Origin of the sequence: Streptomyces sp. NPDC001890, assembly GCF_042891445.1 — a bacterium.
Lineage (GTDB): Bacteria > Actinomycetota > Actinomycetes > Streptomycetales > Streptomycetaceae > Streptomyces.
The window spans coordinates 166,239-219,235 of record NZ_JBIATE010000007.1; the positions used below are offsets into that span (position 1 = coordinate 166,239).

The following is a 52,997-nucleotide window of genomic DNA, read 5'->3' on the forward strand; positions in this document are numbered from 1 at the left end:
AATCGCCCGCGCTCGACCGGCGCGGGCACAACGCAGGGGGCTCACCTTTGAGGCGTACTCATGCACGCATCACAGCACGCGTCGCATCCATGACCGCATTCGCCCTGGCCGTCGGCCTCAGCGGGGCGACCAGCGCTCAAGCCACCTACTACAGCGGCGGAATGCCCGGCCCCAAGTTCAACGTGAAGGCAGTGGGCATCAACGACACCTGGGTCGGGTTCCTCGACACCGGGCGCAAGAACTGGAACAACGCGGGCGCCGGAGCCAGTATCGGCCGCAAGTCCACCGCGAAGGCCACATTCACGGCCGGCCGCTACAACGAGAGCTGGTACGGCCTCTATTCGCCGTCCGGCCTGCGTCCCATCAATCGGATCTTCAAGATCAAGGTGAACGCGAAAACCCTCTCCCGTGATTCCGGCTCCAAAATGACGGAGTGGTCCCGCAGCACGACCACCCATGAGCTGGGACACGCTCTGAGCCTCGCCGACAACCCTGGGACCAAGAAGGCTTCGCTCATGAAGCACAGCAGGAACAGGACCAAGGTGCAGAAGCCGTTGGCGTACGACATCTCCGAGGTCAAGAGGATCTACTGATGAGGAAAATGCGTCACTTCGTCGCGAGCGGATCCCTCCTCGTTCTCGCCCTTTCCGCAGCGGGCTGCTCGAACGGCGGCGAGCAGGCCGGAGGCAAGGCCGCCGAGAAATCCGAAGTCATCGCCTACCAGGCGGACTACCCGGTGTACGACTCGCTCGACGAGGTCGTCGAGAAGGCCGATCTCATCGTGAAGGGCACGGTGGTGGGCTCCACGGTCAAGGAGCTGAGGCCGGAGAAGTCCACCGACACGGACCCGCTGACCAACCCGCAGGCGGGCCTCTCCGAGGAGGAGGCCGCCGAGACCGACCCGGTCGTCATCACCGTCTCCGAGGTCAAGGTCTCCGAGGTCCTGGCCGGCGACGCCGAGCCGGGCGACATCGTCGAGGTGAGCCAGCTCGGCGGCGAGCGGGGGAACGTCACCTACCAGGAGAAGCACACCACCACGCTGGCGAAGAACGGTACGCAGTACGTGCTGATGCTCGCCGGCCACGGCGCGTCGGCGCCGTACGACCTGCTCAACCCCGAACAGGCCCTCTACACCGCCGGTGAGCGCGGACGGATCGAGCCCGTCGGCGACGGTGGCTTCGAGAACGCGGGCACGGTCCGGACCCTCAAGGAACGGGCCGCCCGCGTCAAGTGAGCACGGCCGCCTCCACGCCGGGTGCCCGCGAGGGCCGGCCGGCGCGCGAGGCGGCCGAGACGAGGGGGTACCGCCGGCGGGCGGTACCCCCTCCGTCGTGTCACCGCGCCCGGACGGGCCTCAGCCGGTCAGCCGGAGAGCCTTCAGGACCCCCGGGCTCAGCGTCACCGGATTGCCCTCGCCGGCCACGGCCCGGCCGCCGCTGACGCCGTACGCGCCCTGGGCGGTGTTGACCAGCGTGAACCGTCCGTCGTCCTGCCGCTCCAGCAGGAGCACGTACTCCTTTCCGGCGGCGAGGGCGGCGACCTCGGGCCCTCCCGCGTCGGGCGGGGTGTACGAGACGGTGACCTGCGCGCCCGGAGCGCTCCCCTTCGCGGCTGCCAGCACCTTGGCGGGGGCCTCCACCGACGTGACGTCGTCGACGGTCCGCTCCGTGCCCTTGCCGAGTTCCGCCCGCACGATGAGATCGGCCGCACCCTCCAGTGCGGACGCCGACCCGTAGGCGGGCTCGTCGGCCACGAGCCCCCCGCCCGGCTCGCCCGTCCCCGTCGTGGCGTACACGCCGACCGCGACGGCGACCGCGGCCACGCCGCACGCCACCGCGGCGATCAGTCCCCCTCGCCGACGCCGGGGCCGGGCCACGTCCACGGTGACCGAGTCGTTTCCGTCCAGCAAAGTGCTCAACTCCCTCGATGCGCGCGGGGACAGGCCGGATGCCTCGGCGCCGGAAGGCAGCGGGTCGGCCTGCCTGATCAGTGCTTCCATCCGCTTCGCGGACAGCGGGGCCTTCTTGGACTGCGTACGCTTCATGCCGACTCCCCGGACGAGGTGTAGTGCTCACGGAACGCCTTGCGGGCCCGGTGCAGACGGACCCATACGGCCGAGGTGCCGCACCCGAGCAGTGCGCCGGTCTCCGCCGCGGTGAGACCGTCCCAGTAACTGAGCACCAGCACCTCCCGATGCCGCTGCGGCAGGCGGTCGAGCGTGTCCAGGACCGTCGACTCCTCCGGCGACGCGGGGGCCCTGCCGAGTTCCTCGCCGATGCGTCGGCGCAGCTCGCTCAGCCTGACGGTGGCCCGGTAGTGGTTGCCGAGCACGTTCCTGGCCGTGACGAACAGCCATCCGGGCGTCGTCTGCCCGCCTTCGAGCTCGTGCTCCCAGGCGATGCGGAACACCTCCGCGGCGATCTCCTCGGCCTCACCCCCGTCAGCCGTTCTGCGGTGCGCGAAGGCGTGCACGCGCGAGTACTCCCGTGTGTACAGCGCGGTGAACCGGGCGCTTCGGCCCGGCTCGCTCACGGTCTGGTTGCTCTCCACACCCCCTATATGTCATGCGCGTGGCAGATCCTTACAGGGAGTCCGGAGTATTTTCCGGCGGCGTCGACCGCTGTCGGAACGCCGCGCGCGGACCGGGGCGACACCCCCCGGGAAGGCCAGGTCCACGCATAAAAAAATCCCAGGCCAGCATGGCGCTGACCTGGGGTTTTGAGCCGCCTGTCGGAATCGAACCGACGACCTGGAGCTTACAAGGCAACCGCTCTGCCAACTGAGCTAAGGCGGCAGCGCGCACATCGAAAGCCACGCGCGCGAGCCCTCACTCTACACAGCGCCCCACTCGCCGATCCAGGAAGTTCCGCGGCCCCCGCAGCCGCCCGAGCGGCCGTACGCCCACGCACCCGTATGTGAAGAATCGATGGCCTTGAAACTACTGACAGATTCCAAATGGCCAGGTAGCGTCGCTGAAGGTTCACGCAAGTGGACCAGACCACTCCCGCACTCGGATCGTCCGGCACGTTCCTGCCGGTGGAGGAGAAGATTCAGCATGGCCAGTGTCACGTTCGACAAGGCGTCCCGCGTCTACCCCGGCTCCACGAAGCCGGCCGTGGACCAGCTTGAGATCGACATCGCGGACGGTGAGTTCCTCGTCCTCGTCGGTCCTTCCGGTTGTGGCAAGTCGACCTCCCTGCGCATGCTCGCGGGTCTTGAGGACGTCAACGGCGGCGCGATCCGCATCGGTGACCGCGACGTCACGCACCTGCCCCCGAAGGACCGGGACATCGCCATGGTGTTCCAGAACTACGCGCTGTACCCGCACATGACCGTCGCGGACAACATGGGCTTCGCGCTCAAGATCGCCGGGGTCAACAAGACCGAGATCCGGGCGAAGGTCGAAGAGGCCGCCAAGATGCTCGACCTCACCGAGTACCTGGACCGCAAGCCGAAGGCGCTCTCCGGTGGTCAGCGCCAGCGTGTCGCGATGGGCCGCGCCATCGTGCGTGAGCCGCAGGTCTTCCTCATGGACGAGCCGCTGTCGAACCTCGACGCCAAGCTCCGTGTCTCCACCCGTACGCAGATCGCCTCGCTCCAGCGCCGCCTGGGCATCACGACCGTGTACGTCACCCACGACCAGGTCGAGGCCCTGACCATGGGCGACCGGGTCGCGGTCCTCAAGGACGGTCTGCTCCAGCAGGTCGACTCGCCGCGCAACATGTACGACAAGCCGGCGAACCTCTTCGTGGCCGGCTTCATCGGCTCCCCGGCCATGAACCTGGTCGAGGTCCCGATCACCGACGGCGGCGTGAAGTTCGGCAACAGCGTCGTCCCGGTCTCCCGCGAGGCGCTCTCCGCCGCCGCGGACAAGGGCGACACGACCGTCACGGTCGGCATCCGCCCGGAGCACTTCGACATCGTCGAGCACGGTGGCGCCGCCGCGAAGTCCCTCTCGAAGGACAGCGCCGACGCCCCGGCCGGCCTGGCCGTCTCGGTCAACGTCGTCGAGGAGCTCGGCGCCGACGGCTTCGTCTACGGCTCCGCGCGGGTCGGCGGCCAGGACAAGGACCTCGTCGTCCGCGTCGGCGGCCGCGCCGTTCCGGAGAAGGGCACCAAGCTGCACGTCGTGCCGCGCCCGGACGAGCTGCACGTCTTCTCGACCTCGACGGGTGCCCGTCTCACCGACTGACGCGCCCCGCACCCCCGCATCACAGCGGCCTCGCACGTATCGCGTGCGGGGCCGTTCGCGCGCCACGGGGCGCCGGAGGGTTTGAACAGGGGCCGGGCGGGTTTGGGGCCGCGCGGTGCCGAATTGCCCGGCACACCGGTCATTTCGGCTCCGTTCGTCAACACCGGATTCGAAAAACACCCTCGAACCATCCCCCTCAAGAGTGACGAATTGTCGCCATATCATCACTGCCCGCTACGCTCGCTGCGTGACCCACACTGCGCGCCGCATCGGCCGATCCCTCGCCTTCGTACTGCCCGTCGTGATGGTCCTCTCCGGGACCCTCGCCGTCACCAGCGTGCCGTGGGCAGCGCACGGCTCCGAGCCGCAGGTCCTGACCGCGTCGGCTCACGACATCTCCAAGCGCGCCAAGGCGCGCACTCCGCAGGACGCCCTCCGCGACCGACTGCTCGTGGAGCTCCGGGAGAAGGACCCGGCGGTCGCGCTCACCGACCTCCAGCGCTCCGTCGAGGGCCGCCCCTCCCTCGCCCGGCACTGCATGTCGATCGCCAAGGCACTGGGCCGCGCCGCCGTCGAGAAGTACGGGCCCACCCACGCCCACCGGTTCTCGCGCCCCGTCTGCGACACGTCCTTCGCCTCGGGCGTCGCCCGGTTCAGCTGACCGGCCGCTCCGGGCACCGCATATCGTGCCTGGCATGCATACGTATCCGACGCAGGCCGTGGTCCTGGCAGGTGGCCAGGGATCGCGGCTGCGCCCGTACACCGACGACCGCCCCAAGCCGATGGTCGAGATCCCGGGCACCGGGACTCCGATCATCGGCCATCAGCTTTCCTGGCTGGCCGCCGAAGGCGTGACCGACGCCGTGGTGTCGTGCGGTCATCTGGCCGAGGTACTGCAGGAGTGGCTGGACTCGGCGGTGCTGCCGCTGCGGGTGACGACCGTCGTGGAGTCCGAGCCGCTGGGCCGCGGCGGCGGGCTGAAGTACGCCGCCACCCGGCTGCCCGACCCCGAGCAGCCCTGGTACGCCACCAACGGCGACATCTGGACGCGCTTCTCCCTGCGCGAGATGGCCGCGTTCCACACCGAGCGCGACGCGACCGCCACGCTGGCCCTGGCCCGCCCCCGCATCCCGTGGGGTGCCGTGGAGACGGACGCGTTCGGGCACATCACCGACTTCATCGAGTCGCCGCCCTCGCCGTATCTGATCAACGCCGGGGTGTACGTGTTCTCCCCGGAGTTCACGACGCTGCTGCCGGACCGGGGCGACCACGAGCGGACGACGTTCCCCCGGCTGGCCCGCGAGCGCAGGCTCGCCGGGTACCCGCTGCCGCACGGGGCGTACTGGCGGGCCATCGACACGGCGAAGGACCTCACCGAGGCCGCCAAGGAACTCGACGGGAGCTGACCACCGGCGCGTGGTGGCCTGCGCATGGCGGCCGCGCGCATGGCGAAGGGGCGGTCACCGGTGTGAAGCCGGTGACCGCCCCTTTCGCCGTGTGCCGGGGCGGTGACTCAGCCGAGCAGGCCGCCGATGGGGTTCTTCCCGCCGCCGGACGTGGAGCCGGTGGAACCGTCGCCGTCCGAGCCGCCGGTCGAGCCGCCGGTCGAGCCGCCCCCCGTACCCGTGGAGCCGGAGGACGACGGGCCGGAGCTGCTGGACGGAGGCGGCTGCGGGGCCGTCTGCTGCGGGGTCTGCTGCCCGGTGCCCTGCGTCTGGCTGGGCTGGCCGGCACCGGCCGCCTGGCCGGACTCGCGGACGGTGCCCGCGGTGGGCGTGGACGGCGCGGTGGAGGGCGTCGTGGCGACGGTGCTCCGGGACGGGGCGGGGCGCCGGCCGTCCGGGGTGTGCGAGGCCCGGCCGCTGCGGGACTCCTCGGGGAGCGGGGAACCGGGGAGCTGGTTGGTCGGGTCGGTGTTCGGACCGGGCACGGTGACGACCTCGGAGGAGCGGACCGCACCGCCGAGCACGGAGCCGACCAGCAGGGTGAGACCGACGACCACGGAGGCGACGACGGCGCCCCGGCGCAGCACCCGGCGGCGCAGCTCCCAGATCGCCGAGCGCGGGCCGAGCCTGCGCCAGGCCTCCCCGGCGAGCCGTCCGTCGACGGAGTAGACGGGCGCGCCCGCGATGATCAGCGGGCTCCAGGCGGCGAGGTAGATGATGTCGGGCGCGTCGTACGCGGCGACGGTGCGCCAGCTCACCGTGACCAGCAGGGCGGCGGACAGCAGCGCGCCGAACGAGGCGGCGACGCGCTGCCAGAGGCCGAGGACGGTGAGGACGCCGACGACGACCTGGAGGAAGGCGACGGTGAGTCCGGCGCCGACGGGGTGGGAGAGCGCGAAGTCGCGCAGCGGCTCGGCCAGCTGCCAGGGGTGCAGCGAGGTCAGCCACTTGACCATGGAGCCGCGGTCGCCGCCGTCGAAGTAGACGGGGTCGCAGAGCTTGCCCATGCCGGCGTAGATGGAGATGAAGCCGAGGAAGACGCGGAGCGGGAGGAGTACGACGCCGAGGTTCATCCGGCGGCCGGGGTAGTACGCGTGCCGGACCGAGTCGCCGCTCTGGCGCCCGCTCCGGGCGTCGGCCTCGTCGTCGAACCCGTCCTCGTCGTCGTACGCGTCCTGTGCGTACGACGCGGCGTACGGCGCGCCGTCGTCGGTGTCGTAGGCGCCGACCGCCCGGCGCATGGGCGGCAGCAGCGGTCCGTAGCCGCCCGGCTGGTGCGGGGCGGTGAGGACGGGGTTGGGCTGGGTCTCTTCGAGGAGGTCGATGACCTGGGTGCCGGCCATGCCGGGTCCGCCGTCGCGCTCCGGGGCCGCGTAGGGGTCGTACGCGTCGTACCCGGTGGCCGGGGCCGGGCGGCCCGCGGTGGAGTTCCGCACGGCCTGGAGGAGCCCGGTGGCGCCGGGGTCGCCGGGGGCGGACCTGCCGCTCCACACGACGGGCGAGCGCCTGCCGCGGGCCGCTCCTGCGCCGCTCATGGCGGGGATCCTGGGCACGCCGGCGGGGGCCAGACCGCGCAGCCGCGGGCGCTGGCCGGGGGCGAGCTGCACCCGGAAGCTGGCGTGGTTGACGATGACCTGCGCAGGGTCGCAGTCCACCTTGGTCATGCTCAGGGCGGGTTGTTCGTCGAACCGAGGCGTTCTGGTGTCCACACTCATCTAACCGAGTGATCTGTGTTTAGGACACTGCCTTGACGGGCCCGATGTGTCCGAGGCCCGTCAATGGGTCCGGCCGGGGGGAGGCTCCGCCCGGCCGCCCCCCGGCCGGGTGGACTTCTCAGGCCCGGCGCCGCGCAACCTCGTACAGCACGATCCCGGCCGCGACGCCCGCGTTCAGCGACTCCGCGCCACCGGGCATCGAGATGCGGACCCGGTAGTCGCAGGTCTCGCCGACGAGGCGGCCGAGGCCCTTGCCCTCGCTGCCGATGACGATGACGACGGGCCCGGCGAGCTCCTCCAGGTCCTCGACGGTGTGCTCGCCGTCGGCGGCCAGGCCCACGACCGTGAGGCCGGCCTTCTGGTAGCCCTCCAGGGCGCGGGTCAGGTTGGTCACCCGGGAGACCGGCGTGCGGGCCGCCGTGCCCGCCGAGGACTTCCAGGCGCCCGCCGTCATCCCGGCCGCGCGCCGCTCGGGCACGACCACGCCGTGGCCGCCGAACGCGGAGACGGAGCGGACGATCGCGCCCAGGTTGCGCGGGTCGGTGACGCCGTCGAGAGCGACGATCAGCGGGTCCTCGCCGTTGTCGTACGCGGCGGCGGTGAGGTCCTCCGGGTGCGCGTACTCGTACGGCGGGACCTGGAGGACGAGGCCCTGGTGGTTCAGGCCGTTCGTCATCCGGTCCAGCTCGGGGCGCGGGGCCTCCATCAGGTTGATGTTGCCGCGCGCGCCGGCGAGCTGGAGCGCCTCGCGGACCCGCTCGTCGTTGTCGATGTACTGCTGGACGTACAGGGTCGTCGCCGGGACGCCGTCGCGCAGGGCCTCGTAGACGGGGTTGCGGCCGACGACCATCTCGGACGTGCCCTTGACGCCGCCGCGCCGGGGCGCGGGGCGGCGGGCCGCGGCCTGCTTGGCCTGGGCGTTGGCGATGCGGTTCTTCTTGTGTCCCTTGCGGGCGGAGGCGGGCGGCGTCGGGCCCTTGCCTTCGAGGCCACGGCGACGCTGCCCACCGCTGCCGACCTGCGCGCCCTTCTTGTTGGACGTGCGGCGGTTCCTGCGCTGGCTGTTCCCGGCCATGACCTACCTGTTTCGTTGCTTCTCAGACATGCGTACGTATAAGTGAAGTGTGCCGCCCGGAACGCCGGGCGGCACACGGTGGGGACTACTGGCGCGGGCCGAGTGTCCACCGAGGTCCGGTGGGACTGTCCTCGATGACGAGTCCGGACTGGTTGAGCTGGTCGCGGATGGCGTCGGCCGCGGGCCAGTCCTTGCGCTCGCGGGCCGACTGGCGCTGGTCCAGGACGAGCCGTACGAGCGTGTCGACGACCCCGTGCAGATCGTCGCCGCGGTCGCTCTCGCCCGCCCAGTGCTCGTCGAGCGGGTCGAGGCCGAGGACGCCGAGCATCGCGCGGACCTCCGCGAGCCGGGCGACGGCGGCTTCCTTGTCGTCGGCGGCCAGCGCGGAGTTGCCCTGGCGGACCGTGGTGTGGACGATCGCGAGCGCCTGCGGGACGCCCAGGTCGTCGTCCATCGCCTCGGCGAAGGCCGGCGGCACCTCGGTGGCGGGCTCGACCGTCTCGCCCGCCTTCTCGGTGACGCGCTGGACGAACCCCTCGATCCGCGCGAACGCGGACTCGGCCTCGCGCAGGGCCTCCTCGCTGTACTCGATCATCGACCGGTAGTGCGGGGTGCCGAGGTAGTAGCGCAGCACGATCGGGCGCCACGCCTTGACCATCTCGCTGACCAGCACGGAGTTGCCCAGCGACTTCGACATCTTCTCGCCGGACATGGTGACCCAGCCGTTGTGCACCCAGTACTTCGCGAACTCGTCGCCGTACGCCTTGGCCTGGGCGATCTCGTTCTCGTGGTGCGGGAAGATCAGGTCGATGCCGCCGCCGTGGATGTCGAAGGCGGTGCCGAGGTACTTGTGCGCCATGGCGGAGCACTCCAAGTGCCAGCCGGGGCGGCCGCGGCCCCACGGGGTCTCCCAGCTGGGCTCGCCCGGCTTGGTCGCCTTCCACATGGCGAAGTCGCGCTGGTCGCGCTTGCCGGTCTCGCCCTCGCCGGACGGCTGGCGCAGGTCGTCCAGGTCCTGGTTGGAGAGCTCCAGGTAGCCCGGGAACGAGCGCACGTCGAAGTAGACGTTGCCGTCGGCCGCGTAGGCGTGACCGCGTTCGATCAGGCCCCGCATCATCTCGATCATCTCGGGGACGTGGCCGGTGGCGCGGGGCTCGTAGGTGACCGGGAGGCAGCCGAGCGCGTCGTAACCGGCGTTGAACGCCCGCTCGTTCTCGTAGCCGATGGCCCACCACGGCCTGCCCTGCTCCGCCGACTTCGTGATGATCTTGTCGTCGATGTCGGTGACGTTCCGGATGAACGTGACGTCGTAGCCGCGGTACTGGAACCAGCGGCGCATGATGTCGAAGTTCAGCCCGGACCGGATGTGCCCGATGTGCGGGGCGGCCTGGACGGTCGCGCCACAGAGGTAGATCGAGACACAGCCCGCTGTGAGCGGTACGAAGTCACGGATCTGCCGGGCGCTGGTGTCGTACAGGCGAATAGTCACGCCTCAAGGGTAGTGGGCGCGCACCAGTGCCCCGCGACCCCTTGGGGAATCGCGGGGCGAGTCGTTGGCGGCGGGGCGTCTCAGATGCTTCCGACGACCTTGCGCGGGGTGATCCGGACGACCACGCGCTCGGCGTCGTCGACGGAGGCGGGGTTGAAGTCCGCGTACTCCTTGCCGGTGTACTTCCTGGACAGCTCGTCGATGAGTTCCTGGCCGCCCTCGGTGCTCAGAGCCGCCGTGCCGCGGATCTCGGCGTACGTGTACGGGGCGGCGAAGGGCTGCACGACGACGGTGACCCGGGGGTCGCGGCGCAGGTTCCTCTCCTTGCGGCGGCCGACCGTCGTCGAGATGAGCACGTCGTCGCCGTCGCGCCGGACCCAGACCGGGGAGACCTGGGGGCTGCCGTCGGGCTGGATGGTGGCGACGGTGACGAAGACGGGGGTGTCGAGAAGCGCCTTGAGTTCTTCGGAGAGTGCGGCGGTCATGGCGTACGTCCTCCAGTGCGATCGGTGGGTGCCTCTACCCGTACCCCAACTCCGTCCCGTCGCTCCCGCTTCCCGCTCCTGCCCACCGGAAGGGTCAGGGCGAGCGCTCCGCCCGCCGGCGGCACGGCGGGCACCTCGGCGCGCGGGCTCAGCCGGTGCGGTAGACCAGCGCGGTCGCGATGCCGGCGATGCCCTCGCCCCGGCCGGTGAAGCCGAGCCCGTCGGAGGTGGCCGCGGAGAGCGAGACGGGCGCCCCCACGGCGGCCGACAGCACCTTCTGCGCCTCGTCGCGCCGCTTGCCTATCTTCGGCCGTACGCCGACGACCTGGACGGCGACGTTGCCGATCTCGAAGCCTCCGGCCCGCACGATCCGGGCCGCCTCGGTCAGCAGGGTCACCCCGGCGGCGCCGGACCACTCGGGCCGCCCGGTGCCGAAGTGCTGCCCGAGGTCGCCGAGCCCGGCGGCCGAGAAGAGCGCGTTGCACGCGGCGTGCGCGACGACATCGGCGTCCGAGTGCCCGGCGAGCCCCGGCCCCTCGCCCTCCCAGAGCAGCCCCGCGCACCACAGCTCGCGGCCCTCCTCGAAGGCGTGGATGTCGGTACCGATCCCGACCTGCGGGATCACCGGCCCGGTCCGTTCCGCGGAGCCCGCCGCGGCTTCCCCGCGCCCCAACGTTTCCTCAGAAGCCATCGTTCGCCCTCCTGCGCGCGAGTACCGCCTCGGCCAGCACCAGATCCAGCGGCCGGGTCACCTTGAACGCCTCTTCGTGCCCGGGGACGACCACCACGGGCGCCCCGAGCTGCTCCACCATGCCCGCGTCGTCCGTCGCGCCCTCGCCGCTGACGGCGACGGCCCCGTGCGCCCGCACGAGCGTGTCGCGGTCGAAGCCCTGCGGGGTCTGCACGGCACGCAGCCTGGCCCGCACGGGCGTCCCGAGCACCGGCTCCGGCTCCCCCGGCGCACCGGGCTCGACCTCCTTGACGGTGTCGGCCAGCGGCAGCGCGGGGACGACGGCGGGCGCCCCGTCCCGTACCGCCTCGATCACCGCGTCCACCGTGTCGACGGGCACCAGCGGGCGCGCCGCGTCGTGGACGAGGACGACGGAGATGTCATCGGGCAGCGCGTCGACGCCGAGCCGCACCGATTCCTGGCGGGTGTCGCCGCCGGGCACCACGAGGTAGTCGGTGCGCTCGGGCAGGGCGTGCTCGTCGAGCAGGTTCTTGACCTCGTGGGCGCCGTCCGGCGGCGCGACGACCACGACCAGGGAGACGGCACGGGACGCCGCCATGGCCCGTACCGCGTGGATGAGCATGGGTGTTCCGCCCAGCGCGCGGAGCGCCTTGGGGGCGCCCGGACCGAGCCGTACGCCGCGGCCGGCTGCGGGAATCACGGCGGCCGTGCGGTACGGACGCGATTGATCAGACATCGATTGCACTCCGGAGCTTCGGCATGTTTGTTTCCACAGCCGACGTGGGTATGGCCACAAGCGAGCCGGGCGCCGTGCCCTGACTCGACGGGGCCCTTTCCGTGACACCCGGTCGAAGTCGGACAAGCCGCACCGGCGCTCGGGATCGGCTGCGCAAGATCGCGAGCAACGTATCGGGGGTATCACCGATGAAGCCAACGCATCGGTGCGTCGGGACGTAATCCGGACAGGCTGCGCCAGGAATTCGGCCACACCGCGGCCGTATCCAGCCATGCCGTGGCCGAAACCGGACATGCCGCGGCGCCCGACGACATACCGTGAATACGGTTGTCAGCGGGCACCGCGGCACATTGATTACGACCGGCGCGAGCCGGTTCAGGACGCGAGAACCTCGTCGAGCAGAGCCTCGGCCTTGTCTTCGTTCGTGTTCTCCGCGAGAGCGAGCTCGCTCACCAGAATCTGGCGAGCCTTGGCGAGCATGCGCTTCTCACCTGCGGAGAGTCCACGCTCGCGCTCACGACGCCACAGGTCGCGAACCACTTCGGCGACCTTGATGACATCGCCGGAGGCGAGCTTCTCCAGATTTGCCTTGTAGCGCCGGGACCAGTTCGTCGGCTCTTCGGCGTACGGCGCGCGAAGCACCTCGAAGACCCGGTCCAGCCCCTCCTGCCCGACTACGTCGCGCACACCCACGAACTCCGCATTGTCCGCCGGCACACGAACCGTCAAGTCGCCCTGGGCGACCTTGAGCACCAAGTAGGTCTTGTCCACGCCTTTGATCTGGCGAGTTTCGATAGCCTCGATCAGCGCGGCCCCGTGATGGGGATAGACCACGGTGTCGCCAACCTTGAACGTCATGTGACAGGTACCCCTTCCGTGGCTATCAAGAGTAACACGAGAACTGCTTCTCCTGAATGGCGTTTTCGCAGGTCAGGGCATATCTCGGGGCTTGACAACAGCAACACGCACGTGCTGCGGAAGGTTCGCCGGGGGCGGAATTCGCAGGTCGGAGCCGTTGTGCAGGCGGGACGAAACGCACACGTCACACACATCCGAACCACCTCCCGAAGGGGACGAACATCCCGATTTGTCGGGTTCCGGATGGTGAACTTTCCGTACTCCGTTCGGGGATCGATCACCCGTACGGAGGTAAGTGACGTTGATCAATGGAATTGATCAACGGCTCGGTGTGATCGGTTATGCGCACGGAATGCGCCACGTTCCATGAATTGATCACCGGCGATATGTGAACGGCATGTGACGGGCCGTTTCGGCGGCTGCCGGGCCCGCAAACCTTTGCCGGAAGCGGGCTGCCGAACGGCGTGACCGCGGGAAGTGCCCGCGAGCTCCGGGGCGACCGAGATCGTCCTCAGGGGCGGGTCGGGTGCGGGGCCGGGCGGGCGGCTCGGTAGCCTAAGGCCGCTGACACACCCTTAGGGCGGCTTTACGTCGCTCCCCACCCGTCCGCAGTCCGAACGTTCAAGGAGTTGCCGCCGCCGTGAGCCGCAGCCTTCGACACGGCGCTCTCGCCGCCACAGCCATCGTGTTCTCGATCGCCTCGCTCGCCGCGTGCGGCGCGGGCAATGACGCCGCGACGCTCAAGGTCAGGCCGGACACTGCTGCCACCACCATCGGTGACATCAGCATCCAGAACGCGAACGTCGTCACCCAGCCCGAGCTCACCGCCCAGGGCCCGGCCGTCGTGGCCGCGACGCTGTTCAACAACGGCACGAAGCCGCAGACCCTGGAAGCCATCACGCTGCCGGGTTCGAGCGCCTCGGTCCAGCTGCACGCCGCCAAGGGTGCCGGCCCGGTCGTCGTCCCGGCCGGCGGCTCGGTGCTCCTGGGCGGCGAGGGCAACGCCTCCGCCGTCATCGAGAACGGCAGCGAGGCCGCCAAGGCGGGCAATGTGCAGCAGGTCGTCTTCAAGTTCAGCTCGGCGGGCGAGGTCCCGCTCGGCGCGTTCGTCGTGCCGGCGAAGAGCTACTTCACGGGCTACGGCCCGAGCACGCTGCCCGAGACCCCGGAGAAGTCGCAGGAGGCGAGCCCGACCGGTTCCGCCACGGCCCCCGCCGCCGGGTCGGAGGGCGAGGACGCCTCGGAGTCGGAGAACGGCGCGGACACCCCGGCCGACGACGCGTCCGCCTCGTCGCAGACCGACTGACCGGCCGACACTCACCGGCCCCATGGCGCAAGCCCGCTGAACGGCGGAGGGCGCCTCCCGTCCGGGGGGCGCCCTCCGCCGTCGGCACATCCGGCGGTCTACGGCTCGAACTTGTACCCGAGGCCCCGCACCGTCACCAGGAAGCGTGGTGCCCCCGGGTCGGGCTCGATCTTGGCGCGCAGGCGCTTGACGTGGACGTCGAGGGTCTTGGTGTCCCCCACGTAGTCCGCGCCCCACACCCGGTCGATCAGCTGCATGCGGGTCAGCACCCGGCCCGCGTTGCGCAGCAGCATCTCCAGCAGGTCGAACTCCTTGAGCGGGAGGTCGACCTTGCCGCCGGCGACGGTGACGACGTGACGGTCCACGTCCATCCGCACCGGGCCCGCCTCCAGGGCGGCCGGGGTGACCTCCTCCGGCTCGCCGCGGCGGCGCAGCACCGCGCGGATGCGGGCGACCAGCTCCCGGGAGGAGAAGGGCTTGGTCACGTAGTCGTCGGCTCCTATTTCCAGGCCGACCACCTTGTCGATCTCGCTGTCCTTCGCCGTGACCATGATCACGGGGACATTGGACCTGCTGCGCAGCTGACGGCAGACCTCCGTGCCGGGCAGGCCCGGCAGCATCAGGTCGAGCAGGACGAGGTCGGCGCCGTTGCGCTCGAACTCGTCAAGCCCGTCCGGGCCCGTGGCCGCGATGGCGACCTCGAAGCCTTCCTTGCGGAGCATGTAGGACAGGGCGTCGCTGAAGGATTCCTCATCCTCGACGACGAGCACTCGGGTCACGGAAGGACCTCCGGGGCAGGGAATGGTTCAAGGGTGTCGGGGTGGGCGGGTCCATGGGGGCCGCCCTCGTCGCCGTTGACGACGGGCGTTCCGCCCGAGCTGCGGTCCCGTTCCCGTACGGAGCCCGCTTCGGGCAGCCGCAGGGTGAAGGTGGAGCCCTGGCCCTCCGAGCTCCAGACCGTGACCTCCCCGCCGTGCGAGGCGGCCACGTGCTTGACGATGGCGAGGCCGAGGCCGGTGCCACCGGTGGCCCGTGAGCGGGCCGGGTCGACGCGGTAGAAGCGTTCGAAGACCCGCTCGCGGTCCTTCTCCGAGATGCCGATGCCCTGGTCGGTCACGGCTATCTCGATCTGGTCCCCGCCGGGCACGGACAGTCGCCTGGCGGCGATGCCCACTCGGGTGCGGGCGGGACTGTAGTTGACGGCGTTCTCGACGAGATTGCCGAGCGCCGCGGCGAGCTGGCCGCGGTTGCCCCAGATCCGGAGCTCCGCGGTGCCGCCCGCCGCCATGGTGATCTGCTTGGAGCCGGCCTGCTGGCGGCAGCGGTCGATGGCCTCGGCCACCAGCTCGTCCACCCGGACCGGTTCGGCGTCCTCCAGCGGGTCGTCGTTCTGCACCCGCGAGAGGTCGATGATCTCCTGGACGAGGTTGGTCAGCCGGGTCGCCTCGATCTGCATCCGGCCCGCGAAGCGCTCCACCGCCTCCGGGTCGTCGGAGGCGTCCATCACGGCCTCGGAGAGCAGCGAGAGCGCGCCGACCGGGGTCTTGAGCTCATGGCTGACGTTGGCGACGAAGTCGCGCCGCACCGCCTCTATCCGGCGGGCCTCGGTGAGGTCCTCGACCAGCAGGAGCACCAGCCGGGAGCCGAGCGGAGCGACCCGGGCGGAGACCGCGAGTGCCTCGCCGCGGCCCGTACCGCGTCGCGGAAGATCCAGTTCCACCTGCCGTATCTCGCCGTCGCGGCGGGTGTCCCTGGCCATGTTCAGCATCGCGTCGACGGCGAGCCGCCCGCCCCTGACCAGTCCCAGCGCATAGGCGGCGGAGCTGGCCTTGACCACGCTGTCGCTCTCGTCGAGCACGACCGCCGAGGAGCTGAGCACGGACAGGACCGTGTCCACCCCGGGCGGCAGGGGTGCGTTGCTGTCGGGCCGCATGGAGGTCCGCGTCGGCTTCTTCTGGTCGCGCTCGCTCCAGCGGAACGCGAGCATGGCGATCACGCCGGTACACGCACCGCCGATCGCCGCAGCTGCGGCGACTGCCGCGTTCACGTCCATACGTCAAGGTTATGCGGGTGTCGGAGGACTCTCCCAGCCATCCGAGTGCCTGTCCGAACACTCGTCGCCCAGAGTTCACCGAGGGGCAAGGGTTGGTTCACTTGGGCGGCCGGAAGCCGACGCGTACGCCACTCAGGGTGGCAGCGTGGGGTTCGAACCGTGCCCCGGCCTTACACAGAGGACTGGAGAGGGACTTCCATGCGTGACGCGTACCACGAGGAACTCGACTCGATCGGAGAAGGGCTGGTCGAGATGGCCCGCCTCGTCGGGTCGGCGATCGGCCGGGCGACGACGTCCATGCTCGATGCCGATCTCAAGCTCGCGGAGAGCGTGATCGCCGCGGACCAGAAGGTCGACGACCTGCAGCACGACCTGGAGGCGCGGGCCATCGCCCTGCTCGCGCGGCAGCAGCCCGTGGCGACGGACCTGCGCATCGTGGTCACCTCCCTGCGGATGAGCGCCGACCTGGAGCGCTCCGGCGACCTCGCCCAGCACGTCGCCAAGCTGGCCCGGCTGCGGTTCCCGCAGTCGGCGGTCCCGAACGACCTGCACGCCACCATCCTGGAGATGGGGCAGCTGGCGCAGCGCCTGATGGCCAAGGCCGCCGAGGTGATCATCACCAAGGACGTCGACCTCGCGCTCCAGCTGGAGCAGGACGACGACGAGATGGACCTGCTGCACCGCACGCTGTTCCAGCACCTGATGGACGACCGCTGGAAGCACGGCATCGAGACGGCCGTGGACGTGACGCTGCTCGGCCGCTACTACGAGCGCTTCGCGGACCACGCGGTGTCGGTCGCCAAGCGGGTCGTGTACCTGGTGACGGGCGAGCACGCCGACGAGATCCAGCAGCAGACGCCGGTGGAGGGCGCGTGATCGCGGCGGGCGACCGCTGCGCGTGAGCGGGGTACGCGACCGCTGCGCGTGACCGGGGTACGTGGCCGGTGCGCGTGACCGGGGCGCGTACGGGCGTGCGTGGGCGCATCGGGTCGCACAAGTGTTTCTGCACGTGTGCGCCGTTGATGCGCCCGCCGGGTTGGGGATGCAATGGGGTGGGGCGGCACGCCTTGTCCGTACGCCCCGGTCGTACGCGCGTCTTCGCGCCGTACGGCCCTGTCGTACGCCTTGAGGAGGAACCATGGCCGATTCCCCCACGACCGACCTTCAGCAGGAGGCACCCGCCGAAGTGGTGCACCTGACCCTGCTCGGTGCCTGCGGCTGCGGCTCGGGCTGCGGCTGCGGCTGCCAGTCCGGAGCCCCCTGCCAGTGCGGTGGCTGCTGCGGCTGACCGGCTGCCACGCGATGCCGAGTACGCCCCGCGCGGAGACGGAACGCTCCGCGCGGGGCGCCGCCGTGCCCGGCGTGAGACCGCCTCAGCCCATCCGCTCCGCGGCGGGCTCGGTCTTCGCACCCGTCGAGGAGCCCCCGCCGCTCTCCGCCACCCGGCTGCCGCCCTCGGGCGCCGGGGCCGCCCCTTCCGCGCCCGGCAGGTTCCGCATCAGCAGCCAGTAGCCCAGCGCGGCCCCGGTCCCCAGGACCGCGCACGCGCCCCACAGCCACTGCGCCCCGAACCGGTCGATCACCAGGCCCGACATCAGCGGCGCGATCAGCGCGGCCGCGGACCACGACATCGTGTACATGCCCTGGTAGCGGCCCCGGCCCCGGGCCGGTGACAGCCGGACGACCAGGCTGCTCTGGATCGGCGAGTTGACGATCTCCGCGACCGTCCAGACGCAGATGGTCAGCGCGTAGACGGCGACCGACCCGGCGAACGCGGTCAGCCCGAATCCGTACCCCGCCAGCAGCGACGACACGACGAGCAGCCGGCGCGGGTCGCGATGCTGGATGAAGCGGGTGACGGGAATCTGGAGCACCACGATCAGCACCCCGTTGACGGCGACCGCGGTCCCGAAGTCGGAGCTGGAGAACCCGTCCGTCCCCATGGCCACCGGCAGCCCCACGTACCCCTGCTGGAAGATCAGCGCGATGACGAAGGACAGCCCGACGACGCTCATGAACCGGCCGTCGCGCAACACGGTGGAGAGCCGGACCTCGTCCGCGGACCCCACCGGCTTCCCCGGCGTCTTCGGCGTTTCCGGCCGCGACTCCGGCACCTTCAGGAAAACGACGACGGCGCAGAACAGCGTCATCGCGGCCTCGCCGAGGAACCCGGCGAGATAGCTGTACTCGGCGACGAACCCGGCCCCGGCCGACGAGACGGCGAAGCCGAGGTTGATGGCCCAGTAATTGAGCGAGAAGGCCCGCACCCGGTCCTCGGGCCGGACGATGTCGGCCATCATCGCCTGCACCGCGGGCCGCGACGCGTTGCTGGCCATGCCGACGAAGAAGGCGACCGCCGCGATCGCCACCGGGTGGACCATGAACCCGAGCACGGCCACGGACACCGCCGTCGAGGTCTGCGCGATGAGCATGGTGGGCCGGCGGCCGAGCCGGTCGGTCATCACCCCCGCCCCGAGCGAGGAGACCACCCCGCCGAGCCCGTGCAGCGCGGCGACCAGACCGGCGTACGAGGCCGAGTAGCCCCGGTCCAGGGTCAGGTACAGCGCCATGAACGTGGCGACGAACGCTCCGAGCCGGTTGACCAGCGTGCTCGTCCACAGCCACCAGAACTGCCTGGGGAGCCCGGACACGGATTCGTGTGCGGCCCGTCTGAGACCGGCGACAGACATGCGGCATCCCCCCAGGGACGTACGGAACGGACACCGCCGGTAAGAGTCCCGACGACTGTCCGAACATTACGAATCCCGGATTCCGGCACGCCAGTCAATTGACGCCGACCGTCAATCGACGCCGACCACCCGTCGTCCCGCCCGCCCGCTGCCCGCCCCCTGTCCGCCCTGTGACCGGCTGCGCGGGGCTCGTACGGGTTCGATTACGCTCGGACCCATGGCCGACGCACCGTACAAGCTGATCCTCCTCCGCCACGGCGAGAGCGAATGGAACGCGAAGAACCTGTTCACCGGCTGGGTGGACGTCAACCTCACGGAGAAGGGCGAGAAGGAGGCAGTCCGCGGCGGTGAGCTGCTCAAGGACGCCGGTCTGCTCCCCGATGTCCTGCACACCTCCCTCCAGAAGCGCGCCATCCGCACCGCGCAGCTCGCGCTGGAGTCCGCGGACCGCCACTGGATCCCGGTCCACCGCTCCTGGCGGCTGAACGAGCGCCACTACGGCGCCCTGCAGGGCAAGGACAAGGCCCAGACGCTCGCCGAGTTCGGCGAGGAGCAGTTCATGCTCTGGCGCCGGTCCTACGACACCCCGCCGCCCGCCCTTGAGGACGGCACCGAGTTCTCGCAGAGCGACGACCCGCGCTACGCGACGATCCCGCCGGAGCTGCGCCCGCGCACCGAGTGCCTCAAGGACGTCGTCACCCGCATGCTGCCGTACTGGTACGACGCCATCGTGCCGGACCTGCTCGACGGCCGGACCGTCCTGGTCGCCGCCCACGGCAACAGCCTCCGGGCCCTGGTCAAGCACCTCGACGGCATCTCCGACGCCGACATCGCGGGCCTGAACATCCCGACCGGCATCCCGCTCGTCTACGAACTGGACGCCGACTTCCGCCCCGTGAAGCCGGGCGGCACGTACCTCGACCCGGACGCGGCGAAGGCCGCCATCGAGGCCGTGAAGAACCAGGGCAAGAAGAAGTAGATTTTGTGATCATGCCCCTGAGCTGCGCACATGGCGCAACCCAGGGGCGTGATCATGACCTGGGCCCCCTCTGGGGCCTCGGGCCCCGAGTTCTGCGGCCGACGAACCCTCCCGAGAGGCTTCCGAGCCCGGTTTCGGCAGGAGGCGGATACGGCCGGGGAAGTGTTGACGCCGTCCGCAGGCAGCACCAACGAGAGTCGTACGCCGATCTTGTTAATGCGGCACATGCCCTTGTGCGTGAAGTGAGGACATGGAAGGAGGCGGAAACCTCGTTAGCCGTAGCGAAGGAGCGCATCCGCAATCTGCAGCAGGACATGGATCGAGCGGGTGCCATCGTGTCTCTCGAAGGTCCCGGTCATCTGCAAACCTTCATCGACACACTCGACATGTCCGCGCTCATCGTCGCCGCCGGGGTCGGACGGTTCGAGGGGACAACGGCCGAACTCGTAGACCACGTCGACGACGACATCGACTCTGCCGAGAGCGCCACTTTCCTCTTCGCGGAAGTCGCGAGCGACTACCTGAATTCTGGGAAGCAGAGGAAACGGCTCCTCTCGAATGTCGAGGATGCGCACCTGCGCATCCGCAGGCAGCAGGTCGGCTGACCCCCGTGCTGGGCGCTCAGTTCTCCGGGTCATGGTGGGGCCGAAGGGCCTGCCCGAGTGCCTTCCGGGCGCGGTCCCGGCTGCTGGGCATGAGGTGCGCGTACGCCTTGAGCGTCAGTCCAGGGTCGGAGTGCCCGAGGTATTCGCTGACGGCCTTGACGCTCTCGCCCGCGTCCAGGAGCACGGACGCGTAGAAGTGCCGGAGGGCGTGCATGCCGTGCTCCCGTGCGGCAGCGTGCTCCCGGCTCTTGGCCTTCGGGATCGGAATGACTGCGGCCGAGGGCCAGAGCCGGTTTCCACACCGCCTCGCTCAGCGAGGCGCGCCAGACGCGACCACCACGCGGTGCCTCCCCGGCACTCCGCCAAGTCCTCAGAGCGTTGCCGTGCCTCCGAGGCTTCCGCTGCTGATAACTCCTCGTAGGACGTGCGCGATCTCCTCGGGCTTGAGGTCGATGCCGTCGAGCCCCTCCTCGGTCAGCGGGATCTCCTCCAGCGCGTATTCGCCTCGGCCTTCGGCGCTGAACTCGGGACCGGTGCGGTCGTCGAAGGACCAGGTGTCGATGCGGGCGAGGTAGAAGAGCTGGCGCTCGTCGTCGGACTCCATCGTGTGGAGGAGGCGGATGATGTCGGCCTTCCCCGCGATCTCCTCGTGGATCTCCCGGTGGAGGGCTGCCTCCCGGGACTCGTCGCCGGGTTCGACGCCACCGCCGGGCAGTACCCAGTACTCGGGGATGCCTGGCTTGGTACGGCGGATGACCAGCATCGTATCGTCAGCGGTGACGAGGACGGCGCGGACTCGTTCGATCATTTCGGTTCGTCTCCTTGCTTGTTGGCGGTCTCAGTGCAGCAGCCAGCCGCCGTCGACGTGGACGGATTGCCCAGTGATGAACGAGGCGGAAGGGCCTACGAGAAACGCCACCAGGGCCGCGACGTCCTCGGGCCGACCGCGGCGCGGGACGCACTGGCGCTTGACCTGGTCTTCCGGCCGCGCCCGGTGCTGGACGGGGAGTGCGTTCTCGGCCTCGACCTGGATGGCGCCGGGCATGACCGTGTTGACGCAGATCCCGCACGGGCCCAGTTCGCGGGCGAGGGAGCGGGTCAGGCCGCGCTCCAGGACATGCGCGCACGCCTCCGCCGGCACAGCGGATTTCCCGAGGCCCAGGAATTGCGTGAGCGGGCGGCTCGCGCCGGAGGCTGCCCCTCTCCCAGCGTCGTCGCTCTCAGCGGTTGTGCCCCTTCGTCCATGCCTCCCATGCCTCTCGATGACGGCCACCGACGCCCAAATCAACAGCCAGTGCCTGACGCACCGCGAACGCCGAACGCACCCCTCCCCCTCACCCGCCCTGTTCGCCAGGGTCGTCGCAGAGGCCGCCGAGTTCGGCCGCGAGTTCCGGGGACCGCATCCCCGGCAGGGCGTACCCCTCCGTCTCGTCCCACGGGACGTCGACGTCGTCCATGTGGACGTGCCACTGCGCGTCCCCGAGCGCGCGGCGCAACTCGGTGACGGAGTCGAGCACATGGACGATGACCGGCAGCCACCGGTCGGGGTCGATCGGCAGTTTCGTGGACCCGGTGAGGATCTGGCCGTCGACGTCGTACAGATACAGGCTCTCCTCTTCGTCGTACGGGAACGACTGAGCGCGCGCGCCGACCACGCGCTCGACGGCGGCCGACTCGGCGGACGTCAGTGGCTGTGCCCGGCGGGCGCTGTAGTAGAGGGAAACGCTCATGGTCCGAGCGTAGGGGCGGGGTGTGACATCACGGGTCCGGTCCGGCCCAACGCCCTTTCCACCCGCCCCGCGAGGCCGTCCCAGGGGCGGCATTCGACCACCGGAAGGCCGTGCCGGGCCGCCTGGTCGGCGAGCCAGTGCGAGTACGCGGCGCTGACCCGGGCGCGGTGGCGCTGTTCACCGCTTTCGGGCTCCCTGGCCGCGTAGTTGGCGAGGATCTGTTCCGGATCCTGCTCGTGCAGGAACACCGCCCGCACCCGGCGGCCGGCCGTCCGGCCCTCGCGGATCGCCTCCGCCGCGGCGGCCGGGGTGAGGTAGTCGCCCTCGATCACGGCGGGGACGTCGACGGTCAGGCGGTTGCGGACCACGCCGAGCACCGCGGGTTCGAGGGCCCTGGCGGTGGCGATCTGGAGGTCCAGTACCTGGTCGACGGTGAGGCACGCCGTTTCGGGGGCGGAGCCGAAGTGGTGGAGTGCGGGGTGGTGTTCGGGCGTCGTCATGGCCTCGACGGCGCTGACCACGTCGTCGAACTCGACCAGGAACCCCTTCGACTCCTCGGATGCACCGGCCAGTTGGGCCGCCACCCGGCTCTTGCCGACGCCCGAGGCCCCACCGATCAGCAATATGTCCCACGTTGTCGCTGTCACGGGGCGAACGTATCGCGTGGGTTCCGTGTCCGCCGTCGGCGCCGGCGCTACCGTGGCCCGAGCACCGGCCCGCGCGAGGACGGAACCGACCGGAACCGGCCGGACGGGCCGTGCGGAGGATGCAAGGAGAGCGGGGAGAGCAACCATGGGCAAGCCCCTGAAAACCTTCGTCGGCGGTGCCGAGGTCGACGTGCCCAACAGCATTCCGGCCATCCGCGCCACACTGCCCGAGGAGAGACGCGCGGAGTTCGACCGCGCCATCAACGAGGCGGGTGTGCACGAGATCCAGGCCGTGATGCGGCACTGGATGCTGGAGGCCGTGCCCGATCCGGAGGCCGAGCGGATCCTGGACCGGCTGGCGCAGGACGAGGCCGAGAGGCGGAGCGTCGCTTGAGCTACCGCATCTCCTACGCACCGCCCGCCGACGACTCCCTGGCCAAGATGCGCGACGGGGAGACCTTCCGCGCCCAGATGGCACGCACCCTGGGCCTCGACCCGTACGGACACGGGTCGTCGGCCGTCAAGAGCGAGCGCGACCGCCGCGAGGCGACGGTCGCCGGGGCGATCGTGCTCTATTACGTCTCCGGGACCGTCCTGATCGTCACCGTCGTGAGGCTCGTCCCGCTGCCGTGAGTCAGGAGCCGGCGGGGACCTCGATGATCCTGCCGTCCTTGTCCACGCTGTGGGTCCGCCAGTACATGTCCCACTTGTCGTCCACGTGCTCGGGGACCTTGCCCTCCGGGTAGCGGACGTACCCCTTCGGCGGGTCCTCGTCGTCGGGCACGCAGGCCGATCCGGTGGCCCCGATCGTCATGACCGGGTACTCGCCGCCGCCGCAGATCGCGTCCTGCATCGAGCAGCCCGTGGTCAGCGCCGCCACGGTCGCGGCGGCCAGGGCGAGTCCCGCCGCGCGGCGGCTCACGCGGCGCCCGCTCCTCGCGGACGCCGCCCGGCCGGTTCGGCTGATCCTGTGCATAGTCGCTCCTCCGTGCTGGTTGGTACCACCAGCCTGCACGGAGCGCGAAATGTAGATCGTGAGTACGAATACTCACGCCTGGGGCGTCAGGTACTCGTCCGCCCCCGCGCCGCTACGCAAGCTTCGCGGCCTGCGCCTCGACCACCGCGGTCGGCAGCTCGAAGTCCTCGACCTCACCGGCGAGCACGGCCATGTTCATCGAGGAGAACGAGGCGAACGAGGCGCCCTGGCGCATGGCCACGAGCTTGAGCTCGGCCTTCTCCCCGTCCTGTTCCAGCTGCACGGTCCAGGCAGCCGCCTCCTCGCCGCCCTTGACCTGCTCCTCGGTGATCTTGGTGACCTTCTGCTTCTCACCGGCCGCCGTGAACCCGAAGCCGCCGGCGCACTCGGTGGCCGCGGTGCGCAGCGCGGCCACCGACTCCTGCGCGCCCTTGCCGTCGTACGAACCGAGGGCCAGCTGCGTCGTCGTGATGTCGAACGCCGCCTTGAAGGCGTCCTCGACGTCCCCGCCGTCCTGCTTCGCCGGGTCGGCCTTCTTCGGCTCGCTGACGACCGTGCGCTTGGTGAACGCGGCCGGCTCGCCGACCTCCGCGCCCATCAGCGCGTTGGTGAGGGGGGCGCAGACCTCCTTGTCGGTCTTGATGTCGTCGACGGAGATCGTGTCCTTGGCCGCGGCCTTGGAGATCTTGTGCCCCTTGACGTCGCCCTGGGCCAGCACGGCCTTCTCCAGCTCGGCGGCGGTCAGCGCCTTGGCCGCGGGCGCGGCGGACGCGGACTCCTTGCCCTTGGCGTCCGCCCCCTTGTCACCGGAACCGGAGTCCGAGCCGCCGCATGCGGTGGCGAAGAGGGCCAGGGACACCGCGGTGGCGGCAACAGCGGTACGGCGTATGGCGGTGGAACGCATGGTCCGGTCCGTCTCTATGAGCAGGGTGTTCGGTTTTGCTCACTCTATGAGCGAAAAATGGTTTGATGATCAATCAAGTCGGGCACGGGATGTGATCGTGACGGCGCTGTGATCTTCCTGTGAACGCACTGCCCCACGCGGCGAGTTCATACCGGAACCGGAATCCGACACGGAGGTGCGATCACCCCATGCAGACTGACGGAACAACCCATGCCGTCCTGCGCTCCGTCGGCATGACGGAGGACCGGATCGCCGCGTGCGCGCCGCTCACCGGAGGCACGTTCAACTCGGTCTCCCGGGTGACGCTCACGGACGGCAGCGACTGGGTGGTGAAGATCCCGCCGCCCGCGACACCCGGAACGCTGATGGGCTACGAGCGCGATCTGCTGGTCAACGAGGCCACGTTCCACGCCCTGGCGGACGGTTCGGCTCCGGTCCCCCGCGTCCTGCACAGCGAGCTCGACCCGGCCGCCCCCACCGGCCCGTACGTCATCATGTCGGCGTGCCCGGGCCGCCCCTGGAGCGCGTTCGCTCCCGGCTCGCTGTCCACTGCGGAAGTACGCCGGCTCCGCGGTGACCTGGGGCGGATCGTCGCCCGGCTGCACGGCGTCACCGGCCCGGACGGATTCGGGTATCCCTCCCTGGCCCTGGGCCCGTTGGCGCCGACCTGGCGGCAGGCGTTCACCGCGATGACCGATGCCGTCCTCTCCGACGCGGACACCTACCGGGCCCGGCTGCCACGTCCGACGTCCGCGATCCGCGGCCTGCTCGCCGCCGCGTCGCCGGTGCTCGACGACGTCGCACGCCCCGCCCTGGTCCACTTCGACCTGTGGCAGGGCAACCTCCTCGTCGACGGCGGGCCGGGGGCGCGGAGCATCGGCGGGATCGTGGACGGCGAGCGGATGTTCTGGGGCGACCCGGTCGCCGACTTCGTATCGCTCGCCCTGTTCGAGGACATGGAGCAGGACGAGGACTTCCTCACCGGATACACGGACGGCGGCGGGCGGCCGCTGGTGTTCGACGCGTCGGTGCGGCTGCGGCTCGCGCTCTACCGCTGCTACCTCTACCTGATCATGCTGGTGGAGACCGTCCCGCGCCGCGCTTCCCGGGCGGACCTGGACCGGGCGTGGGCGCAGGTCGCCCCGCAGCTCGAATCGGCCCTGGCGGACGCGGAGTCGGCGCTGCGGACCGGCGGCTGAGCCACAGCGCCCACCCCCTCCGCCCGCTTCAGCCCTCAGCCGTCCAGGGCCTGCTGGGCCTCGTACAGATTGGGCGGCCACACCGCCTCCGGGGTGCCGTACGCCTCCAGCCGGGTGTGCAGGTCGCCGGTGAAGTCGGGGACGTCGATCTGGTCGAACTCCGTCACCTCGCTGATGCCGACCGTCGCGCTGTACGGGGCGAGTCCGTCGATCCGCATCAGGCCCGCCCGGCCGTTGGTGACCCGGATGTTCCAGTGCGTGAAGCGGGCGCCGAAGAGCGGCCCGGCGCTCGCGTCGCCGCCGTGCCTCCCGTTGTTCTCGACCGTGATGTCGGTGCGGACGCCGGCGAACGGCATCCCCCGGTGCGAGTCGAAGGTGCCCATCTCCATCACGCCGCGCGACCAGACGTTGTAGCTGGACAGGCCCTCCACGTTGATGCCGTGCAACTGGGTCCCGGCGGGCGCCGGTACGGTGCGCCGCTCGACGGTGAAGTCCTCGATCAGGTTGTCGTGCGAGCCCTCGCGGCAGTAGTACGGATGGTGCGAGCCCCGGCCCGCGACCTTCGTGCGGCGCAGGGTGCAGGCGGAGGCGGCGATCAGCCCGAAGCCGTTGTCGACGTGGCGGACGGTGATGTCGTCGGCCCAGCAGTCGTACGCGCACTGGAACGCGACGCCGTTGTACCCCTTGTCGAGCAGATGCGGCGACTGCGGGGTCTCGACCGCCTCCAGCGTGAGGCCCACGACGCCGGAGCCGGTGAGCGGGGTGACGAGGGTGGTCAGCCGCGGGTCCCACTCGGGGCGGACGTCGAGCGGGAGCGGGCGCTCCAGGGTGACCCGGCGGCCGTGTACGGAGGTGACGCGGACCGGCCACTCGTAGGGGACGTACGAGGTCAGCTTGGTCTTGTCGTCCCAGCGGTACGCCTCGGGGCCGGGGCCGCCGCCCGCCATGTGCTCCAGGAGCGTGTGGCCGGCGTCGTCGGCGAGGCGGAGCAGGACGAGTGCGCCGCGCCGCAGCCCCGTCGGGTCGTCGACGGTGACCGAGCGGTCGCCGCGGCGGGCGGGGGCGACGGCGGTCAGGGTCCGCCACTCGTCGCGGCGGTTGCCGGTCCAGCCCTCGAAGGGCCAGTCCTTCGCCCGGATCGCTTCGGTGAGCGAGGCCCAACGGTCCTTCGGGCAGAGCCAGATGAGGCCGCCCGCCCAGGACCAGCTGGACTTGTCGCCGCCGTACCGGCTGCCGTACGCCCCGATCAGCTCGGTGAGGTTCCTGGTCGCGTACAGCTTGGTGCGCCCGCTGCCCGCGCCGCGCACCACCACGTCACTGTGGCCGATCCGGATGATGTCGTCGATGCGGTACGTGCCTTCGGGGATGAGCACCGTGCCGCCGCCACGCTCTCCGGCAGCGGCGATGGCGCGGTTGATCGCGGGGGCGGCGTCGGCGGAGCCGTCGGGCATCGCGCCGTAGCGCCGGACATCGGCGGTGAAGCCCCGGCCGCTGCGGCGGGGCGGGTGGGAGCCGCCGCGGTAGCCGGCCCGGCCGATGAACGGGATCTGCGGGTGGGTGAACGGGGCGGCGGCGAACTCCCGCCAGAGCGGGGTGGCCGTACGGGGCCCGCCACCGGCCGCCCGGCCCGTGGCGGCCGCCGTGCCGCCGCCGGTGGTGCCGGTGACCGCCGTCGCGGCGACGGCCACGGCGCCGGCCAGCAACCCGCGTCTGCCGATGTTCCCCTTGCTTCCCCTGCTCCCCTTGTTCCCCTTGTTCTCGATGAATCCGATCGCCATGAATCCGAGCCGCCTTTCATCCATGTGAACGACGTTCATATCTGCGTCGGCGGCGAGCATGGCACGCCTCTCCGGCACACCGAAAGGTGCGTGCACCGGAGAATCTTCAGGCGCGTCGGGTCAGGAGTGGTCGGTCAGGCGAGGCCAGCCAGGCGGGGTCGGTCGGTCAAGCCGATGACCGATGGCCGATGGCCGATGGCCGGAGCCCGGCCCACGGGTCATCAGGCCGGGCGCTGGGTCAGATGCGTGAACGCGTCGAGGTTGCGCGTCGATTCGCCGCGCGACACCCGCCACTCGTACTCCTTGCGGATCGCGCTCGCGAAACCCAGCTCCAGCAGGGTGTTGAAGGAACCGTCGGCGGCTTCGAGGACCGTGCCGAGCAGCCGGTCCAGCTCCTGCGGGGTGACCACGGAGAGCGGCAGCTTGCCGACCAGATAGATGTCGCCGAGCCCGTCGATCGCGTAACTCACTCCGAAGAGGCGGAGGTTGCGCTCCAGCAGCCAGCGGTGGACCGCGGCGTCGTTCTCGTCCGGGTGGCGGACGACGAAGGCGTTGAGGGAGAGCGAGTGCCTGCCGACCCGCAGCGAACAGGTGGTGGACAGCTTGCGCGTGCCGGGCAGCTTGACCACGTAATCGCCCGGCGCGGGGCTCTCCCATTCGAGCCCGGCGTCCTGCAGAGTCGCCTCGATGACCCGCGCGGCCCGTGCCGTCGCCGCTTCGGCCGGTGCCGCTCCATCGGGTGCGTCGTCGGGTGCGTCAGCCATGGTGCGAGCGTACGCGACGGCGGTGTTCGTGCATCGCGGCCGTGTAGACGTCGGCCGTAGCGGACGCGGCGGTGTCCCAGCCGAAGCCCTGGGCGTGCGCGGCGGCCGCGGCGCCCATCCGGGCGACGAGTTCCGGCGCGTCGGCGAACCGGGCCAGCGCCTGCGCGTACGCCTGCGGGTCGTGCCCGGGTATCAGGAAGCCGCTGACCCCGTCCCGTACCGCCACCGGGAGGCCGCCCACGGCCGCCGCGACGACGGGGGTGCCGGCCGCCTGCGCCTCTATGGCGACCAGGCCGAAGGACTCGCTGTGCGAGGGCATGACCAGCACGGAGGCGGCCCGGAACCAGTCGGCGAGCTGGTCCTGGCCGACCGGCGGCTGGAACCGTACGACGTCGGCGATGCCCAGCCGTGCCGCCAGCTTCTGCAGCCCCTCCGGCTTGGCGAGGCCGCTGCCGCTCGGGCCGCCGACGACCGGCACGACCATCCGGGAGCGCAGCGTGGGATCGCGGTCCAGCAGCACGGCGACCGCCCGCAGCAGCACGTCCGGGGCCTTCAGCGGCTGGATGCGGCCCGCGAAGAGCGGGATCAGCGCGTCCCCGGGCAGCCCGAGGCGCGCCCGTGCCGCGGCCCGCCCGTCGGCGGGGCTGAAGCGGTCGAGGTTGACCCCGGGGTGGACGACGGCGACGGACCCGGGACCGGCGTCGTAGAAGCGGACCAGTTCGTCCGCCTCCTCGGTGGTGTTGGCGATCAGCCGGTCGGCCGCGCTGACGATCTGGGTCTCACCGATGACACGGGCCGCCGGCTCGGGGGTGTCGCCCTCCGCGAGCGCCGCGTTCTTGACCTTCGCCATGGTGTGCATGGCGTGGACGAGCGGGACGCCCCAGCGCTGGGCGGCGAGCCAGCCGACATGGCCGGAGAGCCAGTAGTGGGAGTGGACGAGGTCGTAGTAGCCGGGGCGCTGACCGGCCCACGCCTGCATCACGCCGTGCGTGAAGGCGCAGAGCTGGGCGGGCAGCTCCTCCTTGGCCAGCCCCTCGTACGGTCCGGCGTCGACGTGCCGGACCAGGACGCCGGGGGCCAGTTCGACCACCGGGGGCAGCCCGCCGGTGGTGGACCGGGTGAAGATCTCGACCTCGATGCCGATCTCGGCGAGCCGCCTGGCCAGCTCCACGATGTAGACGTTCATGCCGCCTGCGTCGCCGGTGCCCGGCTGGTGCAGCGGCGAGGTGTGCACGGAGAGCATCGCGATGCGGCGGGGCTTGCGGTGGCCGCCGGGGAACGCGGCGGGGAACCTGAGGCGCGGTGCGACCCGGCTGCTGCCGAGCCGGGAGACGTACTGGCTCACGTCGTCCGGTCCTCCTCACTCAGGGCATGACGGCCGAGGGACCCGAGCCCCTGCGAACGGCTGCAACAGCGGAATCTCTCCTTTCATTTCCGCTTTACCAAATCATTACGGAGCGTGCGTCGCACCCGGGGGCGCGTGCACCGGCGCGCGTCACCCGCCCGCGCGATCGTTACGCTCGCTGTCATGCGCCCCATCGGCACCGCGACCCGCGGGACCACCAACCCGAACCGGCTCCGCCGCATGGACCGCTGGATCGCCGCCACCCACGGCCCGGCCCTGCGCCGCGCCGCCCACCCCGTCGCCGTCGACCTCGGGTACGGCGCCGCGCCCTGGACCGCCGTCGAGCTGCTGCACCGGCTGCGCACCGCCGAGCCGCGCACGGCCGTGGTCGGCGTCGAGATCGATCCGGAGCGGGTCGCGGCGGCGAAGCCGTACGAACGCGAGGGCCTGACCTTCCTGCACGGCGGGTTCGAGATCCCGCTCCCCGAGCGCCCCGATCTGATCCGGGCGGCGAACGTGCTGCGCCAGTACGACGAGGGCGAGGTCGCCGCGGTCTGGCGCCGGCTGTGCGCCCGCCTCGCGCCGGGCGGGCTCCTGGTGGAGGGCACCTGCGACGAGATCGGGCGCCGGCACGTGTGGGTGGCGCTCGGCCCGGAGGGGCCGCGCACGGTCACGTTCGCGACCCGGCTCGCCTCCCTGGACCGCCCCTCCGACCTGGCGGAACGCCTGCCCAAGGCGCTGATCCACCGCAATGTGCCGGGCGAACCGGTCCACGCGTTCCTGCGGGACTTCGACCGGGCGTGGGCCGCGGCGGCCCCGTACGCCTCGCTGGGTGCCCGGCAGCGCTGGATCACGGCGGTGCGGTCGCTGTCGGGCGACTGGCCGCTGGCCGACGGGGTACGGCGGTGGCGCCAGGGCGAAGTCACGGTGAAATGGGCCGCTCTCCAGCCCAACCCATGACCCGACTCACGCCGAACGGACGCGGCGGGGCCGGATCCGGGGAGGCGGACGGGAACGCGGACGGGACATCGTTCGTCCAGAGAAAGGGGAGAGCGACCGTCAGGACTGCGACCGTGCGCCTCTGTTGCTTTTCGGTACGGCATGGCACGATCTCGACATCGGCGAAAAGTTACTGACGGTAAATCAGATTCATTCGGGGGGATCTCGTGAACCGACGTCACTGTGCCTCAGCCGCGATCACTCTGGTCTGCGCGCTGTCCGTGCTCATCACGCCGGTCCAGGCCTTCGCCAAACCCACGCCGCCGCCCCCGTCCGATTCCGGCTCCGGCTCCGGCTCCAAGGCGCCGAAGAAGAGCCTCGAAGAGGTGCGCAAGGAGATCGACGCCCTCTACCGCAAGGCCGGGGCGGCCACCGACGCGTACAACCTCGCCGAGGAGAAGGCCGAGAAGCAGTCCGGCGAGATCGTGAAGCTGGCCCGCGCCATAGTCGTGGGCCAGTCGAAGATCGCCGAGCTCAAGAGCCAGGCGGGCGCGCAGGCCCGCGAGCAGTACCGCACCGGCGGGCTGCCGCCGGGCGCCCAGTTCATGCTCAGCGACGACCCGCAGCTGTTCCTGGACGGGGTGAGCCGGGTCAGGGAGGGCCAGCAGGCCGCCCAGGGCGTGCTCGGCGAACTGACCAGGACCCAGCAGGACCTGGAGACGTACACCAAGGACGCGAGCACCAACTGGAAGAAGCTCGAAGCCAACCGGGTCAAGCAGGCCAAGGCCAAGAAGAAGATCAACGCGCAGATCGCCGCGGCGAAGAAGCTGGAGTCACAGCTCAAGAAGGAGGAGCGGGCCCGCCTGCTCAAGCTGGAGCAGGAGGCCGAGTACAAGCAGCAGACGGCCTGGCTCAGCTCCGGCGCCCTCAAGGAGATCAACCGCGAGGCGAGCGCGCGCGGCAAGAAGGCGGTGGCCTTCGCGACCGACCAGATCGGCAAGCCGTACGTCTGGGGCGCCGAGGGCCCCAAGTCGTACGACTGCTCGGGGCTCACGTCCCAGGCCTGGCTGGCGGCGGGCCGGCCGATCCCCCGCACCTCGCAGGAGCAGTGGCGACTGCTGCCGCACATAGCGATCAAGGACATGCGCCCCGGCGACCTGATCATCTACCACAGTGACGCCAGTCACGTGGGCATGTACATCGGCGACGGCGCGATCGTCCACGCCCCCCGCCCCGGCCGCAACGTCACGCTGGCGGGCGCGGGCTCGATGCAGATACTCGGGGTCGTACGCCCGGACAAGTAGGCCCGCCCCTCCGCGTACTCCTCCGCGCCCCCCTCCGCGCGGCATCCACGCGGAGGGCTCCGCACAGCGTCCGCCGGAGCGTCTGCGCGAAGGTGCCCCGCGCCCTCGCACGAGGGGCCCGGACCACCCGTGCCGCACGGGCGTGACCCGCGCCACCCGTGGCCCACCGCCCGCGTGACCTTTGTCATGTCCCGACACCCGCCCCGGAGCCGGTACATCTCGCCGGATCCGTGACCTGACGCGGCTTATGCCTGTGCATATGCCGGAGGCCCATCACGGAACGCCATTCCGTTCCACCGCCACAGCCCGCTATCGTCCCCGTCTGGCAGATCGTCGATCGTCGGTCCGCCGCGCCCTCGGGGGGAGGGAAGGAAACCCGAATCGATGCCCGAACCCGTACCGCAGCAACGCACCGACGCCGCTGCGGAGGCCTCCCACGACGCCGTCCTCACCCTCCTGGTGATCGAGGACGACCCGACGGGCACCTTCACCGTCCCCGAGCTCCCGGCCGCGGCCGGCACGAGGGTGCGTATCCGCACCGCCCGCAACCTGACCGAGGCGGGCCGGCTCCTCACGGACGACGTCGACTGCATACTGCTGGACCTGGCCCTGCCCACCGGCGGCGAGACCCGCGCCTCCGGGACGGGTGACACGGCCGGCCCCGGCCCCGACGGGCTCGCCACGCTCGAACACGTCCTGCGGATCGCCCCGCGTCACGCCGTCCTCGCCCTCACGGCGCAGAACGACACCGCGCTGGCCGCCGAGGCGGTACGGGTCGGCGCCCAGGACTACCTCTTCCGCGACGAACTCGACGGCCGGCTGCTCAGCCGCGCCATCCGGTACGCCGTCGAGCGCAAGCGCGCCGACGTCGCCCAGCGCCGGCTCACCGAGTCCACGCTGCGCGCCCAGGAGAACGCCCGCCTCGAACGCGGCCTGCTCCCGACGCCGCTGCTCGACGGCTCCGATCTGCGCTTCGCGGCCCGCTACCGCCCCGGCCGCAGCCGCGCGCTGCTCGGCGGGGACTTCTACGACACGGTCCGTACACCCGACGGCACCGTCCACGCGATGATCGGCGACGTCTGCGGGCACGGCCCCGACGAAGCGGCGCTCGGCGTGGAACTGCGCATCGCGTGGCGGGCGTTGACCCTGGCCGGGCTCTGCGGCGACGAACTGCTCTCCACCCTCCAGCAGGTCCTGGAGCACGAGCGGGAGAGCGAGGAGATCTTCGCGACGCTCTGCACCGTCGACATCGCCCCCGACGGCCGGCGCGCCGGACTCTGCCTGGCGGGCCACCCCGCCCCGCTGATCGCCCGGCAGGGACAGGCCGCGCGCCTGCTCCCGTACGAGGACGGCGGCCCCGCCCTGGGGCTGCTGCCGCGCGCACGCTGGCCGCGCCGGCACGTGGATCTCGGCTCCACCTGGAGCCTGATGATGTACACGGACGGGCTGATCGAGGGGCGCATGGGTCCGGTCGGCACTCAGCGGCTGGGCCAGGACGGCATGGTCGCGATGATCAATCAGCAGCTGGCGCAGGGGCTCACCGGCGAGGATCTCCTGGAGGCCGCGGTCGCCCAGGTGCGGGAGCTGAACGGCGGCGAACTCACCGACGACGTCGCGGTGCTCCTGCTCGACCGCGACCAGGAGAGCGTCCGCCGCCGGGCCCCGGACGGCGAACGGGGCCGGAGCATCCCCCGGCCCCGCAACGCGAACGCCGCGAACGCTCAGCGCCCGCCGTTGTAGGGCCCGTACGGCCCGTCGCTGCTGGAGCCGCCGCGCCGGCCTCCGCCCGAGACCGCCCGCAGCGCGGGCCGCACGTCCACCAGGAAGACGATGGACGCGACCACGCCCGCGATCTGCAGGAACAGCACCGACATGTAGAGGCTCAGCAGGTTCACAGCGACAGCGAGGCCGAGAATGATCAGCCAGAAGGACTTCTTCTGCTTGTCCGCGGCCGGGTAGGCATCCTCACGGGCCACCGCGGCCATGACCAGCGCGACCACCGCCAGCACCATCATGGCCACGTGGAGCAGCAGGACGAATGTGCTGAAGCCTGTGAGCAACATGGTGTGCACCGCCTAATAGATGGATGAGCGCCTCGCGGCCAAGGTACCGGGGCAACGGGCCGGGCACCGTGATGGTGCCCGGCCCGCACCCCGCCACACACTTCGGCGCCACAGCACCGCCGCAGGCGCCGTGGGACGGACGGGGATCCCCCGCTCCGGCTACTTCGCGCTCGGCGGAGTCGTCTTCTTCGCGACGGGCTTGCGCGCGGGCGCCTTCTTGGCGGGCGCGGCCGGGGCCTTGCTCTCCGGCCTGACGGCCTTCGGCGCGGGCTTCGGCGCCGGCGCGGCCTTCGCCGGACCGGGCTTGGCGGCCGGCTGGGTCCTCGCGGTGCCCGTCGGCTTGGACTCCTTGCGCGGCTCGACGACGACGGCGATCTCGACGATCTCCTCGGCCGTCTCGCCCCGCCAGTTCCGCACGGTCTGCTCGCCGCGCTCGGCGACCTTCTCGTACGTCTCCCGGGCCCGCACCGCGTACTCCGCGGCCACACCCAGGCTCCGCAGCGCCAGGTCCTGCGCGCTCTCGCCGAGCTTGCGCAGGTCGCTGTCGAACGACCCGATCACCTCGGTGACCTTGGCCTGCACGGTGGCCTGCGCCTCCTTGGCCTGCGAGGTCACCTTCTCCTGCACGACCTTGGGGTCGGTGTTGCGCACGGCCTCGATACGCTCCGGCGCCTCGGCACGCAGCTGCTCGATCAGCGCCGGGACCTTGCGCGCCTGCTCGACGGCGAGATCGGCCGTACCGGCGGCGAAGTAGAGGGGGGTCGGGTCGGTGAGGGTCTTGCGCAGGTCATCGGTGATGGCCATGACTGTGGTCCTCCCGGATCATCGGGCTCAGTGTGAGGGTTTCTCGGGCTGTGAGGGTTTCTCGGGCTGTGCATGCGCGGAGGGCGTCGACTCGTCGCCGGTCTCCGATCCGGCGGCGACGCCGGATTCCGGTCCGGGCTCGAACCCGTTCTCCTTGCGGAAGGAGTCGTAGATCTGCAGCAGAACACTCTTCTGCCGCTCGTTTATGGACGGGTCGGCCAGGATCACCGCCCGGGTCTCCAGCTCCTCCCGCTCCCGCTCGTCCAGAATCCCGGCCCGTACGTAAAGGGTCTCGGCGGAGATCCGCAGCGCCTTGGCGACCTGCTGCAACACCTCGGCGCTCGGCTTGCGCAGCCCGCGCTCGATCTGGCTGAGGTAGGGATTGGACACCCCGGCGGCATCGGCGAGCTGCCGCAGCGACAGCTGCGCGTTGCGCCGCTGCTCGCGCAGGTACTCACCGAGACTGCCGACGTTGAGGGATGCCATACCCCGATGGTGCGCCACCGCTGCTAACTTTTGCAAGCACCCGCTTGCAAAAGTGCGCTACACCACTCGTCCGGCCCCACGGAACCGTGGCGAGTGCCCTGTCTCCGTGACGTCCGGGCGGTCCCGGAGATCTCCGGACATCCGAGCCGACGCCTCAACCGGTGCGGCTGGTACTGGTCGGCGACGTGTGGCAGGCACGTGGGCCACGAGTCGTGGCCGGAGCCCCACCGGCAGGCAGAGGCAAGTACGCCTTGACAATTCCAAACTGTCAAGGCGTACTTGCCCAATGGCTCTTCCAGACCTGGACGATCTCATCGCGGAAGTCGACCGCAGGTACGACACCGCACACCGACCCGGCGGACAAGAACAGCCCGACTGGCTCGCCCTGCTGACCGTGGCCGCCCAACTCGCAGGCCAGATGCAGGCGCTGGCAGACGACCTGGTCGAGGACTACGTCGAGCACTGCCGGATGCACGGCAACTCGTGGACCGACATCGGCACCGCCCTGGGCGTGACCCGGCAAGCGGTCCAACAGCGGTTCCACGCACCGCACAAGCGCTACAGCCCCGAGACGATGACCGACGACCTCCGCCAGGCGATGACCCACGTCAAGCAGGCGGCGGTCCATCACCGCAACAACTACATCGGCACCGAGCACCTGCTCTGGGGACTGACCGCGCAGGACAACAGCGCCACCCGGCTCCTGCAGGCCGCCGGCATCTCGCGGGAAACGGTCCACCGGTCCGTCGGCACCCGGCTGAGCATGGGCGCCTCCCAGGCGGCCGAGCGCATCGCCTGGACGCCCTACTCCCGCAAGGCCATCGCCATCGCCGAGGCACGATCCGAGCAGAACGGCTCCGACCGCATCGACTGCGACGACCTGCTGATCGGCCTTGCCCAGGTCGGCCGCGGAGTCGCCGCCGACGTCCTGGCCGAGGCCGGCTTGGACCCGGCCGCCCCCGGCACCACGACTGCGGACGCCTGAGTCAGGACGACTGGACCTGGTCGAAGAGGGCGAGGGCTTCAGAAGGGTCAGGGCTCACGAGGCGTTCCAGACCGTCCGCCGTGATCTGCGCCCACCTGCCGGCCCGCGCCCACATCCGTTCCTCGAAGGCGCGGACGACCTCGTCCGGATCCGCGGGGCCGGTGGCGACGGCCTCGGCGAGTTCGGCGCCCTCCAGCATCGCGAGGTTCGCGCCCGCCCCCAGCGGGGGCATCAGATGGGCGGCGTCGCCCAGCAGCGTCACCCCGGGGACGTGGGTCCAGGTGTGGGACACGGGCAGGACGTGGAGGGGGCGGTGGACGAAAGCGGTGCCGTGGCGGAGGAGGTCGAGAACGGGGGCGGCCCAGCCGTCGAACAGCGCCAGCAGGCCCGATCGCACGGCCTCGGCATCGGCCAGGTCCAGGTGTGTGTGCCAGTCCAGCGGCGCACGGAACTGGGCGTACACCTTGACGTGGCCGCCGCTGTTGCGCTGGGCGACGAGGGAGCGGTTCACGCCGTACACGGCCACGGAACCGTCGCCGATCAACCGGGCGAGGCCGGGGTGGCGGGTGTCGACGTCGTCGAGGGAGGTCTCGACCGAGGTGACGCCGGTGTAGTGCGGCGTCACCGACGAGACCGCCGGACGGGTCCGGGACCAGGCGCCGTCCGCGCCGACCACGAGGTCGAACGCCTCCTGTCGCCCGTCCGCGAAGCGGACCAGTACGCCATCCCGGGTTCCCGGCACCACCTGCGTCACGCCCCGCCCCCACTGGACGTCGAGAGGGCCGAGCAGCAGATCACGGAGTTGCCCGCGGTCGATCTCGGGACCGGCCCGGTCATCCGGGCGGGGGCGCCAGTCGCGCAGGACGGTCCCGTCCGTGTCCAGGATGCGCATGGCCTGCCCCTCGGGACGGGACAGCGCCCGGAACTCCGCCAGCAGCCCCGCCTTGTCCAGTGCGAGCTGGCCCAGCCCTTCGCGCAGGTCCAGCGTGCCGCCCGCAGGGCGGGCGTCGGGGGCGGGATCGCGTTCGAGGACGGTGACGGGGTGACCATGGCGGTGCAGGACGCGGGCGAAGGAAAGGCCGGCCGGGCCGCCGCCGACCACCGCGATGCGATGTCTCATGCCGATACACTGTATTCGTTCGTTACGGTGTATCGCAACGGTACGATGCCGCTATGACTGTGTGGGACCGACCGGAGCCGCCGACTCAACCCGTGCCGCTCGACCGGGAGCGGATCGTCGGCGCCGCCATCGCGCTGGCCGACGAGGGCGGGCTGGAGGCGGTGTCCTTGCGCAAGGTCGCCGCCCGTCTGGACGCCGGCCCCATGCGGCTGTACCGATTCATCTCCACCAAGGAGGAGCTGTTCGACCTCATGGTGGACGAGGTCCACGCCGAGATCCGCTCCGAGGAGCAGCCCGGTGACTGGCGGGAGGCGTTGCGCGTCCTGGCCCAGCGCACCAGGCAGGCCGCTCTCCGTCACGAATGGCTGGCCGACCTGCTCGGCGGTCGCCCGGCCCTGGGCCCGAACCGCCTTGCCGTGACCGAGGCCACGCTGGCCGCCTTCGACGAGCTCACGGACATCGACACCGTCATGCGCGCCGTGGAGACTGTCAGCGCCTACTTCATCGGCGCGGTCAGGCGCGAGATCACGAACCTGCGGGCCGAGCGTGCCACGGGCCTGTCCAAGCACGACTGGCAGCGGGCCTCCGGCCCGCATCTGACGGGAATGCTGGCCACGGGCCGCTTCCCGGCACTGGCCAGGGCCGTGTACGACGGCACGGACGTGGACGCCGAGACATCCTTCGCGACCGGCCTGGACTGGGTCCTCGACGCCGTGGCCGCCAAACTCACCCGGCCGCCGGCGTGACGCCCGGCTCCCGCCGCATGTGAGTGAGGTCGGCCGCCGGGGCGAACGCCTCCACGGCCCGGCCACCCGGCGGCAGTGCGCTCACGGGCTCGACGCCGGTCCCGCCATCGACATCGGCCCCGACCGCTCTCGACCGGCAGTTCGCCGACCGGCGCGGGACTCCGGTTGACCTTCACCCTGGGGGAAGCCACAGCATCGGTGGTGCCGGGCGACGTGCCCGGTACGAGGAGGAGAGCGGGCATGGAACTGCTGACCATCGGGGCGTTCGCGAAGGCGTCCCGGCTGTCGCCGAAGGCGCTGCGTCTCTACGACGAGCTCGGTCTGCTGGCCCCCACCCGCGTCGACCCGGTGACCGGCTACCGCCTCTACGCACCGGAACTGCTGGAGCAGGCCCGACTGGTCGCCTGGCTCCGGCGCCTGGGGATGCCCCTGGCCCGTATCCAGCAGGTCCGCACGCTGGAGCCGGCCGCGGCGGCGCAGGAGATCCGCGCGTTCTGGGCGCAGGTCGAGGCCGACACCGCCGCACGGCGGGACCTCGCTTCCTTCCTCATCGACCACCTTTCCTGGAAGGACCCCGCCATGACCTCGACCACCAGCCCCCTGGGGATCCGTTACGCCGCCCTTTCCGACACGGGCCTCGTCCGCGAGAGCAACCAGGACACCGCCTACGCCGGGTCCCGTCTGCTCGCCGTCGCCGACGGCTACGGCAGCGCGGGAGCCCCGGCCGGCGCGGCCGCCGTCGACGCGCTCAAGCACCTGGAGACCGGCAGCGTCCCGGCGGGCGATCTCCTCAACGTCCTCGAAGACGCCGTCGAACAGGCCAGGCACGCCGTCAACGGCGTCCTCGGGCCCGGCTCGTCGCCCGAGGAGGCCGGCACCACGCTCACCGCGATGCTCTGGACCGGATCGCAACTGGCCCTCGTCCACATCGGCGACTCCCGCGCCCATCTCCTGCGGGACGGGGAGCTGTTCCAGATCACCCACGACCACACCCTGGTGCAGTCGATGGTCGACGAGGGCCGCATCAGCGCGGAAGAGGCCGCCTCCCACCCCCAGCGGTCGCTGCTGATACGGGCCTTGGGCCAAGGAGCCGATGGCACCCCCGACATGCGCCTCCACGACGCCCGGCGGGGAGACCGGTACCTGCTCTGCTCCGACGGCCTGTCGGCCGTCGTGCGGAGCGAGGAGATCCGCCGGGTGCTCCGTGAGGTCCCGGAGCCGGAGCGGGCGGTCCGCGAACTCATCGCCCTCGCCAACGGATCCGGCGGCCCCGACAACGTCAGCTGCGTCGTCGCCGATGTCGTGGAGCTCCAGCAGTAGGAGCGAGCGGCATGCACTTCGAGTTGCACCGGATCCGCTCCCGGGAACTCATCCGCGAGGCGGACGCGTACCGGCTCGCCCGCCAGGCCGGAAAGACCGAACCGGCCCCCCGGTCCAGGCCGGCTCGCACCTGGCCCACCTGGCGCACCTGGCGCACCTGGCGACCGGTGCCACGGCGCCTGCCGGCCCGGCTCCGCCGGTGAACCGAGCGGGCGATGCGCGGGCGGGACCCGTGTACAGCAGGATGCGGACGCATGACTCTCTCGTCACGCATCACCATGCCGGGTCAGGTCAGGTCTGGTCCGTGGCCGGGCAGCACGCGCCCGGTCCGCCGTATGCGACCAGCCGCGGGACGAGCCCGCTGGAGACGATCGTGACGGTGGTCGACTCCGCGGGCTCGGGTGGCCCGGTGGCGGACGGCCGTCACGAAGGGGCCGCGTCGGGATCGATGAGGGACATGCCGGACACCAGGGCGCGGGCGGTGTCGGCGAAGTACTGCTCGTCGGCACCGGGGGCGAGGCCGAGGGCGACGCCCTGGGTGAGGCCGACGAACAGCGCCCTGAGCGCGGTGGTCAGGCGTTGCGCCTGATCCGGCGTCACGACGCCCCCGTCGTAAGGCCGTCCGGCGAACAGCGCGATCAGGTGGGCTTCCTGCGACCGGACGGACGTGGCGAGCCGGGCCCCCAGCTCCGGGTCGTGCAGGGCCATGTCCAGCAGAGTGATCTGGAGCGACAGACCTGACAACGCGTCCGGGGCGTCACAACCTCGCCGGTAGTGCCGGGCGAAGGCGTCGACCGCTTCGAGCAGATCCAGTTCGGCGGGCACCGCCCGCTCGATCTCTTCGTAGTACGGCCGCAGATGGTCGGCGACCAGGGCGACCACCAGGCCGTCCTTGCTCCCGAACAGCGAGTAGACCGCACCGGTGGTCAGGCCGGCCCGGTCGGCGATCTCGTCGAGCCTGGCCCGGTACCCGTCCCGGGAGACGACCTGGAACGCGGCATCCAGCAAGGCTCGGCGGTTGCGCTCCTTGGCCTCCGCTCTCGTCATTCTCATAATCTCATTATTGCCGTAATCTCATTATGGAACCAGTCGGCACGAGGTACGAGTACGAGGCGCGAGGCACGAGGTATTCCGGGGAGGAACGTTCATGCTCACGACCCAGGTCGCGACACCGCGCTGGACCCGTTGGACAGTGGGGACGGTCGCCGATGGCGCCTTCAAGGTGCTGCTCGCCGCCGTCTGCATCGCCGGCGCGGCCCCGCTCGGCCGACTGCTCGGCGTGCCCGGCTGGCTGATGGCCGCATCCGGCCTGGCCCTGCTGGTCTGCGGCGGGATCGAGATCCGGTACGCGCGCCGACGGCCGGTGCGCACCTGCCTGCGGCTCATGGTGGCCTACGACACCGGCTGGGTGCTGACGGCCGCCGTCGGCCTCCTGCTGGCGCGGCAGGGCGGCAGTGCCGGGGGTGAGGTGTGGATCGGGTACCAGACGGCCGCGCCCCTCGCGTTCGCCGCGCTGCTGGGGGCTGCCCGGCGTTCCTGAACCCGCCGGTCAGGCTTGGCAGATGCAGAAGGGGTGACCGGCCGGATCGGTGAGGACCCGCGCCCTGCCGGCCTCATGAGGCTGGTGATCCGGTTTGCCCGCGCCCAGCTCCAGCAGCCGCGCCTCGGCCTCGTCCAGGTCCGCGACGTCGAAGCAGAGGTGCAGCTGCTGGGGGACGCTCTGGTCGGGCCAGCGCGGAGCCCGGTAGTCGTCGACCCGCTGAAAGCCGATGAAGAGTCCGTCCGCACGGTTGAGACCCGCGAAGCCGGCGTCCGACTTCGGGTGGGGTTCGAGGCCGGTGGCCTGCTGGTAGAACGCCGCCAGGGCCGGCGGATCAGGGCAGTCGAGCGTGATCGCGGCCAACTTCATCTGCAGGGACATGGCGCCTCCGGCCGGTCTGTGGACGTCGGACTCTCGCGACGGACACCCACACCCTAGGCACCGCCGCACCACCTCCAGTAGCCACTTTCGCCGCGGGGGTTCCCCCCGTCGGCGGCCCGATCACACCCGGGAAGAGGACCGGCTCTGGGTAACGTATCCGGAAATATCCCCATGCCGGAGACGGATCCTCATGGCTGACGACAAGGACGACGGGAACGCGTCCCCCGGCCCCGCAGCGCGGGGGCACGGGCGCGGACGCGGGCGCGGCCTCGGGAGCGGGCTCGCTCGCGACGGTGCCTCGGTGGTGCCGAGGACCGCCGTCATCGCGGGCGGCGGCGCGCTGGCCGTCTGGGAGCCCGCGTTCACGCTCGGCGCCTACAACGTCATCTTCTACTACCAGATGCTCACCCTCTGGGCGGTGTCGACAGCCGTGCTGCTGGCCGGCTTCGTGATGCGCGAGCGCGGGCCGCGTCATGGCTGGCTGTACTGGGCCTGCCTGGCGCTGCCCAGCGTCTGGATCGTCCTCGCCGCCGTCGTACCGCGGCACAGCGGCAACTGGCAGGGCGAGGCGCTCTTCCTGATCGGCGGCATCATCAGCGTCGTCGGCACCCCGCTGCTGACCTGGGTGCTCCTCCAGCTCCTGCTGTTCGGGGAGTCGGAACTCTCCGTGCACCAGCGCCGGACGGTCATCGGCGCCGTCGCGCTCGTCGGCGTACTGGCCTTCCTGCTCGGCGAGTTCAACGATGTCTTCCTCACCTGCGGGGACTTCGACATCAGCGGCAACAGCGTCCCCTCCGGCTGCAGGCCGGGCCACGCCTCGCCACTCGGCTGACCCGCGAGAACAGAACGGGACAGAGCTGTACGGAACAGAACCGGGACACGGCTCCACGGAACGGAGGCACGGCTTTACGGAGGTGACGGGACGGCCCTCCAGGCGCGATGCTGCCCCCCATGACCTCCTCAGAGATCCTTCCGACCCCCGATTCCGGTTCCCCGTCCACCACCACCGGCGCCACCCCGGGCCCCGGAGTCTTCGAGCTGGGCGGCACCGTCACCATCCCGCGGCTCGGCTTCGGCGCGATGCAGCTGCCGGGACGGTGGAGCGGACCGGCCGGCGACACGGCGAAGGCCGTGGCCGTGGCGCGGCGCGCCGTCGAGCTCGGGGCGCGGTACATCGACACCGCCGCCTTCTACTTCTCCCCCACCCACCGGGCCAACGACCTGCTGCGCGAGGCGCTGTTCCCGTACTCCCCGGACGTCACCATCGCCACCAAGGTCGGCCCGCTGCGGGACGAGACCGGTGAGATGTACGCCGAGGCCCGCCCCGACCAGCTGCGCGGGGAGGTGGAGCGGAATCTGGAGGACCTCGGGGTCGACACCCTCGACCTGGTGCATCTGCGGGTCGGACGGCTGAGCGGCGGCGTCGTGGAGCCGATCGGCGAACGGTTCGCCGTGCTGGCCGCACTGCGCGAGGAAGGGCTGATCCGGCAGCTGGGCGTCAGCAACGTGACGAGCGGGCAGCTCGCGGAGGCCCGGTCGATCGCGCCGGTCGCCGCCGTCCAGAACCGTTTCGGTGTGCTCGACCAGGCCGACGCCGCGCTCGTCGACGAGTGCGCGGACGCCGGTATCGCGTACATGCCGTTCTTCGCGCTCGGTGGCGGTCACACCGATCTCGCCGAACAGAACGTCCGGAAGGTGGCTGAGCGGCACGGCGCGACGGTGCACCAGGTGGCCATCGCGTGGGGCCTGGCCCGCTCGCCCTCGATCGTGCAGATCCCCGGCACCGCCTCGCTCGCCCACCTGGAGGAGAACGTGGCCGCGGGACGCCTGGTCCTCGACGAGGACGACATGGCGCTGCTCGGACGCCGCGGCTGATCGCCCGCGCGGACGCGGCCGGTATGGCCCCCGGTCCACCGCATATGCCTACGATCCCTCCACGAGCCCGGCCGAAGAGGCCGAAGAGGCGAAGAGCTGGAGGGGCGGATACCGCATGAAGGTCCTGATCGCCGGAGGCGCGGGATACATAGGCAGCACGGTCGCGTCCGCCTGCGAGGACGCCGGGATCACTCCTGTCGTCCTCGACAGCCTGGTCACGGGCAGACGGGAGTTCGCCCGGGGCCGGGCCTTCCACGAGGGCGACATCGCGGACGGCCCCCTGATCGACCGGATCTTCGCCGAGCACCCGGACATCGACGCCGTGGTCCACTGCGCGGCCCTGATCGTGGTCCCGGAATCGGTGGCCGACCCGGTCGGCTACTACCGGGCGAACGTGACCAAGTCCCTGGAGTTCGCGGAGCATCTGCTGCGCAACGGCTGCACCCGCCTGATCTTCAGCTCGTCCGCCTCCATCTACGCCGCCGGTGCGGACCTGACGGTCGACGAGGACTCCCCGCTCGCCCCGCAGAGCCCGTACGCGCGCACCAAGGCGGTGTGCGAGGCGATGTTCGCCGACATCGCCGCCACCCGGCCGCTCCGGGTGGTGTCCCTGCGCTACTTCAACCCGGTCGGCGCGGACCCGAAGCTGCGCACGGGATTGCAGCTGCGGCGCCCGAGCCACGCCCTGGGCAAGATGATCCAGGCACAGGAGGAGGGCGTCCCGTTCCCGGTCACCGGGAACGGCTACCCGACGCGCGACGGTTCCGGCATCCGGGACTACGTCCACGTCTGGGACCTGGCCGCCGCGCACGTGGCCGCGCTCGGCGCCTTCGACGCCGTCCTGCCGGAGGCCGGCTCCACCGTCATCAACCTGGGCACCGGAACGGGCACCACCGTGCGCGAACTCCTGGACGCCTTCAACGAGGTGACCGGCACCCCCGTGCCGGCGGTCGACGCCGCGGCGCGGCCGGGCGACGCGGCGGGGGCGTACACCCGGAGCGACCGGGCGGAACGGCTGCTGGGGTGGCGGCCGCGGTACTCGCTGAAGGAGGGCATCCGCCACTCCCTGGACTGGGCCGCCGTACGCGAGGACGTGCTCCAGGCTCCGAAGGGTCCGCACGACGGCCGGCAGTGACGGCCACCGGCGGACGGCGGTCCGGCCGCAGGACCCAAGGGTTGTCCCGTAATCCCCGGCGGGACAGCCCTTAGGATCCGCCCATGGCTATCGACCCCGGCTACATCTGCTCCCGCTGCGGCGAACACCACGCGGAACTCCCGATGGGGTACTCGACCATGGCGCCCGACGTCTGGGACGCGGGTCTGGAGAGCGACCCCGACAGCATGCTCTCCTCCGACCAGTGCATCGTCAGACACGAGCACTACTTCATCAAGGGTCTGATCGAGATACCCGTGTTCGGCAGCGAGGAGCCCTTCTCCTGGGGCGTCTGGGTCTCGCTCAGCCGGGAGAACTTCGCCCGCGCCCTCGATGTGTGGGAGACGCCCGGCCGCGAGTCCGAGCAGCCGTACTTCGGCTGGCTGAGCACCGAGCTGGGGCTGTACTCGCCCCGCACGACCAACCTGAGGACCAACGCCCACACCCGCCCGATCGGCCGGCGCCCCAGCATCGAGCTGGAGCCCACCGATCACCCGCTCGCCGTGGAACAGCGCACCGGCATCACCCGGGACCGGGTGCGGGAGATCGCCGAAGCGGTGCTGCACGCCGAGGACGAGCCGCCCTCCTGAGCTACCGCTGCGCCCCGAGCCCCGACCGCAGCTGCGCGAAGGCGAGCTCGGCCGCCTCGACCGCGTCCGCGTACACCTGCCGCGCGCTCTCCCCCGCGTCGATCCGCCGCCAGTTCTCCAGGGCGAGGACGCGCTGTACGGCGATGATCTGGCCCGCCGCGAGCCGGTCCGCCACCCGGTCGCCCAGCGCACGGGCGAGTGCCGCCTCCGAACGGCTCTGGTAGCCGTACAGGCGGGCCACCAGGGACGGCGTCCCGTACAGCAGCCGCTGGTACGCCAGCACCTGCGGCACATCGCAGAGCCCGGTCACCGGGTCGCCCCGCTCCAGCCCGTCCAGGAAGTTGCGGCGCAGCGCGTCCAGCGGGGATTCGGTCTCCGCACGGGTGGCGACCACGCGGGCCGCCTCGTCCTCGTGGTCGGCGAACCGGTGCAGGACCAGGTCCTCCTTGGCCGGGAAGTACCGGAACAGGGTCGGCTTCGAGATGTCGGCCGCCGCCGCCACCTCCGCCACCGAGACCTTGTCGAAGCCCCGCTCCAGGAACATCGCGATCGCGGCCTCGGAGACCGCCTGGTAGGTCAGCTGCTTCTTCCGCTCCCGCAGGCTCATCTGCTCGTGAGCCGCCCCCGCCGTCCCGGGACCGGGCTTCTCTCCGTCCATGACTCCGAAGCGTACGCCCTTGACCTCAAGCGGACTTGACGTCCGAGGGCGCCCGGGACCCCGCCCGCGCCTCCACCAGCGCCTCGATCCCGTCCAGCACCCGCGCCAGCCCGAACGCGAATTCCTCGTCGGGCCCGCGCGGCGCCTGAAGCACCTCGGAGTCCAGCACCCGGGAGAGCGACGGATGGCGTACGGGGTCGACGAGCCGGTCCAGGGTGCGGGTGTACCCGTCCGCCACCTCCTGCGCCGGGATACCGCGCGCTTCCACGGCGGCCGCGAGATCGCCCATCAGCAGCGCCTCGTTCCGTACGAACCCGTTGACGAGCAGGATGACGGAGACCTCGTCGCGCGCGTCCAGACCGGCACCTTCGAGGGCCCGCAGGCCCTGCTCCCACCAGGCGACCGAGTTCGGGCTGGCGGGCGGGCCCGAGACCGGGATGCGGAGCATCCACAGATTGCGGTGGAACACCCGGCGCTGCGCCCACGCCCACTGCGTGAGCGCCTCCCGCCAGCCGGCCCCGCTCTCCGGCGCGGGCAGCGGGGGCGGCGGGCCCATCGCCGCCTCCTGCATCAGGACGTACAGCTCCCCCTTGGCGGACACGTACCGATAGAGCGACATCGTCGAGGCCCCCAGGTCCTTGGCGACCCGCCCCATCGACACCCCGCCGAGCCCCTCGGCCGCCGCCACCGCCACCGCGGCGTCCACGATGCGCGCCAGACTCAGCCCCGGCTTCGGCCCCTTGACCGGCCGCGCCCGCAGCCCCCAAGCGGCCTCGATACTGGCCGGCAGGCCCGTACCACCTGGCGACCCCTTCTCCTCAGTCACCTGAACCCCACCTTCCCTCGACCCCATCCTAGATTTGCGTAGTGCATACACATTTCTGCGCATTGCGCACGCAGAGGAGCGGATCAGGAGGCCGCGGCGATGCGCGGGTGCGACTCGAACCAGTTCTCGTAGGCGATACGGATCTGCCTGGACGTCGGCACCCGGGCCATTCCCAGCGCCACCGCCGCCGCTGCCAGAACCTCCCGGATCCGCCCGGACTCCCGGGCCGGCAGCCACCGCTCCGTCCCTTTCCTCGTCCCCGGGCCCCCAGGACCGAGCGCGAGGGCCGCACGGATCACATCCGTGTAGACGGACTGCACCCGCTTGTACTTCAGCAGCACCGGCAGATCCCGTTCCCACCCCTCGGAGCTGCCGCGCCGCACGCCCTCGACCGCATCGCGCCAGATTTCGGCGACCCGCTCCCCCTCCCGCCGGGGATAGCGCATCAGATGGAGATGGGTCGCCAGGTCGTAGAGCGGATCTCCGACCATGGCGAGCTCCCAGTCGATGGTCCACAGGTCGCCCCGGGCGTCGACCACGAGGTTCTCGCGGTGCAGATCGCCATGGACCAGGGTGAACGGACGAGGCGTCAGCCCCCCGGCCTCGCCGCGCAGCCGGTCCAGGCCGCCGTCGGGTACGCCGAGTTCCGCGAAGAGGGCGCCGTAGCGGGGAAGGTGGCGGCGGCGCACATGGTGTTCGGTGAAGCCGATCAGCCGCGACAGGAAGGCCGCGGAATCGCCCTCCCGGACGCCCCCGGCACCGTCGGTTCCGACGCCGTCCGCACCGATGGAGACCAACTCCCCGAAGAGGACGCCGAGCTGGCCCAGATGGCGCTCCGTGAGCGCGGTCCCGGGAGGACAGGTCTCGCCGAGCGTCCGGCCCTCCACGAACGAATAGAGGGGGACCCCCGCCCGTTCGGCCACCGCGGGTATCCGGGTGACCCGCCCCTGCAGCGCCGCCAGGAGCGCCTGCTCCGAGGTGAACCAGCGCAGGTCGAACCGGAGCAGCCCCGCCCGCGGGTACCGGCACTTCCACCAGGTCTGCGCCCCGGAACCGTCATCGGCCGGCAGCGGAAAGGCATACGTCTCGTGGTGGTACCCGTTCAGCGGCCCCACCAGCAGGCTCTCGTCCGGCACCAGCGCCGCCGCGCTCGCCCGCGCCGCCGCCACCCGGCATCCCGCTCCGGCCGAGGACCCCACGGCGGCGGGCACCCGGACCACGGTCACCGGCAGGCCCGGCCGCGCTGCGCGCGAACCCGGCCCCCCGGGCGACGACCGGCCTCACCGGCCGGTACGGCCACCTCGTCGCGATCCATACCAAGGAAGGTACAACTTCCGGCCGTTCCACCGCACTTGTGCCTTCACAGGGCGCTCGCGGCATCGGCCAGAACCTGCATGGTCGCGATCACGGGGGGCCGCCGGCCGTCCGGCCCCGGGGCGCGCAGCGACTGCCGCTTCCCTGCCTTGCGGTGATAGCCGAGGAACGGCATCCCCGCGCTCCGCGCCGCCTGCCGGTCCGAGAGGGAGTCCCCGATCATCAGGTGCTCCGCCACATCGGCCCCCGTCGCCCGGACGACCTCGTGCAGAATCCAGGGGTTCGGCTTCATCAGCCCGACATCGCCCTCGTTCCGGCCGATGACCGGACCGTCGAAGAACTCCAGCAGCGACTCACGTTCGAGATAGCGGGTGATGGCTCCGTGGTGGTTGTTGGACGCCACCGCCAGCCGCCCGTCCGCAGGTGCGGGCGCCCCCGTCGTCCGCGGGCCGGCCTTCCGGCTCCAGGCCCGGATGAAGGCCGCGGCGCCGGGGGTCGGCTCCGCGTGCTCCGCCGACTTGAGCTCCCAGGTGGTCAGCGCACCGTGCATCTCGTCGGCGGCGATGTGCCAGGGGTGCGCACCGTCGCGGTCCGCCGCGCCCCTCGCGTACGCGCCGAACACCTCGTGGGGGTCCTTGCTCCCCCTCACCCCGGCCAGCTCGATGCCGTGCGACGCCGCGATCCGCAGCAGCTCATCGGCGATGTCACCCGCCACGCTCTCCTGGCTCCGGTGGCCGCCGGCGAACAGCCTGGCGACGGGGCCGTCGAAATCGAGCACGACGCATCGGGCGCGGGAGAGCAGGTCCCGCACTTCCGGAACGGACGCGGTGTCCGAGGACGCGGTGTCCGGTGATGCGGGGGTGGCCGTGGCTTGAGACACGATCAGAAGTCCGCCCTTGTGGCTAGGTTGTCCCAGTTCGAATCGAAGAACGCCTGAAACGTGCGCACAATGCCGACCTGATCGGGTGTGGCGTCGGCCGAGGCACGGTACGGGAAAAGGGTCGCTCCCGTGCCGTAGGCGTCGTAGATCTCGACTTCCTCCTGGTCCGGAGGGAGCGGGATGGTGCCCTCTTCCGTCACATAGAGGCCCTGGAGCGCCAGTCGGCGGTTCAGAATGTACAGCTTCATCTGGGGCGAGAACGGCACCAACCGCACCTCGACCTCCACCTCCTGCACGAAGCCCTGGTAACGCAGTTCGTACAGGGCCTCCCTGAGCATCGTCGCGTGGCTCTGCAGAATGCCCTTCAGCCGCCTCCGCACCCGGGGATCGTCCGGACCGTCCACCGGGCGCGGGATGGCCAGGTGCGGGGAGTCGCAGTCGGGGAGCATCAGCCGGGCCCTGATGGACCGGGGCGGCTGGATGACGCCGGTCATGATGCGGTTCTTCTGGTCGGACACCCGCGCGGCCAGCGACTCCGTGGTCATCGAGAAGACGTCGAGCCGCACCTCGGTCGCCTCGAACGCCTCCTCCAGGTAGGGCTTCAGCAGCACCGGAGGGACGCTCTCCGAGACGACCGCCCAGACGTCGCCGTCCTCGTGACCGGCGTCCGCGGGAACACCCGGCCGGGGCGAGGGAACACCCGCCTCGGACTCGCTGACGAACGTACCGCTGCCCTGCCGGGTGACGATCAGGCGCTTGTCGCGGAGCAGCCGCAGCGCTTCGTTGATCGTGGCGCGGGAGACGCCGAACCGGTCGGCCAGCTGCTCCTGCGTCGGCAGCCGGTCACCGGGCCGCCAGACCTCGCTGTTGATCCCCTTGAGCAGCTCATCGGCGATCCGCTGGTACTGCCGCTTACCGTCAGGTGCCACAGACTCACGACTTGTCACCTGTCAACCATACAACTCACGGCCCCAGCACAGGAGATACATCCAACTGCCAACACAATCGTCATGCTGCTGACATCAACTCGCCTGCACAACCAGACAAGTTTACGACCACTCACCCGTAGGGAAGAATGATATCAAGTCAACCGGTCAAATTGCAGAGCGAGTTGATTGGTTGCCAGGAGTCACAGACATCAGAACAACCAGGCAGTAGCGTCCGAGCGGCACAACGGAGTGCGTGCACCGACGCCCCTTCCCCGCCGGAGGAGTGATCGCCATGCCATTCATCACACTTGGACTTGAGCAGATCGTTCAGTGGAAGTACGGATTCATGGGCACGGTGGGCCTGGCGCTGCTCACCTTCGGGCTCAAGGCGGGCAGCCCCAACTGCGCCGGTGCGGGGGCCGTGATCCTGGCCCTGCTCGTCATCCCCACCGACGACTAGACGCCGGCCTGGCGGGCGCGGGGGTGCTCAGAACACATCCGGGCACCAGGCCCGCCGCCCCGCCCGGAACATCGCCTCCGCCGTCGCCACCGCGCCGGGCGTGAGTTCCTCGATGCGGTCCAGGGACGCCAGCCGGGTCGGGGATTCGTCGCCCAGGTAGAGGGTGCCCAGTTCCCGTACGTCCAGGGCGAGATCGGCGTCGGCCGTGGTGCGGGTGCAGCTCGTGCCGGAGGTGGTGGACTCCAGGCGGTAGCGACCGGGGGTCAGGCCCGAGGCGTCGTGGACGTCGAGGGTGAGCGTGCCGGGTGCCGCGTAGGTGCGGGCCTCCAGGGCGCGTACGACGTCCAGCAGCCGTACCCACAGCCAGTCCGCCTGAGTGACGATGCGGGCGGCGCGCGGGTCCGGGAGGAGCAGGGGCAGCAGGTCGTCGGGGGCGCGGTAGCCGGAACGGACCGTGGCGATCCAGTCGATCGAGCAGACGAAGTGCCAGAGCGCGCGCTCGGCGGCCGGGGTGACGGCGATCTGTCCGAGCACCGTGGCCCGGTTCAGCGGCTGCTTGGCGTCGCCCCAGTTGCCGTCGGCCCGGTAGACGATCAGGCCGTCCACCTCGCCGGCGGCGTTGCTGTGGACCGCGTAGAAGGGCTCCGTCCAGGCATCGGAACCCGGCGCCCCGGGACCCGGCTGGACCTCTCCGGTGTTCACGGACCACCAGCGCGCGTCGCGGTCGACCACGCCGTGCTGCCGGGCGCGCAGCCGGTCGTGGAGGGCCGGGCCCAGTTTGCGTACGTCCGCGCCGCTCACCAGGTCGATCCGGCCGCCGTCCCGCTCGGACGGGCCCGACCAGCGCGGGTCGAGGCCCGCCCTCGGTACGTCGATCTCCCACTCGGTGGTCCAGGTCGCCGGGCCGAAGCCGTACCGCCCGTAGATCGGGTACTCGGCGGCGATCAGCGTGGCGACCACCTCGCCGCGCTCCTTCGCCGCCGCCAGGTCCGTGGCCATCATCCGGCTGAGCAGCCCGCGACGGCGGTGCGTGGGCGACACCGTGACGTTGGAGATCGCGTCCGCCGGCACCGCGGCGCCGCCGACGGCCGTGAGCTCCTGGGCGAACGAACGGAACGTGGCCACGCACCGTCCGCCGTCGAACGCGCCCTGCGTACGGGAGAGATCCGTGTACGGAAGACGCCTTTCCGCCTCCTCCTCCGTGGCCGTGTCCGTCGTCGGGCGCAGGAAGCCGGTGTGCTTGGCGCGCAGCCAGTCGGGGAATTCGGCGGCGGTGACCGTGCGGATGTCGAGAGCCATGCGGGCCACGCTAGGCACAGGGCTCACGGCATGTCTCCCGGTTTTCCACCGGCGTGGCAACAGGACCGGTCAGAAGGCCGCCCGGATCTCGCCGACCTCTCCGCCGCCGCCCAGCAGCGGCGCGTGTCCGATCCTGTCGACCACCGGGGCGTCGATGCCGAGCAGCTGCAGCGAACGGGCCAGCACCGGACCGAGCGCCCGCGTCGCACCGTCGTCGACCTTGAAGGCCAGCGCCCGGCCGTCCGCCAGCGCCACCGCCTGCACCGCCTCGGCACCCATCTTGGAGAGCGTGCCCGGCACCTCCCGCATCAGCCAGGTGTCGGGGCGGCGGGTCCCGGCCACGTACTCGGGGTGGGCCCGCATCGCGTCACCGACCCGGCGCTCCGCCGTCCCCGGCTCCGCCATCACGAACGTACGGAAGGCCCGCGCCAGGCCCACCAGGCTGATCGCCATCAGCGGCGCCCCGCACCCGTCCGTTCCCACCGCCGTGACCGGCTCGCCGGCCGCCTCCTCGACGACCCGGTGCACCAGCTGCTGGAGCGGGTGCGACGGGTCGAGGTAGGACGCCCGGTCCCAGCCGTTCAGCGCGCACACCGCGAGCATCGCCGCGTGCTTGCCGGAGCAGTTCATGGTGATCCGCTCCCGGACGTGGCCGGCTGCGAGGTACGTCTCCGCCTCGACCGGGTCCAGCGGCAGATCGGGCGGGGTCTGCAGGTCGGCGGGGGTCAGTCCGTGCTCGGCGAGCATCGTGCGGACGAGATCGAGGTGGAAGTCCTCGCCGGAGTGGCTCGCGGCGGCCAGGGCCAGCCGCTCCCCGGACAGATCGAGCCCGGCCCGCAGCACGGCCGCGGCCTGCATCGGCTTGTTGGAGGAGCGCGGGAAGACCGGCACCGTCGGATCGCCCAGCGCCCGTTCCACGCTGCCGTCGGCGGCCAGCACGACCAGCGAGCCCCGATGGCGGCCCTCCACGAAGCCGGACCGTACGACCTCGGCCAGGACGGGGAGAGCGGGGGGTATGACGGACGGTGCAGCGGGGGCGGCGCTGGAGGTCATGGTGGCCTTCCGGGGACGAGCGGAACCCGCCCCCGGAAGGGTCGCTTCAGGCGAGCAGGTCGTCTACTTGTGCTTCACCATCACGGTACCTGCGGGCGATCTCCGCGCTGCAATCGTCGATGGTGCGCTGCAGCTGGTGACGGCGGCGGGAGACCTGCTGTTCGTAGCGGACCAGGCGCCCCATCGCGGTGTGCAGCTCCTCGTCCGTACGGGCGTCGAGATCGGACAGCTCGACCTCGGCGAGCGTCTCGGCGGCCAGCCGGCGGTACTCGTCGCTGCGGGGCGTGGTCAGCGTGACGTGCCGGGCGGAGGAACGGTGCCGGGACGGGGTGTCGGCGAGGATCTCCGAGAGCCGGTCCACCACTGGTTTCTCCGGATCCAGCCGCCGGGCCAGCTCGGCCCGCAGGATGTCGATCCGGCCCTGGACGAGCCGGCGCACATAGCTGAGGTCGGCCTCGTCGCGCTGCGAATCGCGGCGCAGCGCGCGCAGCTCCGGCAGCCGCAGGGTGCCCAGCTCGGGCTGCGGCCCGGCGGACAGGCCGTCCTCCAGACCGTGACCGGTTCGCTGAACGGGTGGCCGCATGGTGCTGGTGCTGGTACTGGCGCCGGT

At 71.2% G+C, this 52,997-nt stretch carries 61 protein-coding genes, 1 tRNA gene and 1 pseudogene (1 of these 63 only partly in view); 26 read left to right on the forward strand and 37 right to left on the reverse strand.

The features are described 5' to 3' along the window. Nucleotides 1–89: 89 nt before the first annotated feature. Together ACFYY1_RS20260 and ACFYY1_RS20265 are read left to right on the forward strand one after the other, a co-directional pair. Nucleotides 90–593: a hypothetical protein gene (locus tag ACFYY1_RS20260; protein ID WP_388587254.1), complete on the forward strand. Its 504-nt coding sequence runs from the start codon at nucleotides 90–92 to the stop codon at nucleotides 591–593. After that, nucleotides 593–1,234 carry a hypothetical protein gene (locus ACFYY1_RS20265; RefSeq protein WP_388587256.1) on the forward strand — a complete coding sequence of 214 codons (642 nt, stop codon included), beginning with the start codon at nucleotides 593–595 and terminating at the stop codon, nucleotides 1,232–1,234. Before ACFYY1_RS20260 ends, ACFYY1_RS20265 begins: the two co-directional genes overlap by 1 nt. 120 nt (nucleotides 1,235–1,354) lie before the next feature. Here ACFYY1_RS20265 and ACFYY1_RS20270 read toward each other — a convergent pair whose 3' ends face one another. From ACFYY1_RS20270 to ACFYY1_RS20280, 3 genes are all read right to left on the reverse strand, one after another. Next, complete coding sequence (locus ACFYY1_RS20270; protein WP_388587258.1) at nucleotides 1,355–2,044, reverse strand: hypothetical protein; 690 nt, start codon at nucleotides 2,042–2,044, stop codon at nucleotides 1,355–1,357. Next, complete coding sequence (locus ACFYY1_RS20275; protein WP_388587260.1) at nucleotides 2,041–2,550, reverse strand: RNA polymerase sigma factor; 510 nt, start codon at nucleotides 2,548–2,550, stop codon at nucleotides 2,041–2,043. Before ACFYY1_RS20275 ends, ACFYY1_RS20270 begins: the two co-directional genes overlap by 4 nt. Before the next feature lie 171 nt (nucleotides 2,551–2,721). Then, a tRNA-Thr gene (locus ACFYY1_RS20280) sits at nucleotides 2,722–2,794 on the reverse strand. A 261-nt stretch (nucleotides 2,795–3,055) separates the two neighbouring features. Between ACFYY1_RS20280 and ACFYY1_RS20285 the strand changes: the two genes are divergently transcribed. The 3 genes from ACFYY1_RS20285 to ACFYY1_RS20295 all read left to right on the forward strand — a co-directional run bounded on the left by ACFYY1_RS20285 (nucleotide 3,056) and on the right by ACFYY1_RS20295 (nucleotide 5,598). Continuing rightward, entirely contained in the window at nucleotides 3,056–4,192 is a 1,137-nt protein-coding gene (locus tag ACFYY1_RS20285) for an ABC transporter ATP-binding protein (protein ID WP_266730843.1), read from the forward strand. A gap of 247 nt (nucleotides 4,193–4,439) precedes the next feature. Beyond that, nucleotides 4,440–4,853, forward strand: coding sequence for a hypothetical protein (locus tag ACFYY1_RS20290; protein WP_351258467.1), 414 nt, complete (start codon nucleotides 4,440–4,442; stop codon nucleotides 4,851–4,853). 34 nt (nucleotides 4,854–4,887) lie between these two features. Then, complete coding sequence (locus tag ACFYY1_RS20295) at nucleotides 4,888–5,598, forward strand: NDP-sugar synthase (protein ID WP_388587264.1); 711 nt, start codon at nucleotides 4,888–4,890, stop codon at nucleotides 5,596–5,598. Between the two features lie 107 nt (nucleotides 5,599–5,705). Here the strand turns inward: ACFYY1_RS20295 and ACFYY1_RS20300 are convergent, their stop codons facing one another. The 7 genes from ACFYY1_RS20300 to ACFYY1_RS20330 all read right to left on the reverse strand — a co-directional run bounded on the left by ACFYY1_RS20300 (nucleotide 5,706) and on the right by ACFYY1_RS20330 (nucleotide 12,686). Then, the gene (locus ACFYY1_RS20300) at nucleotides 5,706–7,352 is read right to left on the reverse strand and encodes a DoxX family membrane protein (RefSeq protein ID WP_388587267.1); all 1,647 of its coding nucleotides are present in this window, start codon (nucleotides 7,350–7,352) and stop codon (nucleotides 5,706–5,708) included. A gap of 118 nt (nucleotides 7,353–7,470) precedes the next feature. After that, on the reverse strand, nucleotides 7,471–8,427 hold the full coding sequence (rlmB, locus tag ACFYY1_RS20305; RefSeq protein ID WP_376635954.1) for a 23S rRNA (guanosine(2251)-2'-O)-methyltransferase RlmB: 957 nt from the start codon (nucleotides 8,425–8,427) through the stop codon (nucleotides 7,471–7,473). Nucleotides 8,428–8,512: 85 nt separating this feature from the next. After that, nucleotides 8,513–9,916, reverse strand: coding sequence for a cysteine--tRNA ligase (gene cysS / locus ACFYY1_RS20310; protein WP_388587269.1), 1,404 nt, complete (start codon nucleotides 9,914–9,916; stop codon nucleotides 8,513–8,515). An 80-nt stretch (nucleotides 9,917–9,996) separates the two neighbouring features. Beyond that, nucleotides 9,997–10,401, reverse strand: a complete 405-nt coding sequence (locus tag ACFYY1_RS20315) for a PPOX class F420-dependent oxidoreductase (protein ID WP_388587272.1) — start codon at nucleotides 10,399–10,401, stop codon at nucleotides 9,997–9,999. A 148-nt stretch (nucleotides 10,402–10,549) separates the two neighbouring features. Then, a complete protein-coding gene (gene ispF / locus ACFYY1_RS20320; RefSeq protein WP_388587274.1) occupies nucleotides 10,550–11,092 on the reverse strand; it encodes a 2-C-methyl-D-erythritol 2,4-cyclodiphosphate synthase in 543 nt (180 codons plus the stop codon). Further along, entirely contained in the window at nucleotides 11,082–11,828 is a 747-nt protein-coding gene (gene ispD / locus ACFYY1_RS20325; RefSeq protein ID WP_388587277.1) for a 2-C-methyl-D-erythritol 4-phosphate cytidylyltransferase, read from the reverse strand. Before ispD ends, ispF begins: the two co-directional genes overlap by 11 nt. Before the next feature lie 375 nt (nucleotides 11,829–12,203). Then, nucleotides 12,204–12,686 (reverse strand): CarD family transcriptional regulator, encoded by a 483-nt coding sequence (locus tag ACFYY1_RS20330; protein WP_006380568.1) that lies wholly within the window; start codon nucleotides 12,684–12,686, stop codon nucleotides 12,204–12,206. A gap of 640 nt (nucleotides 12,687–13,326) precedes the next feature. Between ACFYY1_RS20330 and ACFYY1_RS20335 the strand changes: the two genes are divergently transcribed. Beyond that, complete coding sequence (locus ACFYY1_RS20335; protein ID WP_388587280.1) at nucleotides 13,327–13,992, forward strand: DUF461 domain-containing protein; 666 nt, start codon at nucleotides 13,327–13,329, stop codon at nucleotides 13,990–13,992. 98 nt (nucleotides 13,993–14,090) lie between these two features. On the opposite strand, the gene ACFYY1_RS20340 is transcribed toward ACFYY1_RS20335, so the two are convergent. Together ACFYY1_RS20340 and ACFYY1_RS20345 are read right to left on the reverse strand one after the other, a co-directional pair. Continuing rightward, complete coding sequence (locus tag ACFYY1_RS20340) at nucleotides 14,091–14,771, reverse strand: response regulator transcription factor (RefSeq protein WP_072487966.1); 681 nt, start codon at nucleotides 14,769–14,771, stop codon at nucleotides 14,091–14,093. Further along, nucleotides 14,768–16,045 carry a cell wall metabolism sensor histidine kinase WalK gene (locus ACFYY1_RS20345; RefSeq protein WP_266730866.1) on the reverse strand — a complete coding sequence of 426 codons (1,278 nt, stop codon included), beginning with the start codon at nucleotides 16,043–16,045 and terminating at the stop codon, nucleotides 14,768–14,770. Before ACFYY1_RS20345 ends, ACFYY1_RS20340 begins: the two co-directional genes overlap by 4 nt. Before the next feature lie 198 nt (nucleotides 16,046–16,243). On the opposite strand from ACFYY1_RS20345, the gene phoU reads away from it, so the two are divergent. Then, nucleotides 16,244–16,921, forward strand: a complete 678-nt coding sequence (gene phoU, locus ACFYY1_RS20350) for a phosphate signaling complex protein PhoU (protein WP_388587284.1) — start codon at nucleotides 16,244–16,246, stop codon at nucleotides 16,919–16,921. 262 nt (nucleotides 16,922–17,183) lie between these two features. Beyond that, entirely contained in the window at nucleotides 17,184–17,333 is a 150-nt protein-coding gene (locus ACFYY1_RS20355; protein WP_383716925.1) for a hypothetical protein, read from the forward strand. Nucleotides 17,334–17,418: 85 nt separating this feature from the next. Here ACFYY1_RS20355 and ACFYY1_RS20360 read toward each other — a convergent pair whose 3' ends face one another. Then, nucleotides 17,419–18,735 carry an MDR family MFS transporter gene (locus tag ACFYY1_RS20360; protein WP_388587287.1) on the reverse strand — a complete coding sequence of 439 codons (1,317 nt, stop codon included), beginning with the start codon at nucleotides 18,733–18,735 and terminating at the stop codon, nucleotides 17,419–17,421. 217 nt (nucleotides 18,736–18,952) lie between these two features. On the opposite strand from ACFYY1_RS20360, the gene ACFYY1_RS20365 reads away from it, so the two are divergent. Next, nucleotides 18,953–19,714 (forward strand): phosphoglyceromutase, encoded by a 762-nt coding sequence (locus ACFYY1_RS20365; protein WP_388587290.1) that lies wholly within the window; start codon nucleotides 18,953–18,955, stop codon nucleotides 19,712–19,714. Nucleotides 19,715–19,947: 233 nt separating this feature from the next. Beyond that, complete coding sequence (locus ACFYY1_RS20370; protein WP_388587293.1) at nucleotides 19,948–20,319, forward strand: hypothetical protein; 372 nt, start codon at nucleotides 19,948–19,950, stop codon at nucleotides 20,317–20,319. Between the two features lie 16 nt (nucleotides 20,320–20,335). Here ACFYY1_RS20370 and ACFYY1_RS20375 read toward each other — a convergent pair. The 5 genes and pseudogenes from ACFYY1_RS20375 to ACFYY1_RS20395 form a co-directional block, all read right to left on the reverse strand. Then, a pseudogene (locus ACFYY1_RS20375) lies at nucleotides 20,336–20,663 on the reverse strand (tyrosine-type recombinase/integrase); the annotation flags it as partial. A 26-nt stretch (nucleotides 20,664–20,689) separates the two neighbouring features. Next, entirely contained in the window at nucleotides 20,690–21,127 is a 438-nt protein-coding gene (locus ACFYY1_RS20380; RefSeq protein ID WP_388587295.1) for an NUDIX domain-containing protein, read from the reverse strand. Between the two features lie 30 nt (nucleotides 21,128–21,157). Continuing rightward, a complete protein-coding gene (locus ACFYY1_RS20385) occupies nucleotides 21,158–21,460 on the reverse strand; it encodes an SDR family oxidoreductase (protein ID WP_388587298.1) in 303 nt (100 codons plus the stop codon). 193 nt (nucleotides 21,461–21,653) lie between these two features. After that, nucleotides 21,654–22,049: a hypothetical protein gene (locus tag ACFYY1_RS20390; RefSeq protein ID WP_388587301.1), complete on the reverse strand. Its 396-nt coding sequence runs from the start codon at nucleotides 22,047–22,049 to the stop codon at nucleotides 21,654–21,656. Further along, a complete protein-coding gene (locus ACFYY1_RS20395; protein WP_388587304.1) occupies nucleotides 22,046–22,696 on the reverse strand; it encodes an AAA family ATPase in 651 nt (216 codons plus the stop codon). The genes ACFYY1_RS20390 and ACFYY1_RS20395 overlap by 4 nt, the downstream gene beginning before the upstream one ends. A gap of 145 nt (nucleotides 22,697–22,841) precedes the next feature. On the opposite strand from ACFYY1_RS20395, the gene ACFYY1_RS20400 reads away from it, so the two are divergent. Both ACFYY1_RS20400 and ACFYY1_RS20405 read left to right on the forward strand, forming a co-directional pair. After that, on the forward strand, nucleotides 22,842–23,090 hold the full coding sequence (locus ACFYY1_RS20400) for a hypothetical protein (RefSeq protein WP_388587307.1): 249 nt from the start codon (nucleotides 22,842–22,844) through the stop codon (nucleotides 23,088–23,090). Beyond that, entirely contained in the window at nucleotides 23,087–23,329 is a 243-nt protein-coding gene (locus ACFYY1_RS20405) for a hypothetical protein (RefSeq protein WP_388587309.1), read from the forward strand. The genes ACFYY1_RS20400 and ACFYY1_RS20405 overlap by 4 nt, the downstream gene beginning before the upstream one ends. A gap of 1 nt (nucleotide 23,330) precedes the next feature. On the opposite strand, the gene ACFYY1_RS20410 is transcribed toward ACFYY1_RS20405, so the two are convergent. Both ACFYY1_RS20410 and ACFYY1_RS20415 read right to left on the reverse strand, forming a co-directional pair. Then, a complete protein-coding gene (locus tag ACFYY1_RS20410; protein ID WP_388587311.1) occupies nucleotides 23,331–23,618 on the reverse strand; it encodes an SCO0607 family lipoprotein in 288 nt (95 codons plus the stop codon). 166 nt (nucleotides 23,619–23,784) lie between these two features. Beyond that, on the reverse strand, nucleotides 23,785–24,576 hold the full coding sequence (locus ACFYY1_RS20415; protein ID WP_388587314.1) for a hypothetical protein: 792 nt from the start codon (nucleotides 24,574–24,576) through the stop codon (nucleotides 23,785–23,787). Between the two features lie 188 nt (nucleotides 24,577–24,764). Here ACFYY1_RS20415 and ACFYY1_RS20420 point away from each other — a divergent pair, with 188 nt between their 5' ends. After that, nucleotides 24,765–25,775 (forward strand): phosphotransferase family protein, encoded by a 1,011-nt coding sequence (locus tag ACFYY1_RS20420; protein ID WP_388587317.1) that lies wholly within the window; start codon nucleotides 24,765–24,767, stop codon nucleotides 25,773–25,775. Between the two features lie 35 nt (nucleotides 25,776–25,810). Here ACFYY1_RS20420 and ACFYY1_RS20425 read toward each other — a convergent pair whose 3' ends face one another. The 3 genes from ACFYY1_RS20425 to mshA form a co-directional block, all read right to left on the reverse strand. After that, nucleotides 25,811–27,553: a glycosyl hydrolase family 28-related protein gene (locus tag ACFYY1_RS20425; RefSeq protein ID WP_388587570.1), complete on the reverse strand. Its 1,743-nt coding sequence runs from the start codon at nucleotides 27,551–27,553 to the stop codon at nucleotides 25,811–25,813. 221 nt (nucleotides 27,554–27,774) lie between these two features. Next, nucleotides 27,775–28,317 (reverse strand): YbjN domain-containing protein, encoded by a 543-nt coding sequence (locus ACFYY1_RS20430; protein WP_388587319.1) that lies wholly within the window; start codon nucleotides 28,315–28,317, stop codon nucleotides 27,775–27,777. Further along, nucleotides 28,310–29,662, reverse strand: coding sequence for a D-inositol-3-phosphate glycosyltransferase (gene mshA, locus ACFYY1_RS20435; protein ID WP_388587321.1), 1,353 nt, complete (start codon nucleotides 29,660–29,662; stop codon nucleotides 28,310–28,312). The genes ACFYY1_RS20430 and mshA overlap by 8 nt, the downstream gene beginning before the upstream one ends. Nucleotides 29,663–29,845: 183 nt before the next feature. On the opposite strand from mshA, the gene ACFYY1_RS20440 reads away from it, so the two are divergent. The 3 genes from ACFYY1_RS20440 (at nucleotide 29,846) to ACFYY1_RS20450 (ending at nucleotide 33,645) form a co-directional block, all read left to right on the forward strand. Then, on the forward strand, nucleotides 29,846–30,622 hold the full coding sequence (locus ACFYY1_RS20440) for a class I SAM-dependent methyltransferase (RefSeq protein WP_351258425.1): 777 nt from the start codon (nucleotides 29,846–29,848) through the stop codon (nucleotides 30,620–30,622). Nucleotides 30,623–30,828: 206 nt separating this feature from the next. Next, nucleotides 30,829–31,905 carry a C40 family peptidase gene (locus ACFYY1_RS20445; protein WP_388587323.1) on the forward strand — a complete coding sequence of 359 codons (1,077 nt, stop codon included), beginning with the start codon at nucleotides 30,829–30,831 and terminating at the stop codon, nucleotides 31,903–31,905. A 384-nt stretch (nucleotides 31,906–32,289) separates the two neighbouring features. Continuing rightward, nucleotides 32,290–33,645, forward strand: a complete 1,356-nt coding sequence (locus tag ACFYY1_RS20450) for a PP2C family protein-serine/threonine phosphatase (RefSeq protein ID WP_388587325.1) — start codon at nucleotides 32,290–32,292, stop codon at nucleotides 33,643–33,645. Here the strand turns inward: ACFYY1_RS20450 and ACFYY1_RS20455 are convergent. The 3 genes from ACFYY1_RS20455 to ACFYY1_RS20465 form a co-directional block, all read right to left on the reverse strand. Further along, nucleotides 33,627–33,968, reverse strand: coding sequence for a DUF2516 family protein (locus ACFYY1_RS20455; protein ID WP_388587328.1), 342 nt, complete (start codon nucleotides 33,966–33,968; stop codon nucleotides 33,627–33,629). The two genes, ACFYY1_RS20450 and ACFYY1_RS20455, sit on opposite strands and share 19 nt — an antisense overlap. Nucleotides 33,969–34,127: 159 nt before the next feature. Beyond that, a complete protein-coding gene (locus ACFYY1_RS20460) occupies nucleotides 34,128–34,772 on the reverse strand; it encodes a hypothetical protein (RefSeq protein ID WP_388587330.1) in 645 nt (214 codons plus the stop codon). Nucleotides 34,773–34,799: 27 nt separating this feature from the next. Continuing rightward, a complete protein-coding gene (locus ACFYY1_RS20465) occupies nucleotides 34,800–35,258 on the reverse strand; it encodes a helix-turn-helix domain-containing protein (protein WP_388587333.1) in 459 nt (152 codons plus the stop codon). Nucleotides 35,259–35,544: 286 nt separating this feature from the next. Between ACFYY1_RS20465 and ACFYY1_RS20470 the strand changes: the two genes are divergently transcribed. Then, the gene (locus ACFYY1_RS20470; RefSeq protein WP_388587335.1) at nucleotides 35,545–36,243 is read left to right on the forward strand and encodes a Clp protease N-terminal domain-containing protein; all 699 of its coding nucleotides are present in this window, start codon (nucleotides 35,545–35,547) and stop codon (nucleotides 36,241–36,243) included. A 1-nt stretch (nucleotide 36,244) separates the two neighbouring features. Here ACFYY1_RS20470 and ACFYY1_RS20475 read toward each other — a convergent pair whose 3' ends face one another. After that, the gene (locus ACFYY1_RS20475) at nucleotides 36,245–37,363 is read right to left on the reverse strand and encodes an FAD-dependent oxidoreductase (RefSeq protein WP_388587338.1); all 1,119 of its coding nucleotides are present in this window, start codon (nucleotides 37,361–37,363) and stop codon (nucleotides 36,245–36,247) included. 53 nt (nucleotides 37,364–37,416) lie between these two features. On the opposite strand from ACFYY1_RS20475, the gene ACFYY1_RS20480 reads away from it, so the two are divergent. The 3 genes from ACFYY1_RS20480 (at nucleotide 37,417) to ACFYY1_RS20490 (ending at nucleotide 39,632) form a co-directional block, all read left to right on the forward strand. After that, the gene (locus ACFYY1_RS20480) at nucleotides 37,417–38,109 is read left to right on the forward strand and encodes a TetR/AcrR family transcriptional regulator (protein WP_388587341.1); all 693 of its coding nucleotides are present in this window, start codon (nucleotides 37,417–37,419) and stop codon (nucleotides 38,107–38,109) included. Between the two features lie 240 nt (nucleotides 38,110–38,349). Next, a complete protein-coding gene (locus ACFYY1_RS20485) occupies nucleotides 38,350–39,429 on the forward strand; it encodes a protein phosphatase 2C domain-containing protein (RefSeq protein ID WP_388587343.1) in 1,080 nt (359 codons plus the stop codon). An 11-nt stretch (nucleotides 39,430–39,440) separates the two neighbouring features. Further along, on the forward strand, nucleotides 39,441–39,632 hold the full coding sequence (locus ACFYY1_RS20490) for a hypothetical protein (RefSeq protein WP_388587345.1): 192 nt from the start codon (nucleotides 39,441–39,443) through the stop codon (nucleotides 39,630–39,632). 220 nt (nucleotides 39,633–39,852) lie between these two features. Here ACFYY1_RS20490 and ACFYY1_RS20495 read toward each other — a convergent pair whose 3' ends face one another. After that, complete coding sequence (locus tag ACFYY1_RS20495) at nucleotides 39,853–40,476, reverse strand: TetR/AcrR family transcriptional regulator (RefSeq protein ID WP_388587572.1); 624 nt, start codon at nucleotides 40,474–40,476, stop codon at nucleotides 39,853–39,855. Between the two features lie 100 nt (nucleotides 40,477–40,576). On the opposite strand from ACFYY1_RS20495, the gene ACFYY1_RS20500 reads away from it, so the two are divergent. Further along, on the forward strand, nucleotides 40,577–40,969 hold the full coding sequence (locus ACFYY1_RS20500) for a hypothetical protein (protein ID WP_388587348.1): 393 nt from the start codon (nucleotides 40,577–40,579) through the stop codon (nucleotides 40,967–40,969). A gap of 9 nt (nucleotides 40,970–40,978) precedes the next feature. Here the strand turns inward: ACFYY1_RS20500 and ACFYY1_RS20505 are convergent, their stop codons facing one another. Then, the gene (locus ACFYY1_RS20505; protein WP_388587350.1) at nucleotides 40,979–41,350 is read right to left on the reverse strand and encodes a VOC family protein; all 372 of its coding nucleotides are present in this window, start codon (nucleotides 41,348–41,350) and stop codon (nucleotides 40,979–40,981) included. Nucleotides 41,351–41,540: 190 nt separating this feature from the next. On the opposite strand from ACFYY1_RS20505, the gene ACFYY1_RS20510 reads away from it, so the two are divergent. The 4 genes from ACFYY1_RS20510 (at nucleotide 41,541) to ACFYY1_RS20525 (ending at nucleotide 44,968) form a co-directional block, all read left to right on the forward strand. Next, nucleotides 41,541–42,182, forward strand: a complete 642-nt coding sequence (locus ACFYY1_RS20510) for a hypothetical protein (protein WP_388587352.1) — start codon at nucleotides 41,541–41,543, stop codon at nucleotides 42,180–42,182. A 119-nt stretch (nucleotides 42,183–42,301) separates the two neighbouring features. Continuing rightward, a complete protein-coding gene (locus ACFYY1_RS20515) occupies nucleotides 42,302–43,225 on the forward strand; it encodes an oxidoreductase (protein WP_388587355.1) in 924 nt (307 codons plus the stop codon). Between the two features lie 115 nt (nucleotides 43,226–43,340). Then, nucleotides 43,341–44,360 carry a UDP-glucose 4-epimerase GalE gene (gene galE / locus ACFYY1_RS20520; RefSeq protein ID WP_388587358.1) on the forward strand — a complete coding sequence of 340 codons (1,020 nt, stop codon included), beginning with the start codon at nucleotides 43,341–43,343 and terminating at the stop codon, nucleotides 44,358–44,360. An 83-nt stretch (nucleotides 44,361–44,443) separates the two neighbouring features. Then, nucleotides 44,444–44,968, forward strand: coding sequence for a DUF2199 domain-containing protein (locus ACFYY1_RS20525; protein WP_388587360.1), 525 nt, complete (start codon nucleotides 44,444–44,446; stop codon nucleotides 44,966–44,968). Between the two features lies 1 nt (nucleotide 44,969). On the opposite strand, the gene ACFYY1_RS20530 is transcribed toward ACFYY1_RS20525, so the two are convergent. From ACFYY1_RS20530 to ACFYY1_RS20550, 5 genes are all read right to left on the reverse strand, one after another. Further along, nucleotides 44,970–45,626 (reverse strand): TetR family transcriptional regulator, encoded by a 657-nt coding sequence (locus ACFYY1_RS20530; protein WP_388587363.1) that lies wholly within the window; start codon nucleotides 45,624–45,626, stop codon nucleotides 44,970–44,972. Between the two features lie 25 nt (nucleotides 45,627–45,651). Further along, complete coding sequence (locus ACFYY1_RS20535) at nucleotides 45,652–46,479, reverse strand: TetR/AcrR family transcriptional regulator (RefSeq protein WP_388587366.1); 828 nt, start codon at nucleotides 46,477–46,479, stop codon at nucleotides 45,652–45,654. Between the two features lie 56 nt (nucleotides 46,480–46,535). Next, on the reverse strand, nucleotides 46,536–47,663 hold the full coding sequence (locus ACFYY1_RS20540) for a phosphotransferase (protein WP_388587368.1): 1,128 nt from the start codon (nucleotides 47,661–47,663) through the stop codon (nucleotides 46,536–46,538). 149 nt (nucleotides 47,664–47,812) lie between these two features. Continuing rightward, on the reverse strand, nucleotides 47,813–48,646 hold the full coding sequence (locus ACFYY1_RS20545; RefSeq protein WP_388587371.1) for an HAD family hydrolase: 834 nt from the start codon (nucleotides 48,644–48,646) through the stop codon (nucleotides 47,813–47,815). A gap of 2 nt (nucleotides 48,647–48,648) precedes the next feature. After that, nucleotides 48,649–49,575, reverse strand: a complete 927-nt coding sequence (locus ACFYY1_RS20550) for a GntR family transcriptional regulator (RefSeq protein WP_388587374.1) — start codon at nucleotides 49,573–49,575, stop codon at nucleotides 48,649–48,651. A 292-nt stretch (nucleotides 49,576–49,867) separates the two neighbouring features. Between ACFYY1_RS20550 and ACFYY1_RS20555 the strand changes: the two genes are divergently transcribed. After that, nucleotides 49,868–50,035 (forward strand): hypothetical protein, encoded by a 168-nt coding sequence (locus ACFYY1_RS20555; RefSeq protein ID WP_376305808.1) that lies wholly within the window; start codon nucleotides 49,868–49,870, stop codon nucleotides 50,033–50,035. Between the two features lie 27 nt (nucleotides 50,036–50,062). Here the strand turns inward: ACFYY1_RS20555 and ACFYY1_RS20560 are convergent, their stop codons facing one another. The 3 genes from ACFYY1_RS20560 to ACFYY1_RS20570 form a co-directional block, all read right to left on the reverse strand. Then, complete coding sequence (locus ACFYY1_RS20560; protein ID WP_388587377.1) at nucleotides 50,063–51,334, reverse strand: GNAT family N-acetyltransferase; 1,272 nt, start codon at nucleotides 51,332–51,334, stop codon at nucleotides 50,063–50,065. Nucleotides 51,335–51,403: 69 nt separating this feature from the next. Further along, nucleotides 51,404–52,387: an asparaginase gene (locus ACFYY1_RS20565; protein WP_388587380.1), complete on the reverse strand. Its 984-nt coding sequence runs from the start codon at nucleotides 52,385–52,387 to the stop codon at nucleotides 51,404–51,406. Nucleotides 52,388–52,433: 46 nt separating this feature from the next. Then, on the reverse strand, nucleotides 52,434–52,997 hold the 3' portion of the coding sequence (locus tag ACFYY1_RS20570; RefSeq protein ID WP_388587383.1) for an ABC transporter substrate-binding protein. It continues 51 nt past the right edge of the window; 564 of the gene's 615 nt are visible here — the last part of the coding sequence; its start codon lies beyond the right edge, outside the window; its stop codon occupies nucleotides 52,434–52,436.

Coding starts and splice junctions, on each gene's coding strand:
- ACFYY1_RS20260 (WP_388587254.1), top strand. CDS start 90: ATGACCGCATTCGCCCTGGCCGTCGGCCTCAGCGGGGCGACCAGCGCT.
- ACFYY1_RS20265 (WP_388587256.1), top strand. CDS start 593: ATGAGGAAAATGCGTCACTTCGTCGCGAGCGGATCCCTCCTCGTTCTC.
- ACFYY1_RS20270 (WP_388587258.1), bottom strand. CDS start 2,044: ATGAAGCGTACGCAGTCCAAGAAGGCCCCGCTGTCCGCGAAGCGGATG.
- ACFYY1_RS20285 (WP_266730843.1), top strand. CDS start 3,056: ATGGCCAGTGTCACGTTCGACAAGGCGTCCCGCGTCTACCCCGGCTCC.
- ACFYY1_RS20295 (WP_388587264.1), top strand. CDS start 4,888: ATGCATACGTATCCGACGCAGGCCGTGGTCCTGGCAGGTGGCCAGGGA.
- ACFYY1_RS20300 (WP_388587267.1), bottom strand. CDS start 7,352: ATGAGTGTGGACACCAGAACGCCTCGGTTCGACGAACAACCCGCCCTG.
- rlmB (WP_376635954.1), bottom strand. CDS start 8,427: ATGGCCGGGAACAGCCAGCGCAGGAACCGCCGCACGTCCAACAAGAAG.
- ACFYY1_RS20315 (WP_388587272.1), bottom strand. CDS start 10,401: ATGACCGCCGCACTCTCCGAAGAACTCAAGGCGCTTCTCGACACCCCC.
- ispF (WP_388587274.1), bottom strand. CDS start 11,092: ATGGCTTCTGAGGAAACGTTGGGGCGCGGGGAAGCCGCGGCGGGCTCC.
- ispD (WP_388587277.1), bottom strand. CDS start 11,828: ATGTCTGATCAATCGCGTCCGTACCGCACGGCCGCCGTGATTCCCGCA.
- ACFYY1_RS20330 (WP_006380568.1), bottom strand. CDS start 12,686: ATGACGTTCAAGGTTGGCGACACCGTGGTCTATCCCCATCACGGGGCC.
- ACFYY1_RS20345 (WP_266730866.1), bottom strand. CDS start 16,045: ATGGACGTGAACGCGGCAGTCGCCGCAGCTGCGGCGATCGGCGGTGCG.
- phoU (WP_388587284.1), top strand. CDS start 16,244: ATGCGTGACGCGTACCACGAGGAACTCGACTCGATCGGAGAAGGGCTG.
- ACFYY1_RS20355 (WP_383716925.1), top strand. CDS start 17,184: ATGGCCGATTCCCCCACGACCGACCTTCAGCAGGAGGCACCCGCCGAA.
- ACFYY1_RS20360 (WP_388587287.1), bottom strand. CDS start 18,735: ATGTCTGTCGCCGGTCTCAGACGGGCCGCACACGAATCCGTGTCCGGG.
- ACFYY1_RS20365 (WP_388587290.1), top strand. CDS start 18,953: ATGGCCGACGCACCGTACAAGCTGATCCTCCTCCGCCACGGCGAGAGC.
- ACFYY1_RS20380 (WP_388587295.1), bottom strand. CDS start 21,127: ATGATCGAACGAGTCCGCGCCGTCCTCGTCACCGCTGACGATACGATG.
- ACFYY1_RS20390 (WP_388587301.1), bottom strand. CDS start 22,049: ATGAGCGTTTCCCTCTACTACAGCGCCCGCCGGGCACAGCCACTGACG.
- ACFYY1_RS20400 (WP_388587307.1), top strand. CDS start 22,842: ATGGGCAAGCCCCTGAAAACCTTCGTCGGCGGTGCCGAGGTCGACGTG.
- ACFYY1_RS20415 (WP_388587314.1), bottom strand. CDS start 24,576: ATGCGTTCCACCGCCATACGCCGTACCGCTGTTGCCGCCACCGCGGTG.
- ACFYY1_RS20420 (WP_388587317.1), top strand. CDS start 24,765: ATGCAGACTGACGGAACAACCCATGCCGTCCTGCGCTCCGTCGGCATG.
- ACFYY1_RS20425 (WP_388587570.1), bottom strand. CDS start 27,553: ATGGCGATCGGATTCATCGAGAACAAGGGGAACAAGGGGAGCAGGGGA.
- ACFYY1_RS20430 (WP_388587319.1), bottom strand. CDS start 28,317: ATGGCTGACGCACCCGACGACGCACCCGATGGAGCGGCACCGGCCGAA.
- ACFYY1_RS20440 (WP_351258425.1), top strand. CDS start 29,846: ATGCGCCCCATCGGCACCGCGACCCGCGGGACCACCAACCCGAACCGG.
- ACFYY1_RS20450 (WP_388587325.1), top strand. CDS start 32,290: ATGCCCGAACCCGTACCGCAGCAACGCACCGACGCCGCTGCGGAGGCC.
- ACFYY1_RS20455 (WP_388587328.1), bottom strand. CDS start 33,968: ATGTTGCTCACAGGCTTCAGCACATTCGTCCTGCTGCTCCACGTGGCC.
- ACFYY1_RS20460 (WP_388587330.1), bottom strand. CDS start 34,772: ATGGCCATCACCGATGACCTGCGCAAGACCCTCACCGACCCGACCCCC.
- ACFYY1_RS20465 (WP_388587333.1), bottom strand. CDS start 35,258: ATGGCATCCCTCAACGTCGGCAGTCTCGGTGAGTACCTGCGCGAGCAG.
- ACFYY1_RS20470 (WP_388587335.1), top strand. CDS start 35,545: ATGGCTCTTCCAGACCTGGACGATCTCATCGCGGAAGTCGACCGCAGG.
- ACFYY1_RS20475 (WP_388587338.1), bottom strand. CDS start 37,363: ATGAGACATCGCATCGCGGTGGTCGGCGGCGGCCCGGCCGGCCTTTCC.
- ACFYY1_RS20480 (WP_388587341.1), top strand. CDS start 37,417: ATGACTGTGTGGGACCGACCGGAGCCGCCGACTCAACCCGTGCCGCTC.
- ACFYY1_RS20485 (WP_388587343.1), top strand. CDS start 38,350: ATGGAACTGCTGACCATCGGGGCGTTCGCGAAGGCGTCCCGGCTGTCG.
- ACFYY1_RS20490 (WP_388587345.1), top strand. CDS start 39,441: ATGCACTTCGAGTTGCACCGGATCCGCTCCCGGGAACTCATCCGCGAG.
- ACFYY1_RS20495 (WP_388587572.1), bottom strand. CDS start 40,476: ATGACGAGAGCGGAGGCCAAGGAGCGCAACCGCCGAGCCTTGCTGGAT.
- ACFYY1_RS20500 (WP_388587348.1), top strand. CDS start 40,577: ATGCTCACGACCCAGGTCGCGACACCGCGCTGGACCCGTTGGACAGTG.
- ACFYY1_RS20505 (WP_388587350.1), bottom strand. CDS start 41,350: ATGTCCCTGCAGATGAAGTTGGCCGCGATCACGCTCGACTGCCCTGAT.
- ACFYY1_RS20510 (WP_388587352.1), top strand. CDS start 41,541: ATGGCTGACGACAAGGACGACGGGAACGCGTCCCCCGGCCCCGCAGCG.
- ACFYY1_RS20515 (WP_388587355.1), top strand. CDS start 42,302: ATGACCTCCTCAGAGATCCTTCCGACCCCCGATTCCGGTTCCCCGTCC.
- galE (WP_388587358.1), top strand. CDS start 43,341: ATGAAGGTCCTGATCGCCGGAGGCGCGGGATACATAGGCAGCACGGTC.
- ACFYY1_RS20525 (WP_388587360.1), top strand. CDS start 44,444: ATGGCTATCGACCCCGGCTACATCTGCTCCCGCTGCGGCGAACACCAC.
- ACFYY1_RS20530 (WP_388587363.1), bottom strand. CDS start 45,626: ATGGACGGAGAGAAGCCCGGTCCCGGGACGGCGGGGGCGGCTCACGAG.
- ACFYY1_RS20535 (WP_388587366.1), bottom strand. CDS start 46,479: ATGGGGTCGAGGGAAGGTGGGGTTCAGGTGACTGAGGAGAAGGGGTCG.
- ACFYY1_RS20555 (WP_376305808.1), top strand. CDS start 49,868: ATGCCATTCATCACACTTGGACTTGAGCAGATCGTTCAGTGGAAGTAC.
- ACFYY1_RS20560 (WP_388587377.1), bottom strand. CDS start 51,334: ATGGCTCTCGACATCCGCACGGTCACCGCCGCCGAATTCCCCGACTGG.
- ACFYY1_RS20565 (WP_388587380.1), bottom strand. CDS start 52,387: ATGACCTCCAGCGCCGCCCCCGCTGCACCGTCCGTCATACCCCCCGCT.